This is a genomic window from Paenibacillus sp. cl130, assembly GCF_900116035.1.
GTDB classification, from domain to species: Bacteria; Bacillota; Bacilli; order Paenibacillales; family Paenibacillaceae; genus Paenibacillus; species Paenibacillus polymyxa_B.
Genome location: NZ_FOYG01000010.1, coordinates 1 through 57671 on the forward strand (window position 1 = coordinate 1; position 57671 = coordinate 57671).

The window sequence follows — 57671 nt, forward strand, 5'->3', positions numbered from 1 at the left end:
GAGGTAGATAGGTTGGGGGTGGAAGTGCAGTAATGCATGGAGCTGACCAATACTAATCGGTCGAGGGCTTATCCTAAGAATAAAACGCAATGAGTTTCGGATCCAGTTTTCAGGGTGTAAGTTTTGTATTGTATAAGCTCAAGTAGCTTATATGAAACAAGCGAACACACAGCATTTGGCGATGCTGATTCCTGTTAAAGAATTTACAATGTAAATTCATGTTTGGTGGCGATAGCGGAGGGGTTCCACACGTACCCATCCCGAACACGACCGTTAAGCCCTCCAGCGCCGATGGTACTTGGACCGCAGGGTCCTGGGAGAGTAGGACGTCGCCAAGCAACAAATAAAAGAGACCATGATCTTCAGAAGATCATGGTCTCTTTTTTGCGTTAAAAGGCAGAGGGATTTTATTTAAAGTGAGTTTGTTATAAGTTCAACTGGATAAGTGGATATTAACTAGTAAATAAGAAGACGTTTTTAAAATAATTTAGTACCAGGTATTAGTATCTGGTGTTATAATGTGAATAAGGATTACAAAGGAGAGTGATCAAATTGTTGAATTCAAAAGCAAAGCTTACGGCCTTTGGCACTTATGTGCCTGAACGCATTTTGACAAACGCCGATTTGGAGAAGCTTGTGGACACTAGTGACGAGTGGATTGTACAAAGAACGGGTATGCGTGAAAGACGAATTTCGGCTGAAGATCAATATGTATCTGATTTATGTATACAAGCTATTACACGTATGATTAACCTATACGACGTAAATATAAACGATGTTGAGATGATCATTGTAGCGACTAGTACACCTGATTACTACTTTCCAAGCACGGCTTCACGTATTCAGGCTCATTTTGATATTCCGAATACGGGGTCAATGGATATTAGTGCAGCATGTGCAGGTTTTTCCTATGGACTTCATTTGGCAAATGGCTTTATTACGGGTGGTCTGCATCGTAAGGTGCTAGTAGTGGGAGCCGAAACGTTGTCCAAAATTACAGATTATACGGATCGGACGACGTGTATACTTTTTGGAGACGGTGCAGGAGTTGCACTTGTTGAATATGACGAGGATGAAGGATCATTTTTAACTTCTGATATAGGTACTTATGGGCATGGGGGAGCACATCTTTACCGTGTGGGATTATCTGATCATTTGGATGGAGAGAAGCTGCAAGACCATGGATTTATTGCTCAAAATGGACGCGAGGTTTATAAATGGGCTGTTCGCTCTGTTCCAACGGGAATCGAACGATTATTGGATAAGGCAAATATGAAGAGGGAGGATCTTGACTGGTTTGTCCCTCATAGCGCTAATTTGAGAATGATCGAGTCCATATGTGAAAGAAGTACAGTACCTTTGGAAAAAACGCTGACCAGCGTAGAGTTGTATGGTAATACATCGGCGGCATCCATCCCGTTGGCTTTGCAGTGTGGTTTGGATGATGGACGTTTACGGTATGGACAACATGTATTGTTATATGGTTTTGGGGGAGGCCTCACCTATGCGGGTCTGCTATTAAAATGGAGTGTGCCTGATTTGTAAGTTATCCTAACTGATCTAGAAGCAATAGCAATAGTATGTAGGATCATGTTAATAAGAGCCGTTGGCATTAGAATTTATCGTAAGATGGCAGGATGGTATAATTAACACTATGAGAGAAAGGAGCGTAACATGAAGGTATTGGTATTGGCAGAAAAACCGTCCGTGGCCAGAGAGATTGCACGTGTGATGGGTAGCCGCGAGAAGCATAAAAGTTATATAGAAGGACCCCAGTACGTGGTGACGTGGGCACTGGGACATTTGGTCGGCTTAGCAGAGCCGGAGGATTACGATTCTAAGTATGCGACCTGGAATTTGGAGGACCTGCCTATTCTTCCGAAGAGTTCAAAGTTAAAGGTGCTGCGCGAAAGTAACCATCAGTTCAAAGCTGTGCAGCAGCTCATGAAGCGGCAGGACATTGGAGAGCTTATCGTGGCAACAGATGCTGCTCGTGAAGGAGAATTGTTGGCACGCTGGATCATCCAAATGGCAAACTGGAAAAAGCCCTTCCGGCGCTTATGGATCTCCTCGCAGACGGACAAGGCGATTAAGGCAGGTTTTGCAAAGCTATTGCCTGGTCAGCAGTTTGATCGTTTATATGAATCGGCTCGCTGTAGAGCTGAAGCAGACTGGATGATTGGTCTCAATGTAACTCGCGCGTTGACTTGTCGTTATAACGCCCAACTTTCGGCTGGAAGAGTGCAGACGCCAACGCTGGGGATGATTATGGAGCGTGAGAAAGAAATTACCGAATTCCGTTCTCAGGAATATGATACTTTGACGGCGGATTTCGGCGATTTTCAGGCAACTTGGCGGGCAGAGAGCGGGGATTCACGCATGTTTGACCGCACTCAAGCAGAGGCTTTGCGCCGCAGGCTTGAGGGGGCCAAAGGCACAGTTGCGAGTGTTAAAAAGAGCGAAAAGAACGAGCCTCACCCGCTAGCGTATGATTTAACGGAGCTGCAAAGAGATGCTAATCAGCGCTATGGCTTTTCGGCTAAACAAACGTCTAATCTGCTTCAGCGTCTGTATGAACAGCATAAGCTGGTGACCTATCCACGTACGGACAGCCGTTATCTGACATCCGATATGGTGGACACACTTAAGGAAAGGCTCAGTAGTGTAGCAGTAGGTCCATATGCTTTCTTGGCACGTCCGCTATTGCGTAACAACCTACCAATCACAAAGCGAATTGTGGATGACAGTAAAGTCACGGATCATCATGCGATTATTCCTACTGAGCAGACATTATTGCTTAATCAGTTGAGCCCAGAGGAACGTAAACTGTATGATCTGATTGCACGACGTTTTATCAGTCTATTCTATCCACCTGCACGTTATGATGCTGTAGCCGTATCAGTAACGGTGGAGCAGGAGACGTTTCAGGTAAAAGGCACAACGGTAAAAGATAGCGGATGGCGTGCTGTATATGACGCGAACCATTATGGTATGGATGATGAAGAAGCAGAGGATCGGGAAAACAATGGACAAGGCGTTATTTTACCTGAGCTGCAAAAAGGAGATTCAGTCCGGTTACAACGTTGTCTTGTACGAGCTGGGCGAACGATGCCGCCGAAGCGGTATACAGAAGCAGCCCTGCTCGCTCAGATGGAAAAGCATGGACTGGGTACTCCTGCAACCCGTGCCGATCTGATTGAGAAGCTTGTCAGCTCGGATACGATTGAGCGTCAGGGGAACGTGATGCATCCCACAGGGAAAGGTAAGCAACTGATTGAACTGGCGGCTCCACAGCTTAGAACGCCCGAACTGACGGCACGTTGGGAAGCGGAGCTGGAACGGATTGCTCGTGGTCAAGGACAACCGGAACCGTTTTTGAATTCTATTCGTGCTATGGCGAAAGAGTTGGTTTCCACTGTAAAAAATAGCAGTGCGGAGTACAAGCCCCACAACGTGACGAATAGTCATTGTCCTGATTGTGGTACAAAGCTGTTGGAGAAGAAGGGGAAGAAAGGAAAGTTCCTTGTATGTCCAAGTGCGGATTGCGGTTACCGTCGTTCAGGGGAAAAACGTTTGTCCAATCGACGTTGTCCGCAGTGTCATAAGAAAATGGAAATGAAAGAGGGCAAGGCAGGGCTATATGTAAGATGCCTGCCCTGCGGCATTACTGAGACGTTGGATAATGACAAGCAGCGGGTAAACAAACGGGAACAGCAAAAGCTAGTAAGACAATTTGAAAAGCAGGAATCTTTTGGCTCCAGTTTGGGTGATTTGCTAAAAGCAGCGATGGAACAAAAGCAGGGCAAATAACGGATGACCAAAAGTGCTGTAGTCAACATAATCAGCAGGTATACGTCGGTATAAAAACGATCACTCCTTGGCATGGTAATCCGAGGAGGTGAGTATTTATGCCCAAGCATAAGTCGCTTAAAATCAATAATCAGCAAAATAAATCAAGTATTCTGGAGGAAGAAATCGCTCCTCATCCAGAGAAGCAAGCGAAATATCCTCCAAGCTTGAATGGGATTCCCAAACAGCAGTCTTGATGCTACATGGGAGGAACAACGAATTACTGTTTAAGACCAAGACGATTGGATATCAGATGAAATAGTTACTAATGCTAGAATTGTCTCGCAAAAAAAAGAAGCAGCAGTTACGGTGGTCAACCGTAATCGCTGCTTCTTTTTCATAATAAAGATGATCTATTTATTTGATTTGGGATGACTGCTTTTAGTATTCATTAAAAAAGGATTGAATTTGGTTAACATCGTGTGTTTGGGTCAAAGCAAGCATGAGCAAAATCCGTGCTTTTTGCGGATTAAGCGAATCGGTCGACACAAAGTTCGATGCCGCGTCTTTTGTTGACGGGGACACAACTCCACTTCCCACGCGGCTGGAGCGGGCAATGATCACTCCTTTTTTACCTGCGGCCTCTGCGCCCTCTAAGGAGGTCTTGGACAAGGAACCATTACCGGAACCAGCTACGACAATACCCTTGGCACCAGCTGCTACGGCTGCATCATATAGATAGCGACCATTGTTTTGATACTCGTATAAAATATCTACTTGCGGCAGTTGAGTCAGGTTAGAGATGTCGAATACAGAAGAAGTCGTATGCTTGTGCGTGGATTTGTTGTAGTAGTACACTTGATCACCCACAACAGCTCCAAGGTATCCCTGCTCTACAGACTTGAACGTATCGACTGCTGTTGTGTTCGTTTTGGTGATGTATCTTGCTGCACCGATACGGTCGTTCAGCAGGACGAGTACACCCTGACCTTTAGAGGCCGAAGCCCCGGCGACTTTCACTGCATTATACAGGTTGAAGGGACCATCGGCACTGATGGCAGTAGCTGGACGCATAGAGCCAACGACAACTACTGGCTTATCGCTTTTGATAACAAGATTGAGGAAATAAGCGGTTTCTTCTAATGTATCTGTGCCATGTGTAATGACAATGCCGTCTACATCGTCTCTGGCAAGCAGTTCATTGGTACGTTTGGCAAGTTTTAAGAGGATTTCATTATTAACGTCGGGGCTACCTACATTAACAACTTGCTCACCACTGACATTTGCAATACTTTTCATCTCAGGAACGGCATTGATCAGAGTTTCCACACCTAACGCTCCTGCTTTGTAGCCGGTCGTATCAGTATTGACGGAAGATGATCCTGCAATGGTTCCTCCCGTGGCAAGTATTTTAATATTGGGTAAATGATTGGTTTGAGGATTTTCGGATTTGTCCGACGTTGTAGTGGCAGAAGTAGGTGCAGTTGTGCTGGTTGTAGCTGCTGCCGCAGCGTTGGCGGTAAATCCACTACTCCACAAGGTACTACCGAGAATAAAGCTAGCCAACAGGGGAATCATCGTCATTTTTTTCATGTTAGTCATATAAAGCTCCTCTCCAATCTTAAACCTCAAATATTAATGATAGATTAACTGACAAAAATTTTGTCGAATTACGTTAATATCACGAATTATAGGGTGTAAAATTGTTTTTAGTCAACACTTATGTTAGGAGATATGACTTTAGAACTTGTTTATTATAAATGTAATCGATTTCAAAAAAATATTTGCAAAAACAACAAGCAGATATCTCATAAGGAGTCTGCTTGCTGTTATTGTGGAAGCTAAACAACGGAGTTTACCTTGTACTCAATTCTCAGGAAAAGCTGCAAGGTTAAGTTGATACTATACGTTAATAACGTGGCTATACAGCTTAATACAGATTCCTTGATCAAGGATTGTTGGTATGCTGTTTTGTCGGCAAGCTGGCGCTGGGAGTTCCTTTTCCTCGTTTGCGGTTGCGTTCTGCCTTTTTTGCATTTTCTTGCAGCTTTTCAACGTATTCATGGGTGCTTTCCATCGTAGTCCCTCCTTTAAGACGAAATAGATGCACTCGGGGATCGCCCTTATGCCACCTTACTATTTCCGCAAAAGCACTATCCAAGTCAGGGGAGGCGTTGTTTCTGTAAAAGGGGTGGGGTTATAATGAGGGGGGAGCGCTATATAAGGCCTAATCCTGAACTTGGTAGGTGTGCAAAAGGAGGAGAGACATTGCAGACAGGCTTGTTGGTATGGCTGCTGTTTATCAATGCAGTAGGCTATCTGGTAATGTCGGAAGATAAAAAGAGAGCACGTAAACATCGCGATCGTGTACCCGAACGGACGTTGTTTTTCCTGGCCCTGATCGGGGGAGCATTAGGCGTTCTAATTGCCATGTACCGTAAACGCCATAAAACACGGCATATGAGCTTCAGATTAGGTATTCCTGCGTTGCTATTCATAAACGCATTGCTGTATGGGTATTTTTTGCGGTAAAGGGGAGGAGTTTAGGTTCTCATAGGGAAGTTTAATGATGAGTGAGAAGACTACTCCAGCCATCCAGTGATGACATGGCATGAACAACAACAGGAATACATATTTATGCTTTGAATCAACAAACTGAATGAGGAAGAGGTGCGTATTATGCTATTTTCAAAAATATTGCTTGCTTATGACGGTTCGGATGCATCCAACAAGGCTTTGTTGAAGGCGACTGAATTGGTCAAGGCATCACCGTCCTCGCAGCTTGAGGTGGTAACAGCATTTGATTTTCCACGGATTTTTATGGGCGAGGGTTTGGCTCCTATTCCAGCTTCGGTGAATAAAGAATATTATGATTTGGCCGAACAAACTACGGATGAAGTTAAAAAGCGGCTTGCTGAGCAAGGCGTAGATGCCAAGGTGGAGCTCATTCAAGGTTCGCCAGCCGAAGTCATTTTGGATTATGCCAATGAGAATGACTTCGATGTGATTGTGATTGGTAGCCGCGGTTTAGGTGGTATCCGTGAATTCGTATTGGGTAGCGTAAGCCACAATGTGGTGCAGCATGCGCGTATTCCTGTGCTGGTCGTAAAATAACTGAATAAAAAAGTAAAAGTCGGTTTACTGCCTGTATAGGGAGTGCCGACTTTTATTTTTGTCAGTGAAATGCGGTGCACTCGCTGTTATCAGGATAGGTGAGAGATAGCTAAATGTAATACAATAGTCCTGACCTATGGGTATATAAGGGTGTTGATTTTGTTAAACACGAACATTCTATTGTATGGTTATTATAATGTTCGTTTTCAAGTTGACATAAGGTGTAGGGAATTGTTAAACTAGGAAGTGTATTGTCGATAAAAAATGAACTTAAGGTGCAATTTAATAAGGTACACATGTTTGAGCCGAAACTGACCACGATCATACTTGTAAAGAATATCGTTGGGTATGGAATAGGCACAATGCTAACTCGTATAATGCCGGGGATATGGCCCGGAAGTTTCTACCTGGAAACCTTAAATTTCCGGACTACGGGAGACATACGGCTGAAGCCGCATTGGATGCGGTGGAAGAGGCTTGCTTTTGGCATGCCTTTAAGAGGCTCTGTCGTTTGTTTTTTCGTAGTCCGGTGTCTTGAAAATAACGTTATTTTCGAGTGCCGGATTTTTGGCGCTTATTGATAAACAGGGAGTGAAGGACATGTCAGTGCAGGTCGCTGTCATTATGGGCAGCACATCAGACTGGGACACCATGCAGCATGCATGTGCTGTGCTGGACGAGCTTGAAATCGGATATGAGAAAAAAGTAGTTTCAGCCCATCGTACACCGGATTTAATGTTTCGTTTTGCAGAAGAGGCCGCCGGGCGTGGACTAAAGGTCATTATTGCTGGAGCGGGTGGGGCTGCGCATCTGCCAGGGATGGTGGCTGCGAAGACATCCTTGCCGGTCATTGGTGTGCCTGTTCAGTCGAAGGCTCTGAACGGTCTGGACTCCCTGCTCTCCATTGTGCAGATGCCGGGTGGTATTCCGGTTGCCACTGTGGCAATCGGTAAGGCAGGTGCTACGAATGCAGGGCTGCTGGCAGCACAAATATTAGGCGCTTTTGACGAAAAGATAAGCCAACGGGTTTTGGCGAGACGCGACCGTATCCGTGATGAGGTGCTGGAAGGCAGTGACTCGCTATGAATGGGGCAGGTGAACCCACAGGCCGTATCCGACCTCCTGGTACAACGATTGGACTTTTGGGAGGCGGGCAATTAGGAAGAATGCTTGTACTGGCGGGAACCAATCTAGGATATCGCTTTGTGACACTGGACCCTACACCGGATAGCCCATGTGGACAGGTGTCAGAACAAATCCGCGCTGCCTATGATGATGAGCATGCAGCCAGAGAGCTGGCTGAGCGATGCGATGTGATCACGTATGAGTTTGAAAATGTGGACGCGGGTGTGGCTGCACTTTTGGAACAGGAATCCAGCGTTCCGCAAGGCAGCAGTCTTTTGTACACAACGCAGCATCGTCTGAGAGAGAAGCGTTCTATTGAAGCTGCTGGTGTCCCTGTCGCTCCGTATCGTGAAATCAGCAGTCTTGCGGATATGGTTCAAGCGGTAGCTGAACTGGGTGTACCGTGTGTGCTCAAGACAGCAGTCGGTGGTTATGATGGCAAGGGACAAGTGGTCATTCGCCAACCGGAGGAAGCCACGGCTGCCTACGAACAACTGGCAGGAGGCGGTGCGGAACTGGTATTGGAACAGTTCATCCGTTTTCGCTGCGAAATCTCGGTGATTGTAGCTCGCAGCACGAACGGTGAAGCCAAAGCCTTTCCACCTGCCGAAAACATTCACGTGAACAATATTTTGCACACGTCGATTGTGCCTGCGCGTGTGCCAGAACCTGTCCAGGAGGAAGCACGCAAGTTGGCGCTGGCTGTGGCAGAGTCGCTGGGTGCGGTGGGACTGCTCGCTGTGGAGATGTTTGTCACCGAAGATGGACAATTGTACGTTAATGAGTTGGCACCACGACCGCATAACTCCGGTCATTACACGATGGAGGGATGCGTGACGTCGCAATTCGAGCAGCACATACGTGCGATTTGCGGTTTACCCTTGGGCAGCACGAAGCTGCTGACTTCCGTCGTGATGGTCAATGTGTTAGGTGAGCATTTGGAGGACGTGGTTCGGCGGTTTGCGCAATCGGATGTTGAAGCTGAAAGATTGGATGTTGTACCCAAGCTGCATTTGTATGGAAAAAGTGAAGCCAAGCCAGGCCGAAAGATGGGACATATTAATCTATTGTGCCAGGATGCGGAACAAGCGCTGGAATGGATTGAACAAACCAATATTTGGGGGAATAAATAGTCATGATCGAACGCTATAGCAGACCGGAAATGAGAGCGATTTGGACGGAAGAAAATAAATTTAAAGCGTGGCTGGAAGTAGAGCTGTGTGCCTGTGAAGCTTGGGCGGAATTAGGGGTTATTCCAAAAGAGGATACTGTGGCTCTGCGTAAGAATGCAAGTTTTGATATTGAACGGATCTATGAAATTGAGCAGGAGACAAGACATGATGTCATTGCTTTTACCCGCACGGTGTCCGAAAGTCTTGGAGACGAGCGCAAATGGGTACATTATGGTTTGACTTCCACAGACGTAGTTGATACGGCACTGGGCTACCTGTTAAAGCAGGCGAATGAAATCCTGGAACGTGATATCTTGAATTTTATTGAAATTTTGAAGGAAAAGGCATTGGCTTACAAGCATACACCGATGATGGGACGTACACACGGAGTACATGCTGAGCCAACAACGTTTGGACTGAAGATGGGATTGTGGTACGAGGAAATGAAGCGCAATCTGGAACGCTTTCGTTTTGCGGCTGACCAAGTACAATACGGTAAAATGTCCGGTGCAGTGGGAACATATGCCAACATTGACCCGGCTGTAGAAGAATTTGTATGCCGCAAGCTGGGCACCAAGCCTGCACCGATTTCTACACAGACGCTACAGCGCGACCGTCATGCCGAATACATGGCAACATTGGCGTTGATCGCCACATCGTTGGACAAATTTGCTACAGAAGTCCGTGCTCTGCAAAAGAGTGAGTTCCGTGAGGTGGAAGAAGCCTTTGCCAAGGGTCAAAAAGGATCTTCCGCGATGCCGCATAAACGCAATCCGATCGGAAGTGAAAACATCTCCGGTCTGGCACGCGTGATTCGTGGGCATATGGTATCGGCGTATGAGAACGTAACCCTGTGGCATGAACGCGACATTTCGCATTCTTCCGTAGAACGCATCATTCTGCCGGATGCAACGATGCTGTTGAACTACATGCTGAACCGTTTTGGTAATATCGTAAAAAATCTGACGGTCTTCCCTGAAAATATGAAGCGCAATATGGCCCGTACGTACGGCGTACCGTTCTCCGGTCGTATTATGACCAAGCTGATCGACAAAGGCTTTAGTCGTGAAAAAGCTTACGATACTGTGCAGCCGCGTGCTATGCAGGCGTGGGAAGAGCAACGCCAATTCCGCGAAATCGTCGAGACGACCCCGGAAATTACTGCCGTGCTCAGCGCAGACGAAATCGAGGACGCGTTCAACCCAGCCTGGCATCTGAAGAACGTGGATACGATCTTCAAAAAGCTGGGATTAGGGGAGTAGGAGGGAAGGTTGGTTGGCGCTTGGGAGGGTATAAAGAGCGTGATGAGGGCGCTGCGCGAACGGATCATTCTTCCGATTGCTGTTGCCCCTGGATTCCTGGATTGGAATCAACCTGTAAAGGTTGGAATCCAGAGGCAAAGGCAAGCGCTACGCTTCTCCAGAACGATTCCGTCCGCTCCGCTGCTTCCAGCACCAACCTTCATGAGGGAGCAGAACTAGGGGTGGTGCGGCACATAAGATGCCGCACCACCCCGAAGAACGATAGAAAAGCGTGTTCCACTGCTTTTCTATCGCAAAGCAACGTGCTCGTGAGGGCTGCCGAATTTGCGTAGCAAACAGCCCGCGGCCCTCACGAGCACGCGCAGGCTCAAGAAGCGAAGCCTTGAGCCACCGTATCCGTGCGCATGCGTAGCATATGCGCACAACAGGCGAAGCCCAATGCTCGCTGCACGGCATGCCGAGCTACGGCCACGGGCAGAATGGTTTGGCGGTATGTAGACGCTGAACCACGGTCGAGCTGTAAGCGGCATAAAACTTGTCGCTTAGAGTCGGAAGCGTTAATACATTGTTAATACGTAAAAACGTCGATCTGTACTAACGTAAAAGCGTTGCTGGATGAGGGCTTGTGCCAACAAGCCTTCATCCAGCGGAACGCGCTCACTCCACCGTAGCTCCAGTAACCCGTCATCCCCTGCTCACTAGCCAACCCTTGCGGGAGTCCCGAGGGCAGCAGCCCTGGGGGTCCTCCCTGAGGGGAGGATTTAGGAGGGGCAAGGTTGATTTAGGAGGGGTAATACTCTTTTGAAAGAGGTGTAATGAAATGTCATTGTCTACTGCCGAAGGTCTGATCCATGCGCCGCTCTTGTACAAAGGCAAGGTGCGTGAACTGTATGATCTCGGAGAGCATTTTCTGATTGTCGTGACGGACCGAATTTCGGCTTTTGATTATGTGTTAGAGCCGCCCGTGCCCGAAAAGGGGAACGTGCTGAATAAGCTCAGCGCTTTCTGGTTTGAGCAGACGAAAGACTTGTTGGAAAACCATGTCGTGCACACCGATGTGAACAAGCTCGGGCATGTGATCGACGAACAGAATAAAGAGTTGCTGAAGGACCGTATCATGGTCACGCTGAAGGCTGAACGCATCGACATTGAGTGTGTGGTGCGCGGATATATTACCGGAGGCGGCTGGCGTCAGTATGAGCAGAACGGTGAGGTGAACGGCATTCCATTGCCAGAGGGACTGCGTAAAAATGAGCGCTTTCCCAAGCCTTTATTTACACCGGCTGCAAAAAATGATGTTGGACACGACGAGGACATTTCTCTCCATCAGATGAAAGAGCTGGTCGGGGTTGAATTGACAGGCGAGCTTGAAGAAAAAAGCCTGGCGTTGTACGAATTTGCACGTGCTTTCTGTGAGAAGCGGGGGATTATTTTAGCCGATTGCAAGTTTGAGTTTGGTCTTGTTAACGGTAAGGTGATTTTGATTGACGAAATTTTCACTCCAGATTCATCCCGTTTTTGGGCTCAGGAAAAGTATGAGCTGGATGTTGAGATTGACAGCATGGACAAGGAGCCGGTACGAAGCTATTTGGCATCATCCGGTTGGGACAAGAATAGCAAGCCCGATCCGTTGCCTGCTGAGGTCGTAGAAGAAACAACTGCAAGATATACGGATATTTGGCGGCGTCTGACGGCACAGTAAATAGTAATCATAATTCAACCAAAAGGATTCACTCATTCGGAGGAGGAACTGAAGGAACATGATGAAAGCAACAGTCTATGTCACGATTAAGCAAAGCGTTTTGGACCCGCAGGGGGTTGCGGTGCAAGGCGCACTGCATTCTATGGGTTTCGGAGAAGTGGACAGCGTCAGAATTGGTAAGTATATGGAATTGAATCTGGATACAACAGACCGCGAGAGTGCTGAAAAGCGCATCATTGAGATGTGCGAAAAGCTGTTGGCCAACACGGTCATTGAAGACTACCGCTACGAACTGGAGGGCTGATTCCATGAAATTTGCAGTTCTGGTTTTTCCGGGCTCCAACTGTGATATTGACTGCTATAAGGCGGTAGAGGACACGGTCGGTGAACCTGTCGATTATGTTTGGCATACTGCGACGGATCTGTCGCCTTATGATTGTATTCTTGTTCCAGGAGGCTTCTCTTACGGGGATTACCTGCGTTGCGGCGCGATTTCCCGGTTTGCTCCGGTGATGAAGGAAGTAGCCAAAGCGGCTGCTGAGGGGAAATACATTTTAGGTATCTGTAACGGTTTTCAAATTCTGACTGAAGCTGGGCTGTTGCCAGGCGCTTTGCGCCGTAATCTGTCGATGAAATTCCGTTGCCATGATACGGTGTTGAAGGTTGCGAATAACCAAACACCTTTTACAAAAGATTACGCTGCTGGTGAAGAGATCGTCATTCCGATCGCCCACGGCGAAGGCAACTATTACTGTGATGATGAGACGCTGGCTCGCTTGCAGGCGAATAACCAGATCGTATTTACGTATAGAGATAATCCAAACGGTTCCGTGACGGATATCGCAGGGATTTGTAATGAACAAGGAAACGTGCTGGGCATGATGCCTCATCCGGAACGCGCGGTGGACGCATTGCTCGGAACGGATGACGGCAAACGTATGTTTACATCTATTTTGAATGCTTGGAGGGATCGACATGGCGCAGCAAGTGTCCGCTAAGGAACCGACGGCAGAGCAGGTTGCCGAACATAAACTGTATCAGCAGATGGGTGTATCGGACAGTGAATATGCGTTGATCTGTGAATTCATGGGACGTCAGCCGAATTATACGGAGATTGGCGTATTCAGTGTCATGTGGTCAGAGCATTGTGCTTACAAAAACTCTAAGCCGTTGCTGCGTCGTTTTCCAACGAGCGGTCCGCGAGTTCTGATGGGACCCGGCGAGGGCGCAGGCATTGTAGATATCGGTGACAACCAAGCGGTTGTATTTAAAATCGAAAGTCATAACCATCCGTCGGCTGTGGAGCCTTTTCAAGGGGCAGCGACTGGGGTAGGCGGTATCATCCGTGATATTTTCTCCATGGGTGCAAGACCTGTCGCGGTGTTGAACTCCCTGCGTTTTGGCAAACTGGAGAGCGACCGTGTGAAATATTTGTTCGAGCATGTGGTATCTGGTATTGCGGGATATGGGAACTGTATCGGTATTCCGACTGTAGGTGGCGAGGTTGTATTTGATGAAAGCTACGAAGGCAATCCGCTCGTTAATGCAATGTGTGTCGGACTGATTGACCATGATAAGATCCAGCGTGGTGTTGCTAAAGGGGTCGGTAACCCGGTGTTCTATGTGGGCCCGCCGACAGGTCGTGATGGGATTCACGGAGCGACATTCGCATCGGTTGAGTTGACAGAAGAATCTGAGGCGAACCGGACTGCGGTTCAAGTAGGCGATCCTTTTATGGAGAAGCTGGTTATGGAATCCTGTCTGGAACTGATCGACAGCGGTATTGTGCTGGGTATTCAGGATATGGGTGCCGCAGGACTTACCTGCTCCAGCGCGGAGATGGCGAGCAAGGCTGGCAACGGCCTGGAGCTGTATCTGGATCAGGTACCGCAGCGTGAAGAGGGTATGACACCTTATGAAATGATGCTGTCCGAATCACAGGAACGGATGCTGTTCGTAGTAGAGCCTAAGGATGAAGCACAGGCACTGGAAATTTTCGAGCGTTGGGGTGTTATTTGTGCCAAGGTCGGTAAAGTGACGGATGACGGTCGTTTGCGTTTGTTCCATCACAATGAAGTGGTCGGAGATATGCCAGTGACGGCGCTGGTTGACGAGTGTCCGATTTATGACAAGCCTTCCGAAGTCCCTGCTTATTATGAGCAAAATGCTGCTATTGACACACTTCGTTACGCTGAAGTGACGGATTTGAACGGTGCGTTGAAAAAGGTGCTGTCTTCACCAAGTGTAGCCAGTAAGAAATGGGTATACGAGCAGTATGACTACATGGTTCGCACGAGTACAGCCGTTCGTCCGGGATCGGATGCAGCTGTAGTGACTGTGCGCGGAACTCGTAAGGGACTCGCCATGACGACAGATTGTAACGGACGTTATGTATACCTTGATCCAGAGGTAGGTGGACGGATTGCAGTCAGCGAAGCAGCGCGTAACATTGTATGCTCCGGCGGCGAGCCGTTGGCGATTACGGATAACCTGAACTTCGGTAACCCTGAAAAGCCGGATATTTTCTGGCAAATGGAAAAAGCCGTGGACGGTATGGCAGAGGCTTGCCGTGTACTGGATACACCTGTTATCGGGGGCAATGTCAGCTTGTACAATGAAAATGCTAAAGGCTCCATCTATCCGACGCCTGTTGTCGGTATGGTAGGTCTGGTACATGATACAGATCACATTACGACACAAGGCTTCAAAGCCGAAGGTGATGTAATTTTCCTAGTGGGGGAAACGAAGGCCGAGCTGGGAGGCAGTGAGTTCCAAGCTGTCGTACACGGTGTATCCGAGGGACGCCCACCTGAGCTGGATTTGAACGTAGAGAAAAAACTGCTGACTGCGGTACTGGGAGCGATTCAGACCGGATTGGTACAATCTGCGCATGATTTGGCAGAGGGCGGATTGGCTGTAGCGCTTGCAGAATCCGGGATTAGCGGCGGATTGGGAGCACAGGTCAACGTAGAAACGAGCTTGCGTCCTGACCATGCGTTGTTTAGCGAAACTCAATCCCGTATTTTGTTATCTGCATCGCCGGATAAAGCGTCTGCTCTGGAAGCACATCTGCGTGGTTTGGAAGTGCCAGTTACCGTATTAGGAAAAGTTGAAGGATCACAATTGACAGTTGAGGTGAACGGACAACCCGCTTTGAACGAGGCAGTCGCCAGTTTGAAGCAAATCTGGGAGGATGTCATTCCATGTCTGATGAAATAACAGCACGGACGTTGTGGACTGGAGATTATTATAATGAAGGCTCTGGTAAAGAGGGGCTGTTTGATAAATTAAAAGAGGAATGCGGCGTGTTTGGAGTATATAGACACTCCGATGCCGCTTCCCTAGCATATTACGGATTGCATGCACTCCAGCATCGCGGGGAGGAAAGTGCGGGCATCTGTGTGAGCAGTGGCGACGAGTTCCATTATCATCGTGGAATGGGGCTTGTAAAAGAAGTATTCAATAAAGATTTGATGGCTTCGCTGACAGGCGATATTGCCATAGGACATGTGCGCTACTCGACAAGTGGAGACAGTAAGCTAACGAATGCACAGCCTTTGGTGTTTAAGTATCGTGATGGGGATCTAGCGGTAGCTACGAACGGGAATATCGTGAATGCTTTGCAAATCCGGCATGAGCTGGAGCAGGGCGGGTCTATTTTTCAAACGACCAGCGATACAGAAGTAGTGGCGCATTTGATCGCACGATCGTCCAAGGATTTGGTGGAGGCTGCCAAAGATGCATTGAAGCGTATTGTCGGCGGATTTGCTTTTCTCATTATGACCAACGATAAACTGCTGGTCGCTTCTGATCCCAATGGCTTGCGTCCGTTGACGATGGGCAGATTAGGTGATGCATATTTGTTTGCCTCCGAAACCTGTGCTTTGGAAACGATTGGAGCAGAGCTGTTGCGCGATATCGAGCCGGGTGAACTGTTGGTGTTGGACAAAAATGGTCTGCACGAAGACCGTTACAGTGAAGGCAAGCATCGTAAAGCACTGTGCGCGATGGAATATATTTATTTTGCCCGTCCTGACAGTGATTTGAATGGTTCTAATCTTCATGCTGCACGCAAAAGAATGGGGAGCCAGATGGCGCTGGAAGCTTTTGTCGATGCGGATCTGGTGACAGGAGTGCCGGATTCCAGTATTTCGGCTGCGATTGGTTATGCAGAGCAGACAGGTATTCCTTATGAGCTGGGTATGATTAAAAATAAATACACTGGACGTACCTTCATTCAGCCGAGTCAGGAGCTACGCGAGCAGGGTGTGAAAATGAAGCTGAGCGCTGTACGCCGTGTTGTTGAAGGTAAACGAGTCATTATGATCGACGATTCTATCGTACGGGGCACTACATCCCGTCGAATCGTGAATATGCTGCGGGATGCAGGGGCACTGGAGGTACATGTACGTATTACCTCACCGCCTTTCAAAAACCCGTGCTTCTATGGCATCGACACGCCGGATCGCCGGGAACTGATCGCTTCGTCCAAAACCGTCGAGGAAATTCGTGAGGAAATTAACGCCGATTCGCTCTACTTTATGAGCGCCGAGGGTTTGATTGCCGCTGTAGGAGGATATAACGAACAGGATTACAAAGGCGGCTTGTGCCTAGCCTGTTTCGATAATGATTACCCGACTCAGGTAGATTTCAAAGGTGAAGAAAAGTTCGGATGTAGTTGTTGAGAAAAGGGAACAAAAGAAGCACAGTGGTGCATGGCAGGAATGGGGATGTCGGTTTTGAGGGGGCCACTCCGCGTGTGGAAGGTTCTTCCGATCGCTGTTGCCGCTGGATTCCTGGATTGGAATAACCCATTACAGGGTTAGAATCCAGCGGCAAAGGCGAACGCTTTCGCTTCTCCAGAATCCTTCCACCCGCTCCGTTCCTCAGGTGTGCAGCATTTTGCAGCAGTGACTGTACCTCTTCTGTTCCCACGGGGAAGAGGATAGGTAAGGCAGTTAAAAACTCATGGCATAACTATTTCATGCCATGAGTTTTTAAAGGGGCAGGTGGCTCAAGAAAGTCACCTGTTCACTTAGCAGTTTAGCAGCCAGTGCGCGCTAAGCGACAAGTCGTACAGCAGGCTGGGCGAAGCTGCCTGCCTCAAACCTGAGGGCTAGAAAGTAAGCGAGCCTCTGGCGCTGCTTACTTCCCAGCCCTGGCACGTCCCCGCCTTTGCGAAGCAAACAGGCCGGGACGTGCCCCGCCGCCACTGCATAGGCGGCCTCGCACTAAAGCGTGTCCTTTGTATTCGCGGGTATAGCCCACGAATACAAAGGACAACACGCGACTCACAGCACGAACCAACCACCAAGCAGCACCCAACCTTACACATCTGACCGACTCTTGAGGGGTCCAGGGGGAGCAGCCCCATGGAATCCTCCCTGCTAGGGAGGACTTAGGAGGGTCAATCATTTGAAGGAGTGTTCATGAATGTCCGAAGCATACAAAAACGCAGGGGTAGATATCGCTGCCGGTAATGAAGCAGTAGAACGGATGAAAAAGCACGTTAAACGTACCTTCCGTCCCGAAGTGCTGACGGACTTGGGCGGATTCGGTGCGTTGTTCGGCCTGAATAAGGATAAGTACGATGAGCCTGTACTCGTTTCCGGTACCGATGGTGTCGGCACGAAGCTGAAGCTTGCTTTCGCAATGGATCGTCATGACACCATTGGTATTGACGCGGTTGCGATGTGTGTAAACGACATTATCGTCGGGGGCGCGGAGCCACTCTTTTTTCTGGATTACCTCGCTTGTGACAAGGTTGTACCCGAGAAAATTGAAGCTATAGTCGCTGGAATCGCAGAGGGTTGCCATCAATCGGGCTGTGCGCTGGTCGGCGGTGAAACCGCAGAAATGCCAGGGATGTACAGCGAGGGTGAATATGATATTGCCGGATTCACGGTAGGGATTGTAGATAAAAGCAAAATCATCAACGGTAGCTCGATTGCTCCCGGAGATACCGTTATTGGACTGGCTTCAAGTGGAGTTCACAGTAACGGCTTCTCACTGGTTCGCAAGCTGTTATTGGAACAGCAGGGCTATGATTTGCATGATGAAATCGAAGGCTTGAACGGCAAACTGGGCGATGTACTGCTGGAGCCGACGAAAATTTACGTGAAATCCGTTTTGGCATTGCTGGACAAGGTAAAAGTAAAAGGCATGGCGCATATCACAGGTGGCGGTTTTATTGAAAATATCCCTAGAGTGTTACCGGATCACGTCAATGTGGATATAGAATACGGCACTTGGCCGATTTTGCCAATCTTCCAGCTCATGCAGGAAAAAGGCGCAATCTCCAACAAAGACATGTTCACAACCTTTAATATGGGAATTGGAATGGTAATCGTTGTAGGCGAAGAGCATGCACAGACTGCACTGGAAGTTCTGAAGGAACAGGGCGAAGCTGCATATGTGATCGGAAAAGTAACGGAAGGCAGTTCTATCGTGACCTTTACGGGAGCCGAGGTGTAATGAACGAGTACCGGATTGCTGTTTTTGCATCAGGCGAGGGGACGAATTTTCAGTCATTGGTGGATGCGGCTGCACGAGAAGAACTGGGCGGCGCCTCGGTAGAATTGCTCATCTGTGACAAGCCTGCGGCTCCTGCCGTAGCTAGAGCACAGAAAGCTGGAATTGCGTGCCATACTTTTCGACCCAAGGAATATCTTTCTCGAGAAGACTATGAGCGTGAACTGGTGACTTTACTGGAGCAGAAATCGATTGATCTCATCGTGTTAGCTGGCTACATGCGTTTGCTATCCAGCGTCATGGTCGATGCCTACGCAGGAAAAATCATTAATATTCATCCGTCACTACTTCCGGCATTTCCAGGGAAAGATGCTGTTGGACAGGCATTGGCCTATGGGGTCAAGGTAAGTGGCGTCACCGTTCATTTTGTGGACGGGGGCATGGATACGGGTGCCATTATTGCCCAGCGTGTCGTGGAAGTTGACGACCATGATACAGCGGAATCCTTATCCGCAGCCATTCAATCCGTGGAACGTCAGCTATATCCAGAGGTAGTTGGCAAATTGGCCCAAGGCAAAATCCAATTAAATGGTCGCAAAGTGATTTCACTTCTCTAAGAATGATTGTAATTTGTCATATCATTGTCATATCAAGGATGCTGTACAGGCATTTTCCGATATTTCTCGGGAAATAAAATGATAAAAGAGAATTTTGCAAAATTCTGAAAGAGCTAAAGGAGGAGACAGGGTGAGTATTAAAAGAGCGCTCGTCAGCGTATCGGATAAGCGGGGGATCGTGGAATTTTGCCGCGAGTTGTCCAAATTGGGTGTGGAGATCGTTTCGACAGGGGGAACGAGCAGCTTGTTGTCGAAGGAGGGCATTCCCGTCATCGGCATTTCAGAGGTAACGGGTTTTCCTGAAATTATGGATGGACGTGTTAAAACACTCCACCCTGCGGTACACAGCGGCTTGCTGGCTGTTCGGGATAATGAAGAGCATCAGCGTCAGATGAAAGAACTTGGATTGGGTTATATAGATCTGGTCGTTGTGAATCTGTATCCTTTTGCGGAAACGATTGCCAAACCCGGTGTAACTTATGAGGACGCGATTGAAAATATCGACATCGGCGGTCCAACGATGCTGCGTTCTGCGGCAAAAAATCATGCTTTTGTCAGTGTGGTGGTCGATGCTGATGACTATAGCACAGTGCTGGAGGAAATCCGTAAGGATGGCGATACGGAACTGAATACCCGTAAGCGTCTGGCCGCAAAAGTTTTCCGTCATACGGCGTCATACGACGCTTTGATATCCGATTATTTGTCGAATGTGACAGGCGAGCCGTTGCCTGAGCGATACACCGTAACCTATGAAAAAATTCAGGATTTGCGTTATGGCGAAAATCCGCATCAGCAGGCGGCATTTTACCGTGAGCCATTGGCGGCAAAGGGTACACTGACAACAGCGAAACAACTTCACGGCAAAGAGCTGTCTTACAATAACATCAATGATGCTAATGCTGCTTTGCAAATCGTTAAAGAATTCAGCGAACCTACAGTAGTAGCAGTTAAGCATATGAATCCTTGCGGTGTGGGAATCGGCGGCAGTATTTATGAAGCGTACAGCAAGGCGTATGCAGCTGATCCAACCTCGATTTTTGGTGGCATCGTAGCGGCTAACCGGATTATTGATGGTGATACAGCGAATAAGCTGAGTGAGATCTTTTTGGAAATTGTACTGGCACCGGGATTTACGAAAGAAGCATTGGAGATTTTAACGAAAAAGAAAAATATTCGTTTGCTTGATCTGGGTGAGCTTTCCCGGTCTGAACAGGCAGAGAGCCGTTTCGTCGTGACTTCCATTGAAGGCGGCATGGTAGTTCAGCAAAATGACATTCACGCTGTAGACTCGGATGCACTTACAGTTGTAACGGAGCGGGCACCATCCGAGGAAGAACTGAAACAGCTTTTGTTTAGCTGGAAAGTGGTTAAGCATGTGAAATCCAACGCCATCGTACTGGCGGCAGATAATATGACCATTGGCGTAGGCGCAGGACAAATGAACCGTGTCGGTGCGGCCAAGATTGCTATCGAGCAGGCCGGTGACAAAGCAAAAGGTGCCGTACTGGCATCCGATGCATTTTTCCCGATGGGCGATACGTTGGAGCTGGCAGCTAAAGCAGGCATCACAGCAGTTATTCAGCCGGGCGGCTCCATCAAAGACGAAGAGTCCATCAAGGTTGCTAACGAATACGGCATTGCCATGGTCTTTACAGGCGTACGTCATTTCAAGCACTAACTTGTATGAGTTGAGGATGCAGCAGCATTTTCACCTGAACAATCTAATGGGAGCGGGAGGAAACACCTGAATGGATATTTTGGTTATCGGAGGGGGCGGCCGCGAACATGCAATTGTGTGGGCGCTGAAGAAGAGCCCCAAGGCCGGGCAAATCTATTGCGCACCAGGCAATGCTGGTATCGGACAGTTAGCGGAGTGCGTGCCGATTCCGGTGAGTGACTTTGACGCGCTGACAGAGCTGGCGGAATCCAAAAAGGTAGGACTTGTCGTGGTTGGTCCCGATGATCCGCTGGCAGATGGCATTGTGGATGCTTTTGAAGCGAAAGGCATTCCAGTATTCGGACCGCGTAAAAATGCAGCGGAAATTGAAGGCAGCAAAATCTTCATGAAGGATTTGCTCCATAAATATCATATTCCGACAGCAACCTATCGCAAGTTTTATACTTACGAGGAAGCACATGCATACTTGAAGGAGCAACCGATCCCAGTCGTCATCAAGGCAGACGGACTGGCGGCAGGCAAAGGGGTAACGGTCGCGTACTCGATGGAGGAAGCGGAAAAGGCTCTCTCTGACATTATGGTGGCCAAGGTGTTTGGTGAAGCCGGGGCACAAGTCGTGATCGAGGAGTTTCTGGCTGGTCAGGAAATGTCGATTCTCTCCTTTGTCGACGGTGAAACGGTTCGTCCGATGGCTGCGGCGCAAGACCACAAGCCAATTTTTGATGGTGACAAAGGGCCGAATACAGGTGGCATGGGTACGTATTCTCCGTTGCCTCACATAGCCAATTCCATTATTGAGGAAGCTATTGAGACGATTATTAAGCCGACGGCCAAGGCCATGGTTGCTGAAGGGCGTCCGTTCCGAGGTGTATTATTTGCTGGATTGATGATTTCGCCGGACGGCAAGCCGAAGACTATTGAGTTTAATGCACGTTTCGGTGATCCGGAAACTCAAGTGGTTCTGCCTCGTTTAAAATCCGATCTGCTCGATATATTTCTCGCTGCTGTAAATGGCACGCTGGATCAGGTGGAGATTGAGTGGAAGGATGAAGCGGCGGTGTGCGTGGTGCTGGCATCCGGAGGTTATCCTGCAGCTTACGCCAAAGGCGTACCTATCCACGGATTGGAACAGGTAGACGAAGCCATTGTGTTCCATGCTGGAACAGGCATCAACGAACAGGGTGAGTGGGTAACGAACGGCGGACGTGTATTAGGTGTGGTCGGCTTGGGACGTGATATTGCCGGGGCACGGAACAAAGCTTACGAACAGGCGGATCGTATTACCTTTGAAGGTAAACAAAACCGTACGGATATTGCGGCAAAAGCATTGCTGTAGCAGTAATATATAGGATAAAGAGGACCTCTGAGGAGGTTCTCTTTTTTCGTTTGACAAAAGTATACTTATCCTATAGGATTAAAAATACAAAACTGACTGACTGATCAATCGGGAGGAGGAAACCCATGCAGCCACGGAAGGCGAAGCAGTCCGAGACCGTCTCGAATGACCAACCTGCTGAGCACGCGGGAGAAGAAACAGACCGCAGAACACAGCTTCTTCACATTGCATTGAAGCGGTTCGCCGAGCAGGGTTACCATCAAACGAAGATTTCAGATATCGTGGTAGAGGCGGGAGTAGCCCAAGGCACGTTTTATTGGCATTTTAAAAGTAAAGAGGCACTGGCGCTTGAGATTATCGCTACCGGTCGTGAACAACTACTGTCAGCGATCGGACAGGGATATCGCAGTGACGCGGGAACGCTGGCTGATATGGTTAAGGCATCGGAGGCGCTGTTTGTTCGGTTATTTGATTTTGCATTGGAGAACCGCTATCTGATGGGTTTGCTGTTGATCGGCAGCGGTGTCGATGAACCGGTGCGCCAGAGTATCCGAGAGACAAGGGCCGCAATGGAACTGGCATTCCGGCGCAATATGGAAAGAGCGATCGAGCTGAACATGTTGCCTGCTGAATTGGATGTCGAATTAAGGGCGGCACTACTCATGAGTATGATCGAAGGTGTCATTACACGCTGGCTATTCGGTTCAGAGGGAACACATGACCACATCACGCAGATAACTGCTAAAAGATTGGCAGCAGAGGCGGCTAATTTTGAGTTTTATGGACTATTAGGTCAAAGCTAGATGTGCAACATCGCATGAATGGGGCGTTGGCAACAAATAATATAGCCAAATCACATAGAAGAACTCAATCATTTACATCCAGACAGGAGAGAACGATACATGAAAACACGTAAAAAAGGGTTCTTGGTAACTACACTCATGGCTCTGGCATTGTTCAGCCTTGTGCTGAGCGCTTGCGGTACTAAGCCAGAAGCTTCTAATACTAGCAATGGAGCGGGTAGCAGTAATGTGGCAGCGAGTAACCAGCTCGAAGCAATCAAGAAGGCTGGTGTAATTAAGGTAGGCATGATGGGCACCTATCCGCCGTACAATTTTTTGAACGACAACAAGGAATTGGACGGATTTGATGTGGATATCGCCAAAGAATTGGCGAAGCGGATTGGAGTGAAACCGGAGTTCACGGCACAAGAATTCTCGGGACTGGTTCCAAGTTTGCAAAAGAAAAAATTCGATGCAGTGATTAGCCAGGTTACGATCACAGAGGATCGTAAGAAGGCCATTGACTTCACAGAGCCTTATATCACAAACAATGTAAACATTATCGTAAACAGCAAAACAAATGATATTACCAAGCTGGAGGACTTTAAAGGCAAAACCATTGGTGTCGGCTTGGGAACGAATGATGAATCTTATCTGCGGAATGAAGTACTACCGAAGGTAGGCGATTTTGAGATTAAAACGTATGATGATGTCATTACTTCCTTAAAGGATTTAAACTCTGGCCGTATTGACGCAACCATTAACAATCTGTATGCTCTCAAGCCCATTATTGATAAAAACGGGTTCCAAATTAAAGCCGTAGGCGAGCCGATTAAATCGGACCAAGCGGGTGTAGCTATTAACCAGAAAACTCCTGAGCTCAAAGAAGCCTTGAACAAGGCTTTGAAGGAAATGAAGGAAGACGGCACTTACAAAACAATTTTCAAAAAATGGTTTGGCGAGGAGCCAAAAGAATAACGTAAGCCTGTTAGAGGCGTCTGGCTCCAGTCTTGGCTTTTATGCTGACATGGGGCCACTCGTCTGAAAGAAGGGAATATAACCGATGCTTGAATTAATGTGGGAGAACGTCCCTTTTTTATTAAAGGGTGCTTATTATACGCTTTATATTACGATTGTCTCTATGTTTTTTGGCCTAATCATTGGTTTGGTTGTTGCTGTGGCCCGGTTGAAGGGGAATCGACCCGTTCGATGGCTGGCGCGCATGTATGTATCGATCATTCGGGGGACGCCGGTTTTGGTGCAGATTGCGGTCATTTATTATGGACTGGATGATTATGGCATATCATTCGGATCGCTGACGGCTGCTTGTCTGGCACTCAGTATTAACACAGGAGCGTACTTATCGGAGACGTTCCGTGGAGCTATTTTAGCCGTACCCCAGGGACAGACCGAGGCAGCTTATGCGACGGGAATGTCGCCCGGTCAAACGATGTGGCGCATTATTCTTCCTCAGGCGGTACGCATTGCAATTGCACCGATGGGGAATACATTTGTAGGTATGCTTAAAGAAACGTCGCTGGTGTCGGTTATCGGGGTCAGTGAATTGATGCGACAGGCACAGCTTTTACAGGCACAGTATTTGCTCTACATGCCGTTTCTGCTCGAAATTGGCCTGATGTACTGGATTATGAGCATTGGATTCTCCGCTATACTGGAGCGGGTGGAAAAGCGTCTGGCTCGAGCTTATTAAGGTGGAGATGATAGATGATGATAACAACAAACGGATTAGGTAAACGATTCGGACAGGTAGAGGTTCTGAAAAGCATTGATTTTCAGGTTGCCGCTCGTGAAATCGTCGTATTACTCGGCCCGAGCGGCTCAGGTAAAAGTACCTTGCTGCGCTGCCTGAACGGTCTTGAAGAGCTGTCTTCCGGCAAGTTTGAGGTGAATGGGATTGAGGTAGATGCTACGGCTCCCGTTCGTGTCCGCCAAGCAGCCATTCGTGATATTCGCAAACAGACGGGGATGGTGTTTCAGCAATTCAATCTGTATCCGCACAAAACCGCAATCGGCAATGTCATTGAAGGACTGCTGACAGTAAAAAAAATGCCGCGCGACAAGGCTATGTCCATCGGACAACGGTTGTTGGAGCGGGTGGGGTTATCGGATAAGCAGGATGTACATCCTTCACGTCTGTCCGGTGGACAGCAGCAGCGGGTAGCCATTGCACGTGCGCTGGCGATGGACCCGGCGATTATGCTATTCGACGAGCCGACATCGGCGCTTGATCCCGAGCTGGTAGGGGAAGTGCTGGGTGTTATGCGAGAGTTGGCTCAAGACGGAATGACGATGGTCGTCGTTACTCATGAGATGAAATTTGCTCGCGAGGTGGCAGACAAGGTTATATTTATGGCAGATGGTATCATTTTGGAGGAGGCAGCGCCACAGGCGTTTTTTGACACTCCCCAGCATGAGAGAACACAGAAATTTTTACGCCAAATCAGTGAGTTTTAAAGTAAGATCGAGGATAAATCATAGATTATTAAGATGGAAAGAAGGCCTTTGAACATGAAAGTATCTACAACTTGGCACGGCAAACGCGCGTTTACTTCGGAGGGACCATCCGGTTATTCTGTAGGGATGGATGCTACGGCGGCTTATGGCGGTGATGGTAAAGGGATGACACCCATGGAACTGCTGTTGGCAGGTCTGGCAGGATGTATGGGGATCGATATCACAATGATTTTGGATCGTTTCTTGTCGGACATTACTCGTATTGATATTGACGCAGAAGGTACGCGCAAGGAAGAAATGCCGACAGGCTTTACAGCGATTGATCTGACATTCCATGTAGATGGAGATATTCCAGATTACCGCGTATGGAAAGCGATTCAGATGGGTAAGGAAAAATATTGTGCAGTATCCGACTCCTTAAAAGCGGAAATTCGGATGCACCTCATATTGAATGGAACCGAAGTACCCTATCCAGCATAAGTGTCGAAGGGTAATGAAAGAGAGTCAGCCTGTGTTATGTACAGGAGGCTCTCTTTTTTTATGTTATTTGAAAATATGACACGTAATGAAACTTTTTGTACTGTGTTTTCGTTTAAAATAGAAATTGAAATATAAAAATGGGAAAATAAACCTGTGTATGAAGTGTATACAGGGGGAGGTTATAGTGAAACGAAAGCGCCTTATCATAGTAGCAACTATTTTGGCTACAGTGCTCATCGTTATGGGAGTGGCAACAGGATTACTATCTTTCATGCAGAATCAAGTGGCTAATCCCCCGAATACCGTCCGGCCCACAACTGCGATTGCAGCCGAGGTTGAGGGTGAAACAAAGGAACAGGATGCTGCCACGCGTTTACTTCATTTTGTGGAGGAGAATGCAGAAAAAGTTTCGATTACGATTCTGAGAGATGAAAAAAAGCTGGCAGGCCAAGAGGAAAACCGGATGATGCCTTTGGCGAGCACCGTCAAAACAATCATTGCGATCGAATATGCCAAGCAAGCGGCGGTGGATCAGATCAACCCGGATGACAGAGTGAAGCTGATTTCGCTGGAAAGGTTTTATTTGCCGGGTTTGGATGGTGGTGCTCATACGGCGTGGCTACAGAATATGGAGGCTAAAGGGCGGATACAGAATGAAACTGTATCTGTACGAGACGTCGCCAAGGGGATGATTCAATTTAGTTCCAACGCCAATGCGGAGTATTTAATGGACAAACTGGGGGTGGATGCGATCAATCGGACGAGAGCCAAAATGGGGCTGCAAAATCATGATCCCATTTATCCGTTTGTATCCTCCATTTTGATTCCTTACGAATGGATGAAGGAGAGACAAGGTGAGAATTGGAATAATACAAAGAATAAAATTTCTGCCAAAGAAGCCATTCAGGCGATGTCGGACACGGAGTTTCGCCGATATGCCCGCGTGATTCATAACAAGCTGCGCCGTGATGTGAGTGGTTCTTACAAGAAAAACGCAGATATTGAGACCTGGTATGATCAGGATTATGACCGTATTAATACGGATCGTTTTATAGCTTCAACGACGGCCGATTATGCCTCTTTAATGAGTAAGCTGAACCGCCGTCAAGGGTTCACAAAAGCTGAGCAAAAGTTATTGTCCGAGGTCATGGAGGAACCATTTATGGTTCTTCCTGAAAACCAGCAATTCCTGAAACATACTGGGCAAAAAGGAGGCTCCACGGCTTACGTTTTGACACTGGCAATGTATGCGACAGATAAAGAAGGGCATTCGACAGAGCTAGCTGTCTTTTTTAACGATTTGGACCCTAGCACAAATGCCAGCTTTCCTGAAATGATAAATGTTTTTAAAAAGAGGTTACTGCATGATGAATCGTTTAGAGAAGAAGTTAATCGGCGTATCGGTGTACAGGTAGCGCTGCTAAACGCTAGAGTATAGTACTGCGTTTAGCAGCGCTGCGCAACTTCTTATCCTAATCCTATTCGCTGCCTTTTTGTTTGCGTTCCCGCAGCAATAGATACAGAAAATATGGCGCGCCAATGACGGCTGTCACGATGCCAGCGGGAATTTCGAGCGGCGGCTTCAGACCTCGTCCCAGCGCGTCAGCAAGGACGAGAATCAGGGCGCCGATCATCGCCGAGCCGGGCAATAGATAGCGGTGGCGATTGCCAAATAACCGCCGTGCCAGATGCGGTGCCAGCAGTCCGATAAAGCCGATGGAGCCGATGGCAGCAACACAGGAGGCAGCCAAGGCGACTGACACGGCTAGCAGTCCTGTACGCACGCGTTTCACGCTAAGTCCCAGCCCAGCAGAGCTTTCTTCATCTAGGCTCATAATGTCGAGCTTACGCTGTAGGGTATAGGCGAGAGGCAGCAACACGATTAACCACGGCAGTAGCCCATACACTTCGTCCCAGCCTTTTCCCCACAGACTTCCAGCTAGCCAAGTGAGCGTGTCGCTGGCTTCGAGTGGATACTTGACCAGTATATAATCGGTCGCAGCCTGAAAAATAGCGCCCACCGCCAGTCCGGTCAAGGCTAGCATATTGGGACGCATGCCTCCCTTCATCGAAAGCTGTACGAGCAACAGTGCAGCTAGTCCGGCACCGACAAAGGCCGCTACAGGCAACAGCGCCACTGGGGATGAGGGTAGCAGTACGATGACGAGAACCGCCGCAAAGCCGGCCCCCTTGGATACACCTACCACATCTGGCGAGGCTAGCGGGTTGCGGATCATGCCTTGTAGCAGAACACCGGCTACTGCCAGCCCAGCTCCGGCCATGATGGCCAGCAGACCACGTGGCAGCCGATAGTGGTGAACGATGAACCAGGAAGAGGCACTCCGATCCGTCAGAGCTGTGATCAGCTCAGAGGGCGTAATGTAGGTGCTGCCCACGCCTATAGCTATAAAAGCAACACCCAGCATGAGCGCGAGTAAAATCCACAGTTTTTTCATCGTGAAGCCCTCCCGTTCTTATGCGCCAGATATAAAAAGAAGGGCGCACCCACCAGCGCCGTTACAATACCAACGGGCGACTCATAAGGAAATGCAATGAATCGTCCAAGCACGTCTGCATATGTCAGCAGCAGAGCTCCGCAGATTGCAGACAGGGGAATGACCCGCTTGTAATTGTCACCTGTAAACATCTTGATGATATTCGGCACCATCAGGCCCACAAAGCCGATGGACCCGGCTACCGCTATGGCAGAGCCTGCCAGCATAATCACTGAGGCCGAGGCCAGTAGACGGACAAGACGTACGTTTTGTCCCAATCCTTGTGCGACTTCCGTCCCGAGGCTCAGCACAGATAGCGAGGGGGCCAGCGCCAGCGCAAGGATCATACCCACGGCGAACCATGGCAGCACCAGACGCGTGTCGGCCCAAGTGGAACCATCGATGGCTCCGGCGAGCCAATACAGCACATCGGATATTTGCTCGTTGAACACGAGCAGTCCCTGGGTGATGGAGGCCAGCAACAGATGCACGGCCATCCCGGCAAGGGCCAGCTTAACCGGCGTCATGCCCGCCGTTCCGGCCAGCGCATATACGAAGGAGCCGCCTGCGATGGCCCCGGCAAAAGCAAAATAAATGCTGCCGGACGATCCGATATTCGGCAGCAGCACGACGGACAGCACGACAGCCAGCGAAGCGCCTGAGCTGACCCCGAATACCTGCGGCGAGGCCAGCGGGTTGCGTGTGATGGCCTGCATCAGGGCTCCAGCCACGGCGAGCCCCGCCCCGACGATTAGGCCAATAACGGCACGCGGTAGGCGTACCGTCAAGACAATGAGCTGATCCTTGGACGGATGCTCGGTGAACAGCGCAGTCAGCATGGTGGGGATGTCCATCCTGACTGGGCCAATCGCCACGCTGAGCAGCAATCCAGCCAGCAACGCAGCGATAAGTGCAAAGAAGACCGGCTTATTCAGCCGGTCGCGTGAGACTTGTCCGATCAACGGGAGCCGTCTCCTTTACTTTGCGCGGGATACAGAAGCGAAATGGCTTGCTCCAGTATTTTCTCGGCTGAGCCGAGTCCACGGTACCGGGTCCATAGTGCCCGGTTCACTTCGTAAACTTCCCCTTTTTTGACGGCCGTAATGTTTTGCCAAAGCGGGTTTTGCTTCCATTCCGCAATCAGCTTCTCATCGGCTTCCACCAAAAAGATCACATCAGGATCCGCTTGTGCAATCTGTTCCAGCGTCAGCTTGACGGTAGGCTCGCTTGTATTTTGAAGGGCATTGTGAATACCCGCTTGCTCCAGCAGTTGTCCATCAAAGGATGAAGCACCGTGAGCCGATAGTGAATCAGAGCGGAATACCCCTAGCAATACGCTACGTGACTCGCCAGCTTTGATGCCTTCTTTTAACTTTTCCATGGTAGCTTTATGCGCAGTGAGAATTTGCTCGCCTTTTTCCTTCTCGCCCAACGCATCGGCGATGACACCGAAGGATGCCAGGTTTTGTTCATAGGAGGAATTGCGGCTCTTTAGAACAATGGTCGGAGCAATCTCGCTTAGTTCTTTGTATATGCTTTTATGACGATTCAGATCGGCAATAATCAAATCCGGCTTTAGGGAGCTAATCGTTTCCAGGTTTGGCTGTTTGCGCGTCCCTACTGGTGTGAAGTTGATTTTCTTACCGAGCAGCCCATCAATATCATCGTCATTTTCCTGAGCTATGCCGACAGGAGTAACGCCCAGTTGGGTTGTGGCATCGACAAAAGAGAATTCCAGGGTTACGATTCTTTTGGGTGTACCTGTAACCTTGGTTTCTCCCATCTCATGTTTAATCATTCGAGTGTCGCCTGTTGCTTGAGGTGCTGCTGTGCTGTTATCTTGTGACTGGCGTCCACATCCCGCCATAATGACCGTCAGTAGTGCCAGGATCGCTGCAAGCAGCATGCCTGTGCGCAGTGGTTGTTTCGGTGTTGCCATACGTTATCCCCCGTTCCAGTATGATTATCAGAGAAACTGATAATCATTATCAATCAACTAACTGTTGATCATTCTAGCAATCGGGAAGGAGGACGTAAATAATGTGGTCATTTAAACCGTTTTGATCGATTAAGTGAATTAAATTCAATAAAATTATGAATAGGAGGAGGGGGAAGTAACAGGACATCAGAGTTGGGTGGTTTATGCATCCCTCCGCTGTCGCCGATAGATACGCTCCGGTCTGCCGACGGTTCCGTACACCTGATCGTGGTGCGCGTCGCCACTTTCCACTAAATACTCCAGATACCTTCTGGCTGTAGAACGGCTCATACCCAGCTCAATTCCCACTGTACCTGTAGTCACCTCACCCCGTCGATTCAGGAGATCTAGCACTTTGTCGCAGGTTACTTTATCGATGCCTTTGGCCCATAATTCTCCGACTCCGTTCCCCGCCATCCGACCGGTGCCCGCGCTTTGAAGCAAACTGTCAATTTCAGATTGTTCGACTGTGGATTGTTCCTCTTGCCATGTTGTGATTTGTCGCCGAAATCGGGCATATTCCTCCAAGGTCGCACGCAATCTCTCGAATATAAGCGGCTTTACGATAAAATCAAACACGCCTGCTCGAACGGCTTGTACCACTGTTTCAGCTTCTTTGGCGGCAGTCAGCATAATAACATCTGTACCCGGATAGTGTTGCTTGATGAACGATAGCAGGGTTAGACCATCCGTATCAGGAAAATAAACATCCAGCACGACTAGAGGAGGACGGAGCACGTCCAGTTGAAGTTTTGCCTCAAATTCGTTCGTCGCGATTGCACATACGGTGAACCCGTCTACCTTTTCAATAAATCGGCGGTTAATCTCCGCAATTCGCGGATCGTCTTCAATAATAAGAACCTCAATGTCCGATAAAACTCGCTCATTCATGGGCATAACCTCCTTTTGCATCATTACTCATATCTGTCCTATGTAAAGGAATGTATACCTCAAAAATACTTCCACCACCAGGCCGTTCATGCACTTCAATAGAGCCGCCCATTCGTTCAGTGTACTCCAGCACGAGAGCAAGGCCATATCCATGTCCTGCATCTGCTTTGGTCGAAGCTCCCCTGACAAACAGCTTTTCTTGGATATCGTCCGAAATTCCCGATCCGTTATCCGCAACTTCGACGATGATGACTTCAGTCGTTTCTTCAAGCCGGAACCAGACCTGTCCGTCAGAGATGGAGGACATCGCAACAGCTTCCATGGCATTGTCCAGCAGGTTTCCGGCTATGGAAGCGAGAAAGGACCACTCCAACGTAGGAGACTGGGTTGAGAATGCTCCTTTAATATCAAAATGGAGTAAAACCCCTTTTTCCAGCGCCTGTTTCTTCTTACCGATCAGTAGGCTGGCGATGATTGAATCGGTTAGGAGAGCTGTGCCAATCGGCCTGTGTACACGATATTCCTCTGATTCCTGGGTGATAAAGTCCACCGCTTCGTCATAACACTCCAACTGAATCAGGCCGGATATGAGATACAGCCGATTGGCGTATTCGTGTGTTTGTGATCGAAGTACTTCCGCGTAATCTTTGACCTCTGTCAACTGTTGTGTCATGTGGAGCAGTTCGGTCTTGTCACGCAGACTGGCAACTGTGCCCATGATGCGACCGGAACGATCCTGGATCGGCACACGGCTGACGACTACAATTCGCTGCTGGACCTCAATTTCCTTATTCCATATGTCCTGTCCCTGATCTGGCCCCATCGTTGAATGCTCTACTGTGTAATCGGCAACAAGCATATCAACCAGTACATCTGGAACACCTGTCAAGTGACGAAGGTCGCATCCGTAGATAGAGGTTTCCGCGGGGAGTCCGATCAAGCGAGCTGCCTGTGGATTGGCAAGTGTGATTTGTCCGTTACTATTAACCGCGATAATTCCTTCGCCGATGGACTCAATAATGGCTTGCTTTTCCTGGTACAACCGTCCGATCTCCACTGGCTCCAGTCCATGCAGTGCGCGTCGAACCCGTTGCGCTATAACCAGGCTTCCCAATATGCCGATCATCAGCGCGCCCACCATAAACCAGAGCCATGCATATGTGTATGTACGAATATTTTGCTGCACATCTGTCATTAAAAAACCTACAGAGACGAGCCCGATGGCCTTACCTTGCGTATCATAAACGGCTGTTTTGGCGCGTATTGACGGTCCGAGAGAACCCGTCGATTCAGTGATAAAGGACTGCCCTTGCAGTACCTTATCATTCATGGGGTCTATCATAGGCGTGCCGATACGCTCCGGGTTTACATGCCACTGTCGAATGAGATGACGATCAGCAATAGTAATAAAATCAGCGCCGCTGCTGGCTTGGACAGGCTTTATGACCTCGTTGATACGCGAACGCAATTGCGTCGTCTCAGTCTGCTCCAGAGCGTCTCTGACCTGCGCATCTACGGCGAGGGTATTGGCGACGGTGAGCGCCCTTTCTCCGATTTCATCATATAGAGCGGAGGTGATCATATATCGAAAGGATAATCCCAACAGCCCGGTAACTACCAGTACTAAAAGAGATATAAATACCATTAGTTTTGTCTGAAAACGCACATGCCTTCACCGCCGTTAAACAAAATATAGGAGGAACGGATCAGCTGATCTTCTCCCCCATACGATCTATTTTACTGTATTACAGAAACGCCCGCACTTTTATTCTGTCGAAAGAATGGTCTATAATAGAAATAGTTACATAATACGAGGAGGAACATAATATGATTATTATTCATGCCGATATGAAAGTTTTACCTGAAAAAAGAGAGACTTTTCTGCAACAAACCCAAGGGCTGATCAGCGCATCCCAAGCTGAAGAAGGCAATGTACGTTACACGTTAATGCAGGATCTGAATGATCCCAACGCATTTACGATGGTTGAAGAGTGGAAAGATGCTGCTGCTGTAGATTTCCATAATAATTCTGCCCATTTCCAGGCATTTGTTGCCGCGGCTAAAGAATTGTTGGCTGCTCCACTTCAAGTGAATGCTTTTCAGGATGCAACTAAACTGTAATCATCCCGTTGAATAATTCATAATCAGGAACAGGAGGAATAGACATGGGGAACATTGCGGATACAACTGTACTGAATAACGGAGTTCAGATGCCTTGGCTCGGTTTCGGTACTTACAAGGCGGAAGGCAATGAGGTCTACGAAGCGGTCAAAACAGCTATTGAGGTCGGTTACCGTCACATTGATACAGCGGCGATCTACGGCAACGAGGAACTGGTTGGACAAGCCATTCGTGATAGTGGAGCGGCTAGAGAAAATCTGTTTGTAACTACCAAGCTATGGAATCAGGATCAAGGCTACGATTCAACACTGCGTGCCTTTGAGGATAGCCGTAAGCGGCTAGGTCTGGATATCATTGATCTGTATCTCATTCATTGGCCTGGCAAGGATAAGTACAAGGAAACCTGGAAGGCATTCGAACGACTGTATGAAGAAGGAAGCGTACGCGCTATCGGAGTTAGTAACTTCCAAGTTCACCATCTCGAAGACCTCCTCAAAGACAGCAACATGGTTCCTGTCATCAACCAAGTGGAGCTTCACCCTCGTCTGACTCAACAAGAGCTGCATCAATACTGCCGGGAGCACCAGATTCAGCTTGAATCGTGGAGTCCGCTGATGAAGGGGAAATTAACCGAGCAAGCGGACATCGTTGAGATTGCTGCCAAATACGGTAAAACCTCTTCGCAGGTTATTTTGCGTTGGCATCTGGATCGGGGGATTGTGACGATTCCCAAATCTGTAACCGCGCATCGTATTCGCGAAAATGCTGATTTATTCGATTTTGAATTGACGACTGAGGATATTGAACGAATCAATGGTCTTCATCTTGATGAGCGTGTAGGCACGCATCCCGATAAGCTGCTGTTCTAATATTAATATTTAAATGTACAAAGAACCTCCTATTCTACGTTTATCGTGGATTGGGAGGTTCCTTTTTTAGGTTCAGGATTGGCTTTGTCTGCTTACTGGTTTAGCTTACGATACAACAAGAGAGAATAGAGTATGGGAGAGATGACGGATATGATCAGCACGGATAGAAAAATGACCGTTCCCGCCACTCCATCGACCCATGCCGCCACCAAACCCGAAGCACCACCGAGCATCATCATAGGTCCTCCGAAACGGTGCGTTTTACGCCATACCTCGGGGTTAGACAGAGTCCACGGAGTGCGGATACCGAAGGTATAGTTCGGCTGCACCTGAGTCATATAATTACCCATCACCAGCAGCAGCAGGCCTATTACTCCCAAAATTATAGTATTCATTTGCAGTCGTATGTTCAGGTTATACAGCAGCATCCCCCATCCAGCTACAGCGAGAACCAAAGAAATACCTGCACGCGTAACTTCATAGGCTTTTGAAAATTTCTCATAATTAGCTCTGTTGGGGTCCATGTAGCGTGCCAATCGAATGACCAGCGGTACTAGACCCAACAGCACGAGCATGATAATAGAACCACTTTTGCTCATATACCCGTCTGCTGTATTGTCAAAGCCAAAATGCGAGGCTAGAACATTGGGAAGTCGGTCGTACAGCAGTATAGCGCCTATAGCGGGTGATAAGGCAATCAAAGTCGTCAAAACATCCGTAAAGCCCCAAGGTGTTCGCAATTTCATTCAGATCCCTCCGTATCCTTGATATGATTCACATTTTTCTGGGCAGGGGTATCGGAGTGGGCGATGCTGAACATCCAACCGATGACATCCGCCACAACCGTTGTATGCAGGGTGTAGATAATGTTTTGCCCCTGTCGTTCATCCAGCACCAGCCCAGCCTGCTTCAGGATATTGAGATGGTGGGAGATGCTGGGCTTACTAATTTGAAAATGTTCAGCCACTTCACCTGCGCTCATACTTTTCTCCTTTAAAAGCTGTAAGATTGTACGCCGGGTTGGATCAGCCAAAGCTTTGAAGGCATCGTTCAAAATACATTTCCTCCTTTAGATATTTAGATAATATTCTAAATATCTAACACGATAGTAAAATAGAGCTATACTACATGTCAATGGAACAAGGCATCATTTTAGAAAAAAGATGTAGATCAGACTAATTAGGTTTGTAAAAGGCAGCGAAGTTGGCTATAATTAATTTATACTAAAAATAAGAATCTTAATTTAAAGAAAAAATGAGGAGGAAATATAAATGAAACACGTATTTCGTAAAGGAAATCATCCGCAAGCCCCGGTTATTTTGCTGTTGCATGGTACAGGCGGGAACGAACAAGACCTGATACCTTTGGCTGAGATGGTAGCACCGGGAGCTTCTGTATTAGGCGTGAGAGGAAATGTGCTGGAAAATGGGATGCCACGTTTCTTTCGCCGTTTGGCAGAAGGAGTGTTCGACATTGAGGATCTCGTATTTCGCACCAAAGAACTGAGCGAATTTGTGGACACAGCTGCAGAGCAATACGATTTTGATCGTAATAACGTGGTGGCTCTTGGCTACTCCAATGGTGCAAACATAGCCGCCAGCATGCTCTTTCACGATGCAAAAGCGTTACGTGGAGCTATTTTACACCATGCAATGGTGCCGTTGCGTGGGCTGGATTTGCCCGCTTTGAATGGTATCCCTGTATTCTTGTCTTCCGGTGAGAATGACCCCATTGTTCCAATTTCGGAATCTCAGGAGCTGCAAGCATTATTGGAAGGGGCCGGAGCGCAGGTGGAAGCATATTGGGAACGAAATGGTCATCAATTGACTCGGACTGAAGCCGTAGCCGCAGGAAAGTGGTTTGGGGAGCATTTTAATGCATAAAATGCTCCGATAGCGATCAAGCTACGGATTAGCGCTCTACTGAGCGACCCCATTATTAGGAGGCGACAAACGAATGGCAAAACCAGATAATCGAGCCGATAATGTTGAACATTTGCAACAAAGTATTCAGAACACACAGCAGAACCTGCATGAAGCTGAAGGATATCTAAACGAATTTTCCTCTGAAATCAGCAACGAGGAGCGTAAGCAGATCGAAGAAAAAAATAATCGTCGTAAAGAAAGTATTAGATCATTTCGGGAAGAAGTGAAGGACGAAGCAGCCCATTCCCAAGAGTAGTTAAAAAAGCGAGGCCCAACTTCGAGTTTCAATTCGAGTGGGGCCTCTTTTTTATGCAAAAATCATCATAGCCTCATTCAATTCATTTTCCCCCTATAATGCAAAGGAGACGCTAATCTGCGTTGAAAATAAATATTTTATAAATAATGTTGTTGTAAACTAATTTGTGTTGATGTTAAATAATAAAAGAAAGCGCAATCATTTACGAATTAGGATTTCATCATGCGAAGGGGGAAGGATATGCTGCTGCGAAGAAAACGCATGGCTTTGATGCTTATGGCGGTGGTTTTGATGGCTGGACTGCTGCAAGGCTGTTCTTTCAAGACCGATGAAAAGGATGGGCCGGGAACAGAACTTGTATTATGGACGTTCAATGAACTGCATGAGAAGTTTTTTCTGCAAATGGCTGACCAATGGAACCAACAGCACCCTGATGAATTGATTAATTTGAAAGCGAATACATTTCCTTATGATAACCATCACAGTAAGCTGTCGATTGCGCTGCAATCGGGGGTGGGAGCGCCGGATATCGCGGATATCGAGGTGAACAAGATTGGTAATTTCCTCAAAGGCATACCGCAGCTGGTCCCGCTCAATCCGGTGATTGACCCCGAGATCAATAACATTGTGCCTTCCAGAGTACAGATTTACGGCAAAGACGGTAAATATTACGGCATTGACTTCCACGTTGGGGCCGAAGTGATGTACTACAATAAAGAGATTATGGACCAGGCGGGGGTAAACCCGGATTCCATCGTCACCTGGGCAGACTATGCTGCTGCAGGCAAGCAAGTACTGGCGAAAACAGGCAAGCCCATGGCGACCTTAGAAACGAATGACCTATGGAGCTATTGGCCGATGATCTCCCAGCAAAATTCAGATTTTCTGGATGACAAGGGCGAGTTGACGTTGGATAACGAAACCAATATTAAAACACTCGAGTTTCTTCAACAGATGATAAAAGACAAAATCGCTATTCCCGCACCGGGCGGCGGGCATCACATGGAGGAATACTACGGATTTATGAACAAAGGTGGGGCCGCTTCGGTATGGATGCCGATGTGGTATATGGGACGTTTTACGGATTACATGCCTGACCTAAAAGGTAAAATTATCATCAGACCCATGCCAGCGTGGGAAAAAGGTGGTTTTCGCTCAGCGGGTATGGGTGGAACCGGAACAGTAGTCACGAACCAATCAGAGCACCAGGATCTGGCGATGCGCTTTCTGGCCTTTGCCAAGCTATCCAAGCAAGGGAATGTGGAGATCTGGAAGCAGCTTGGTTTTGATCCCATCCGTAGTGAAGTGTGGACCATGCCGGAAGCCAAAGCCAAGAATAAATTTACGGAGTATTTCGGAACGAATATTTTTGACACGCTCATCGAAGTCAAAGATGAAATCAATGCGGTGCATATCGGTCCGAAAACGCCTGATATCGCCAGTGCTGTGCGCAATAAAATACTTTATCGGACACTACAGAATGGCGAAGATCCAGCCACGGTGCTACATGAGCTGGCAGATGAACTGAGATAGACCCCAACAGGAAAGGGAGTGAGATTCATGGCAACGCCCGTTCATACGAACGCTAATGTACCGACAGGTCAGCCGCCACAGCCTCAGCGTCCGACCAGAAGCCGATGGAGTCGCTTTATTCATTCCAGCCGTACGGCACCGTATGTGTTTGTCCTTCCATTTTTACTGTCCTTTGCGTTATTTTTTGCCTATCCGGTCATATCGACGGTCATTATGAGCTTTCAGGAAGTCCTGCCAGGGATAACAACTTATGTTGGACTGGAAAATTATAAGGACTTAATCAATCCTACGTTTGGAAAGGCGATATTGAATAGCGTCCTGTACACGCTCCTTACCCTGGTCGTGCTGATTCCTCTGCCGCTGGTATTGGCGGTATTGCTGAATTCGCCTAAAATGCCGGGCAGAGGGTTGTTTCGCTCCGTGATGTTTATCCCTGCACTAACCTCAGTGGTGGTAGCAGGAACGATCTTCCGCCTCATGTTCGGGGAATTGGATGGTTCGCTGATGAACTCCCTGTTGGGGGTATTCGGTCTGGAGCCTTACAAATGGCTAATGAACGCGAACACCGGCTTTTTAGCGTTGATCGTGCTGGCCTTGTGGAGATGGTTAGGCGTGAACATGCTGTATTACATGTCGGGACTCCAGAACATTCCTCCCGAGTTGTATGAAGCTGCGCAGATTGATGGAGCCAGTCGTTTCGATTCATTTTGGCGGATTACGATTCCTATGCTGAAACCAGTGACGATCTACGTATTTACGATTAGCATTTATGCGGGGTTATCCATGTTCACGGAGAGCTACATGCTGTGGAACGGAAATAACTCCCCGAACGATATTGGTTTAACGATTGTTGGCTATCTCTATCGCCAAGGTCTGGAGCAGAACAGTATGGGCTTTGGAGCTGCGGTGGGCATTGTATTGCTCGTATTTACACTCGTGCTGAACCTGATCCAGCTCAAATTTTTCGGCATGTTCCGGAAGGAGGATTAAGCGATGGCTCAGAAACAAAAAGGCTCGTTATCCGCATTGCTCGTTGTCCTGTTCATTCTGTTTGCCGGGTTTGCCTTGTTTCCGCTATTTGCTGTGACGCTTGCCTCGTTCAAGCCATCGACGGAGCTGCTGCGCTACGGCTTGAATCTTAAGCTGGAGTGGGGCATCATGTCCTTGAAAAACTATGCGTTCATCTTTCAGGGGACGACGGATTATTTTCAATGGTACTGGAACAGTATTGTCATTACCGTCTTGTTTACGGTGTTATGTTTGATATTGTCCGCGATGGTAGGCTACGGTCTGGAGATGTACCGTTTTAGATTGAAAAATGTGATTTTCACACTGGTGCTGGTCGTGATGATGATCCCGGTAGAAATTATCATGCTGCCGCTCTACAAGCTAATGATTGGCATGAAGCTGATTAATACAGTATGGGGCGTAATTCTACCCTTCGTCGTCGCGCCGATCCCGATCTTTTTCTTCCGTCAATATTTGAGTGGTGTTCCCAAGGACTTCATGGATGCTGCGCGGGTTGACGGCTGTTCAGAATATGGCATTTTCGTACGGATTATGATGCCTCTGATGGCGCCAGCATTTGCGGCAATGGCTATTTTGCAGGCGATGAACAGTTGGAATAACTTCCTGTGGCCGATGATTGTATTGCGTACCAATGACATGCTGACACTACCGATTGGTTTGTCCAGTCTGCTGACGCCGTATGGCAACAATTATGATGTGCTGATCGCGGGATCCGTTTTGGCTATTTTACCGATTCTCGTCGTGTTCCTGTTCTTCCAGCGTTATTTTATTGAAGGAATGACGGCAGGTGGAGTAAAAGGGTAATCGGAAAGGTATTAAATAGAGCAATGGAATACAAGAAATGTGCAACGTCAGAAAAGGCTGATCGGGCATTGTCCCGGTCTGCCTTTTTTTAGATTCGATTGATTTTCATTCTCATTTTCATGACTATCATCTGCACAAGCTATGGGTAAACGTGGTATGATATTTGAAAGATTTCAAATACAGTACTTTGCATAATTCGATTCCTAACGCTCAATAGTACAATATATAGACGAACTAAACCGTTTCGATCTGTATATTGCTGATTTGAAATCGCTCTTGGGATTTATGCAAAATGCTCAAATACAGAAATATTCAGGCGGAGCGTGGAGAACCTATGGAACCAACAGAAACCCAGAAAACTGACCCGACCATGGCGTCAACCGTTGGCATGGAGGATATTGTACGGGCGCATCATATGCTGCGTGAGGTGATTGTACGTACACCTTTACAGAGGGATGCCGTCCTATCGGCCAAATATAACTGTAATGTGTATCTGAAAAGAGAGGATCTCCAAGTCGTGCGGTCCTTTAAAATCCGTGGAGCTTACAACATGATCCGTAGCTTGACCCCTGAGCAAATGGAAAAAGGAATCGTGTGTGCGAGTGCGGGGAATCATGCGCAAGGTGTGGCTTTTTCATGTAATGCACTTGGTATCCGCGGTAAAATATTTATGCCGAGTACAACGCCTAATCAGAAGGTGAAGCAGGTTCGTCGCTTTGGCGGTAACAGTGTAGAGGTCATTCTGACCGGAGACACGTTTGATGATGCCTATGACGAGGCAATGAAGGTGTGCAGCGAGCAGGCAATGACCTTCATCCACCCGTTCGATCAGCCGAAAATTATTGCGGGCAATGGTACGATTGCAATGGAAGTGATGGAGAGCCTAGATGCACCTATGGACTATGTGTTCGTAACGATTGGCGGCGGCGGTTTGGCAGCAGGTGTAGGTACGTATGTTAAAACCGTGAGTCCGTCCACCAAGGTAATTGGCGTGGAACCCCTCGGCGCGGCGTCGATGACGGAAGCGATGCGTTTGCACAAGGTGGTTACACTGGATCAAATAGACAAGTTTGTTGACGGAGCTGCAGTGAAGCGTGTGGGTCAGCTGACATACGATATTTGTAAACATACTTTGGACGATATTGTGAAGGTACCGGAAGGCAAAGCATGTACCGCGATTCTGGAGCTGTATAATGAAAATGCGATTGTTGTGGAGCCTGCGGGTTCACTGCCTGTTGCAGCACTTGATTTGTATCGCGAGCAGATTCAAGGCAAAACGGTGGTCTGTATCGTCAGCGGTGGTAACAACGATATAGATCGTATGCAGGAGATTAAGGAACGGTCCCTCATTTACGAAGGACTGAAGCATTATTTTATGGTGAATTTCCCGCAAAGAGCTGGGGCACTGCGTGAGTTTCTACAGGATGTGCTTGGACCGGACGACGATATTACTAGGTTTGAATATACGAAAAAGAATGATAAGGAAAATGGACCCGCTCTGGTCGGCATTGAGCTGTTCCACAAGGAAGACTATCTTCCTTTAATTGAACGAATGAACCGCAAGGGGCTTAAATATACGGAACTAAACAAAAACGAAAATCTATTTAATATGTTAATTTGAAAAGGAGCCTACGGGCTCTTTTTTTTGTATCAGGATTTTGCAAAATCCTCGTATGTATATTGTTATGCGTAGTTTATGAATTTCTTTTTATTTGAAATAAAGCGTTTACAAAACTGAATGTGATAGGTTAATATATGGGTAACTTCATAAGTATAAACACTAATGTAATAGGTGTGTCACCTGAATTTCATTATAAGATACTCATTCGGAGGTGCGAAAGAATGTTGAAGGCATGGAAAAAATCAGTACAGAGTAAATTGACCCGAACGGCGTTTGCTGCCGTAACCTCGGCTGCTTTAATGCTGTCAGTGATGCCATCTGCATCCGCAGAGCATTGGGCGTTAACTGGCGATGTGGCAGTGCATGATCCGTCCATTACGAAGGAAGGCAACGCATGGTATATTTTCTCTACAGGGCAGGGGATACAGGTTCAAAGATCGGACGACGGACGCAATTTTTACAGATTGCCGCAAATATTTCTGTCGCCGCCATCATGGTGGAAAACGTATGTACCTAAGCAAAAGACTAACGATGTATGGGCACCGGATGCTCAAAAGTACAATGGACGGGTATGGCTGTACTATTCCATTTCTACTTTTGGTGCCCGGACCTCGGCTATCGGACTAGCTTCCGCAACGAGCATTGGCGCGGGGAGCTGGAGAGATGATGGACTAGTGCTGCGTACGACGGATGCTAACGATTATAATGCTATTGACCCGAATCTCGTCATTGACGCTTCCGGTAACCCGTGGCTTTCCTTTGGTTCATGGAATTCAGGCTTGAAAGTGACTCGACTGGATAAAAATACGATGAAGCCTACGGGCCAGATCTATTCTATCGCCAAGCGTACGGCTGGTGGTTTGGAAGCGCCGCATGTTACATACCGCGACGGCTATTATTATCTGTTTGCTTCCATTGATAACTGCTGCAAAGGCGTAGACAGTAATTATAAGATTATTTACGGTCGCTCTACTAGTATTACCGGACCGTATGTGGACAAGAGCGGCAAAAGCCTGATGGATGGCGGTGGAACGATACTGGATGCAGGGAATGACCGTTGGAAGGGACCGGGTGGACAATCTGTCTATAACAACAGTGTGATTGCACGTCATGCCTATGATGCCACTGATGGTGGAAATCCAAAGCTTCTGATTAGTGATTTGAAGTGGGATTCGGCAGGCTGGCCTACGTACTAAAGAGAGGACCGTTTGGAGTCATTTGTGCAGTAAAATCATATAGATATATTCAAAAACTGTTCCTCCTAAGGGGAACAGTTTTTGGCTTGCAATGTCATAGAAACATGCTATTATGTATCAAGTTGATAATAATTATCATTATCGTTATAAGAGACGTGATGATTTTCAGGTATGGAGGGAGTGACCTCACCAAATGCAGTCCAAAGACAGCATGGACAAACATACAGCTCTGACAGAGAGGGCAGTTCCTGAAGTAGACATAACAGCACGTCCAGTGCTTCGAGCGGGTAGGGTTCGGCAGGCGTTGTTGTTCACAGCTTCGGCTGTATTGTTGGCTTTGGCCATATTCGCCGCCATTTCTCTCGGAGCCAAGGATTTGACCGTAAGCACCGTGTGGTCGGCAGTATTTCACTATGATCGTTCGCTAATGACCCATCAGATCATTCACGAGCTGAGATTACCGCGTGTACTCGGTGCAGCTGTTATTGGAGCTGCGCTGGCGGTGGCAGGCTCTCTGATTCAGGGTATTACACGAAACCCGCTGGGAGATACAGGTGTGCTGGGCATTAACGCAGGAGCGATGTTTGTAGTTGCAGTGAGTTTTGCCTTTTTCCCCAATCTACCTTATGGGACGTTAATAGTATTGTCGTTCCTGGGGGCGCTGATGAGTACCTTACTAGTATTTGGTCTGGGAGCATCTGCACCGGGAGGATTGACACCTATGAGATTGACGGTGTCTGGAGCTGTGACGACTGCCTTGTTAGGTTCCATGACTTCGGGGATTGCGATTTATTTTGATCTAAGTCAGGATTTAGCCTTTTGGTATGCGGGTGGCGTAGCCGGGATTAAATGGTCGCAGCTTGAGATTCTTGCACCGATTTTGCTTATTGTGATCGCCTGGTCTATGGGGCTGGCACGTTCCATTTCGCTGATTTCGATGGGCGATGAGGTGGCGTTAAACCTTGGGTTGAATCTCAGGCGTATCCGGCTTTTGGGTCTGCTGACTGTAGTGGTACTGGCCGGCCTATCTGTATCGGCTGCCGGAGCCATCGGCTTTGTAGGTTTGGTTATCCCACATATCGCTCGCAAGCTAATCGGTGTGGATTATCGCCAGATCGTGCCGCTGTCTGCGTTATTGGGAGCCGTATTACTGGTGCTGGCAGATTTGGGAGCGAGAATGGCAAATCCGCCAGAGGAGCTAGCTATTGGGATTATGGTGTCTTTTATCGGAGTACCCTTTTTCCTCTTTCTCGCCCGTAAGGAAAGGAGGGATTTATAGTGAGTCGCTCTTTAGGGATTGGGGACACAAGAACGAAAAAGGCTTGGCTCGTTTGTTTGGTATTGGCGGGGATCAGCTTTGCTGTCCTTGTTTTGGGTTTGAATACCGGAACGATTCGTATTCCACCGCTACGTGTGCTGGATACGTTGTTTGGCGGTGGCAACGGACGTGATCATATCGTTCTGTTCGAATATCGTCTGCCTCGTATTGTTGTAACGGTGCTAGCTGGAGCGGGACTAGGCGCAGCCGGGGCGGTCATGCAAGGCTTGTCACGGAACGCACTTGCTGATCCGGGAGTGCTCGGTCTTCATGCGGGGGCTGCGTTGGGACTGGTGATGTTCGTTAGCTTTTTTCGCGACCTGGACGGATCGGCCGCCGTTCTGATCCCCTTGTTTACCTTTGCAGGAGGTGTCATTGCGGCGGTGCTAATTGTTTTGTTGTCCTATAACCGCAGCAGAGGAATCGTGCCGGTGCGTCTGATTTTGTCCGGCATCGGTGTAGCCTCGGGTCTTAGCGCCATAACGCTGTATTGGTCGTTGCGGCTGGATGAGGATACGTACGCATTTACTGCACGTTGGTTGGCTGGCAGCGTTTGGGGCCGGGATTGGATACACGCAGCGGCTTTGTTGCCTTGGATAGTCATTGTATTACCCTACGTTCTGTCGCAGACGCGCAGTCTGAACAATCTGTCGTTGGGCGACGAGACCGCAGCTGGAATCGGCACAAATGTGAAGCGCCAGCGTCTATTACTGCTGGGCGCAGCCGTGGCTCTATCCAGTGCCAGCGTATCCATGGCTGGAGGCATTGGTTTTATTGGGCTGATTGCGCCTCATCTGGCTCGCCGTCTGGTTGGGCCGATGTACCAGCATTTGCTGCCAGTAGCCTGTTTGGTCGGGGTCGTTATTCTGGTCACCGCAGACACGATTGGGCGTTCGGTGTTTCAGCCGAATGCGATTCCCGCAGGTGTGGTGGTTGCTGTGGTAGGAGCTCCATACTTTTTATTCCTGTTGTCCCGAACAAAATGACAGAAGGAATAGGTACATATGAAATCATATGATGCAAATGATGCAACCCGTTGAAATTAATAACTAAGCAGAAGCCTTCTATATTGATCATTATAATGTAGAGTTTCTGTAGCATAGGAGAGAGTAACATGAGAAAGCACAAATTTAAGGGTTCTGATTTTAAACGTTCATGGGTAGTCACAACTCTTGTTGTATGCATGATCATGCTGTCCGCTTGCGGACAAGCAGCCGACAAACAGGCTACCGATACGAAAGCGGCTGGCAGTGCGCAGACAACCATTAGTGCGGATTCGCGCATTGCTTCGATGTCTATTCATTTGACAAACAACCTGCTGGCATTGGGCATTACTCCGGCTGGTTCGGTCATTGGTGGAGATGTGAAGGATTTTCTGCCCCATGTAAAAGATCGTCTTCAAACTACACGTAAGCTAGGTGTTGTCACAGACCCGGATATGGAAGCGGTATTGGAACTTCAACCTGATCATATTTTTTTGGACAAAAAATATTCGGGAACCGATGTGGCCAAGTTTGAAAAAATTGCGCCGACCGAAGTTTTTGATCTGGATGAAGGCACATGGAAGGATCAATTGAAAAAAATAGCTGCTATGGTCAAACATGAAGCACAGGCAGACGCATTTCTAAAAGATTATGATACACAGAAGGAACGAGTCAAAAAGCTGATTCATTCAAAAATTGGGGACGGAACGGTTATGGCTGTACGTGTGACGGCGAAAGAGGTTCGTGTTATGGGGATGAAGCGTCCCGTAGGACCGCTGTTGTATCAGGACTTGGGCTTGAAGCCAGCCAAGGGTGTAGAAAAGATCAACAAGGCTTATCAAGTTGTTTCCCAAGAGGTTTTACCGGATTATGATGCCGATGCGATCCTTGTTATCATCAGTAAAGGCGCGGATGCCCAAAAGGTATACAAACAGCTGGAAGAAAATACAGTATGGCAAGGTCTCAAAGCGGTGAAGCAAGGGCATGTCTACATGTTGGACGGACAGCCTTGGCTGGACTATTCCGCGATGGGACATAAAATTGCTCTGGATAATGCAGAACAACTATTTTCCAAATAAGTTTTAAAGTATATCAAGCCGTATTCCCCCATGCAGCTTCTTGCAGGCCAGGAATACGGCTTTTTGGCGCACGCTCAAGCTGTAAGTCGGTTGCCTGATCGAAATGGAAAGGAGCTGCTATGATCCAAAATGAGGCAGCTCCATATAATGAGAATTGCGGGCTATGAACGCTTTTTACGCAGAAAAATCGGTTTGAGTCCAATAAAGCCGATGGCGGCGAGAATTAAATTTACCCAAGGTGAGATCCTGAATACCGGCAGTACACTGCGCAGCGCTAGTCCGGCGACAAGAATCACGACAACTAACACAACATACATCAAGATGGATTTAAGATTCATCTGGGGCTTTACAGGGGCATGGTCTGGCTGTTGTGTCTCCTCGCCTTCTTCGGGACGGTCCATAAAATTCATCAGGGCTTCAACGAGTAGAATGGCTCCTGCGGCGATGATGATAAGGGTGGATAGGCTGATTTTTTCAAAGGGTTTGATATCCCCACCTGTAAAGGTGACAAACCATCCGATAATTGCCTGTGTCAAAAAAAACATAGACAAGGCAATCCATGCAATAAGCGTATAATTTTTTGCTTTATTCATTTCTTCCTCCTGCTTTATGAGCGTATCCCGAGCTGATGGAACCGCCATTTCGTAACAAAGACAGTATACGTGAGGAAGCGTCGGATGGCAAAAGACTTTATCTATAAAATGTATATTACCGCTGCATTCTCCTCAAACTGGATACAGGGTGAGCACATAGAGCAACCTGAATATAAACGTTAAGAGGGTGTGGCATCATGAAACTGGAGAACCAGGCAGATTATTCAGTCCAAAAACGATTAGCAAACGCTTCGAACAGGAATAGCGGGGTGGCCTCGTCTACAAATGTGAGTCACCGGAGTGTTCAAGGAACTTCTCCAACCTACCGTATACTGGACGATATTGAAGTGGCTGAGGATACAGAATTTGCAGGTGAACTAGGTGCACAGAACTACCGCAGCCTGTGGCATGAGGATGAACATAACGGCGCCTCTTGTAAGCTGGAGTGGGAGGGACGAACGGAGACCCACCAAATGTTTAGGAACAGCTACGAATAACGAATGTCTACTTTAATGTAGTGGATTCACTCTAATAAGTGTAGTATAGCGTTCTCCGGAATCGCACCGGGGAGCGCTATTTGTTTACTTTTTTAACGATGTGAACTGACAGGTTGACAAGGAAGCAGGGCGATGATAGACTGACTTTACTATAAAACTTATTAAACTTATCGGAATTAAAGTGAATGAATATCCTGGATGGATATTCCACGTTACTATATGAGCTTGAATTCATAAATGTGTAGTGAAGCTTGAAACAGGGGGAATCAGGATGGAACGGCAAATTGGAATTCGCTTTGAACATGAAGAGCTGGCCGCAACAATTCATTATCCAAACCGTACAAATGAGGGAGAGCGTCAGAGACGAGTTCCCCTCGTTGTTATATGTCACGGTTTTGTGGGCAATCGTATCGGAGTAGATCGATTATTCGTCAAGACTGCGCGTGAACTGGCCGAAGGGGGATACTTTGTCCTGCGCTTTGATTTTGCCGGTTGTGGGGAAAGCACAGGTGAATACGGCAAGCAGGGGCTCGAATCCATGATTAATCAGACACGTACCGTGTTGGATTACGCCGTCAATTGTGCGGACATTGACCCAACCAAGGTGACGCTGATCGGTCACAGTCTGGGGGGCGCGGTTGCCCTTCTCACAGCCGTACGGGATAAGAGAGTACAAAATCTGGTTCTTTGGTCAGCAGTGGGCTATCCATTCAACGACATCGTCAAAATTACGGAGCGAAGCGTGTACGATGAGTCTGTTAAAACCGGTCATGCCGACTATTTGGGCTATAAGTTTACGCCTGCTTATTTTGAGTCGTTAGCTCAATTTCAGCCGTTCCAGGAGGCCGTTAAATTTAACGGAGATGTGCTCGTTGTTCATGGCACCTCGGATGATATTATTCCTGTGGATTATGCATTTCTGTTTCAAAAGATATTCTGGATGCGTCCAGAGGGACGCTGTGATAAAGAGATTATTTTCCAGGGGGATCACACTTTCTCGTCAGGTAAAGAGCGGCAACGGCTCATTGATCGGACACTTGAATGGCTGGATGAACAGGAAAATATTCAACGGGATTGGCAGCACTGGATGATCTGATTTCAGTGTGTAACGGATTGTATTGGAAATTGCGCCTCCGCCGGAGTAAAATGGAAGAGTAACACTATACTGGCGTGTGGAGGTTGGCAGCGATGACATTACCCTCAATTTTTGTTGCGCATGGTTCACCGACACTGGCTGTAGAAAATAACGCATATACCAGCTTTCTTGCAAAGCTGGGCGCGAGCCTGCCCCGACCCAAAGGAATTGTCATTTTTTCAGCGCATTGGGATAGCCCCGATCAATGTATTGGCGCGGATGATCAGCATGCAGCGTTGCACGATTTCTATGGCTTTCCCGAAGAAATGTACTCAATCGATTACCCTGCACCAGGCGATCCGAAGCTGTATGAGGAGATAGAGCATCTGTTCAGTCAGCATAACCTGTTCCACCAGCCGGTTCGGAACCGAGGACTGGATCATGGAGCATGGGTGGTTTTGCGGCATATATATCCTGATGCGGACATACCGGTCGTACCCTTATCCATTGATTCTCGGCGCGCTCCCCAGGAGCAATACGAGATTGGACGGATGCTGGCGCCTTTGCGAGAACAAGGGATTTTGATTATCGGTAGCGGCGGATTGGTCCACAACTTGCGGACACTCAAGCAGACGAGTGAGCCAGCCGATTGGGCCGTTCAATATGATGACTGGATTGCACAGCAGCTCCAAGACTGGAATTTGCGTCACCTATTCCAATATGACAAAAAGGCTCCATATGCCAAACAGGCGGTACCTTCTTATGGAATAGAGCATTTTTCACCTTTGTTTTATGCGATGGGGGCTGCGGATCATGAGCGCTCTGCGCATAAGCTTTTTCAGTCGTATGTCCTTGGCTCGTTGAGTCTCAATTGTTGGGCTTTTGGTCAAGAAAGTGATACGTAAATGTAAAAAAGAACTTCCGAATCCACATGGTGTGTGGGAATGGAAGTTCTTTTGTGTATTTTGCGTTTTTGATTAATTAGAAGGCACGTTCTTTTTAAGCCAAGTGGATACCTGCGTAGTACGCTGATCTCCATTTTGATCCAACAGTGTCATAAATGCTTTCAGCTTTTGAATGTAGGTACTCTTCGAATCCATATTACGTTGAACGACGAATTGATACCCTTTTTTCGCATTCGGATGAATCTTCCCGGTATCATAATCAAATAATGGCGTATTGTTCGTGCCATAGAAAGTATAGAAGAAGTACAGATCGTGCAATTTTTTTATAGCTTGTGTACGGTTGGAATGAGGATATTGGTTTAAAAATGCCTCCTGTGCCAGCACTCGTCCGGCTAACTGTTGATAGCCGATACGGAGCGCGGCATCCTTGGTAGCCGCCTGTCCGGATTCCATCGCCATGATGTCAATATAGCTGCGGATATCTGTCGTGGTGTGCTTCCCGAAGACTTTATATTTTTCATAGTTGATGACTGGGTAGTACATGCCTTCTGCAGTTTCAAGTTTGTAGCCGGCATCTCTTGTTTGAGTTAGCAACTTTTTCAGGTTCACATCGCTTGAACGGATGATTACATTTGTGAACGAATCACCGGGTTTATAGATTTGATTTATTTTGGTTTGAACAGAGGCCGGGTATAAGGTCTTTGCATAGGAATCCAATTGCTGTTTCTGCGCATTTTCCAGATGAAGCACCATGATGGTAGCTTGAGAGGCTGGAATGGATTGAATATGCTTTTGCAAATAAGTGAATGCCTGAGGTAGCTTGTCGGGTTGGCGTAGTAGCTGCTCGAAGGTCTTGGAGATAAGTTGTACACTTTCTGCCTGAGATGTCGTAGTAGACGTCGCCGCTTTGACTGATGTCGTATATCCCAATCCCATAGTCTGCACTGTGAAAGTTACGGCTGCGAGCATGAGATAGGCTTTGGTAATTTTTTTCATGATATAACCCTCCATTACGTTCTTTGATGTAACTGTAGTGTATAGGGTAAATGTATCGTGAGCATTCCATGTTGTATCCAACTTGTAAACGTTTGGGGGGATGATGAATCCGATAAAAGAGTTCGAGTTAGAAGGAGCTGAAAGACCTCTTGTGAGCATAACAGCACAAAAAAAATAACCATTACCCGGAGGATAACGGTTATTTTGGGATGTTTAAGCTATTTTTCGACTAGGGTCCGCTGGAAAGGTATCTTTATTTTTACGAAACAGTCCACGCAGGAAGGGCAGTACCCAACGGTCAAAGCCAATTCTTCCGGCATTTGCACCAGCAACTACAAGGAAGATTTCAAACAGCAGGTAGATTGCATTGGTGCTTACTGTACCCGAGAACAGGAACGAGAAGTTCATAACCATAGCCATCAAAGCAGCCAGTGTAGTCAATGTACCGAGAAGCAGGCCAACCCCTACCAAGAACTCACCCAATGGGATCAGGACGTTGAACAAACCTACATTCGGCAGGGCAAAGGCTTCGAGGAACGATCCCCACCAGCCTTGTACAGCGGGATGGTCTCCACCTGTTTTAGCAATGGCCCCCGAGATAAATCCGCCTGCATCGAATCCACCTGTCAGCTTTTCAAGTCCGTGGGTCATCCATTCATACCCTAGATAAACCCGTACTACAGTCAGCAACCACATTGCGACTTTGTTCTCACGTAACCAGCTGTTAAACATTCAAACCACTCCTCTTTCTTAATCTATAATGTTGGTTGTATTTCATTTTGTTGGGGATGATCATCTTTGCTACACCTTTATTGTAGTAGGTTCAGTTACAGTTATTTGTGATAAAAATCACAAAGTCTAAATATTTTTTAAATTTTAATGTCTTCAGATAAGTATTCTATAGATTGGTCATGCTTCAATCAAGACAAAAACAGGAAATAAAGCTTATAATGAGAAAAATAACTAAGTGGAGGGATGAACTTGTCCGGGCCCATTTCCCAACGAAATCATTGGTTGCGTGTGATGGCCTCAGCTCTGTTATGCATGACGCTGATGTCTTGTTCTGCTATGTCCAATACGGGTGAATCTGAATCCGTTCCCCAACTGACCAAGCAAGAAACAGAGAAGGAGGCACTTGAACCGCCGAAGGAGCAGTCTATTCCGGCATTTACAGCTCCGCTCACCGGTCTTCCGGTGGAGCAGCCAGTTTTGGAGCGACCGCTCGCTGTCATGATCAACAATGCTCCGGCTGCACGTCCACAGGCAGGACTTAGCCAGGCAGACATGGTATATGAAGTTCTTGCAGAAGGTGGGATTACCCGTCTGGTCGCTTTTTTCCAAAGTCATGGCGGAGATGTAAAGATCGGACCGGTCCGTAGCATTCGACCGTATTTGATTGAGCTGGGCGAAACCTATGGTGCGTTGCCGATACACGCAGGGGGAAGCACAGATGCCTATGCGATTTTACAGCAGCAGCGGAAGGAACATCTGGATGAGATTTCAAATGGAGGGGCTTACTTCTGGCGAAGCAAAGATCGTCGTCCTCCACATAATTTATACACAGACGTGAACAGACTGCGCAAAGGAAGCGATAGTAAAGGGTATGCCAAGCAGACGGACGTTCCAGTATATTCTTACCTCAAATCCGGTGAAACCCCAGTTATGGTGGACGAGACTGCATCATCTTTACAAATCCGATTTTTGCTTAAAAGCTATCGGGTATCTTATACCTATGATCCAGCGGATCAACAATATAAGCGTTTTGTGAACGAAAAGTCACATGTGGATCAAAATAATAACCAACAGCTCTCAGCAGCCAATGTCATTGTGATGAGCGCTAGACATCGAACGTTGGATGATGTAGGCAGATTAAGTGTTGAGTTGGACGGTAGCGGAGAGGCCATGGTGTTTCAACAAGGACGGTTAATACAGGCTGAGTGGCAACATACACCAGGCGATGCGATTCGTTTTATGAAAAATGGGGTTGAAATCCCGTTAACACCAGGTACATCCTATATACATGTGGTACCTGCAGATACTTCACTAAAGGAACATGTAACCATAGAAGCAAATTAGAAAACGAAATACACCTTTTTAGGGAAAAAATGTCGGATAATGACCTTCCATGTCGGGCAATGTATACGTATATCATGAAATTTGCTTTTACAAACATTACAAAAACATTGATGAGTGTGATAAGATAGCAAAGGTTGTCTATTGCAGTCGAAACAGGTTGCGGATATTTTCGTAAAGGGGTAATCGTTATGAGATTGAAGAAAAAGGATATATTCTTCGAGACGTTGGAAAATATGGCAGATACGATCGTGCAAGCAGCCGATTATTTTGCCCAACATACTTCAAATCTTCAGGATGTAACTTTGTTTACAAATGAAATGAAGAAGTATGAAAATAAGTGTGATGATTACACACACACGATTATTACTGAGCTGAACAAGACCTTCATTACGCCGTTGGAACGCGACGACATCATGGAACTGACAACAACCATGGATGATGTGTTGGACGGTCTTGAAGCGACGGCTTCTCGTTTTTATATGTACAATATTACGGAGCCGGACGAGTATATTGTGCAGTTCGCTGATATTTTGCGTCAATCAGCTTACGAAATTCAGAAAGCTGTGCATTTGCTTTCACAGAAAAAATTGCTGGCCATTCGTGAATACACTATTCGCCTGAATGATTTGGAAAATCAGGGGGATGAATTGTTGCGTATTTGCATTAAAAACCTGTTTGCAACTGTAACTGACCCTATTGAACTGATTAAACGCAAAGAATTGTACGAACGCCTTGAAACGACAACGGATTCATGCGAGGATGTTGCAAATATGCTGGAATCCATCATTATGCGTAACTCGTAAGGGAGTCCTTTTACATGGATACAAGTTTATTGGTATTGGGTATTGTTATTTTTCTTGCTCTGGCATTTGATTTTATTAATGGTTTTCATGATACGGCGAACGCGATTGCAACTTCGGTATCGACCCGTGCATTGACCCCGCGACGTGCGATTATTATGGCTGCGGTCATGAACTTTCTCGGGGCAATATTGTTTACAGGGGTTGCGAAGACCATTGGTGGAAGTGTCGCTGATCCAACCAAGCTTACGAATGGAATTGATATCGTCATTGCGACGCTGATCGCTGCGATTATCTGGAACCTCTTAACCTGGTGGTTCGGTATTCCTTCATCCTCTTCTCATGCATTGATTGGTGCATTGGCTGGAGCGGTGTATGTAGGTGCGGGATCGGATAAATTAAACTGGAGCGGCTTCATCGGGATTGTCGAAGGACTTATTTTCTCCCCGTTGATTGCTTTTGTTGTCGGTTACATCGTGATGATGATTTTAAAATATATCTTCGCTCATCGTAGTCCGCATACGGTGAACAAAGGGTTTCGTACAATGCAGGTCATTACAGCAGCGCTTCAGTCGTTCACGCATGGTACGAATGATGCTCAAAAGGCGATGGGGATTATTACATTCGCACTCGTTTCGGCGGGGTATCAGGACCATTTGGAAGTACCCATGTGGGTAAAAATTTCAGCCGCAACAGCCATGGCGCTGGGTACGTCTATCGGGGGCTGGAAAATCATCAAGACGATGGGAACCAAGATTTTTAAAATCGAGCCAATTAACGGATTCGCAGCTGACATTTCGGGAGCCTCTGTTATTTTCACAGCTACATTGCTTCATTTGCCCGTAAGTACTACTCATGCCATTACTTCGGCTATTTTGGGTGTGGGTTCTGCGAAGCGCTTTTCCGCTGTGCGTTGGTCGCTGGCCGGTCGAATTATTATTACTTGGGTGATAACCATACCGATTGCTGCACTGTTATCTGGATTGATTTTCAAAATTCTTTTTTAGTTCATTATTATTTCTTGAAAAAAAGGTACACACTATAGAATACACAATAAGCTTCCGTCCGCTTTTTGCGGCAGGGGCTTATTGGCATTCTAGGATAAAACTGCTTCTTCAAAGTTCACACATCCAGATAGTTCCATGAAACGTTTTTCAAAAAATACCTGACATCAAAGTAGTCAATTTTTAATAACTCCTGTAGAATAAACAGAAAACTTTGAACCGTTCAACTGACTGGAGGAAATTATGCAAAAATCTAGAAAACTAATAGCGCTCATGATTTGTTTGTTTTTTGTGGTTGCCCTGGCCGGTAATTTCGGTGTAGTGGCACATGCAGAAAATAAAACAAAGTATGATATCGGCACGGATACAACGTTCGCGCCTTTTGAGTTTGAAGATGTAGATGGTAAATTTGTCGGTATCGACATGGATTTGCTGGCAGCTATTGCCAAGGATCAGAATTTTGAATATACCATTAAGCCCCTTGGCTTTAACGCGGCAGTGCAGGCCCTTGAAACGAATCAAGTGGATGGTGTCATTGCCGGGATGAGTATTACCGATGAACGCAAGCGGAAATTTGATTTTTCCGAGCCTTATTTTGATTCAGGCGTCGTCATGGCGGTCCGCAAGGATAATGATACGGTTAAACGCTATGAGGACTTGAAAGGACAGCGTGTCGCTGTCAAAACAGGAACGGAAGGTTACACATTCGCAGAATCCATTAAGGCCAAATACGGCTTTACTACAGTACCGTTCGACGATTCTTCTCAAATGTATGATGAAGTTAAAACAGGTAATTCGGTTGCCTGCTTTGATGACTATCCGGTACTGGCATACGGTGTAAACCAGAATAACGGCCTTAAGCTGGTAACAGATAAGGAAAAAGGTGCTTCTTACGGGTTTGCTGTTAACCAAGGCAAGAACCAAGAGTTGCTGGAGAAATTTAATGCAGGGCTTGTTAATCTGCGCAATAGCGGGGAATACGATAAAATTTTGGCTAAATACCTTGGCGAATCGGGCAAAGGTGTGGCGCCTGTAGAGACCAGCCGCTGGGGACTGATTTCCGCTTCGCTGCCTTCACTGATTAAGGGCATGGGAAATACGTTGCTGTACACACTTGTATCTTTACTCGTAGCCTTTATCCTAGGATTGGTGTTTGGCTTTATGAAGGTAAGCCATAACAAGGTGTTCCGTGGTATTGCAACTGTATTCGTCGATATATTCCGCGGTATTCCGCTGATCGTGCTTGCTTTCTTTATTTACTTTGGTATTCCACAGGCACTGGATTTCAAAATGCCGCTTTTTGTTGCGGCTGTATTGACGTTATCCCTGAATGCGGGTGCGTATGTAACTGAGATCATCCGTGGTGGTATTCAATCCATTGATCCGGGACAAATGGAAGCAGCTCGTTCGCTTGGTCTACCCTATCGGACGGCTATGCTTAAAATCATTTTGCCACAAGCTGTGAAAATCATGATCCCGTCGTTTATCAATCAGTTGGTTATTACGTTGAAGGATACGTCCATTTTGTCTGTTATCGGTTTGGTCGAATTGACCCAATCGGGTAAGATCATTATTGCGCGGACATTCCAATCCTTTGATATTTGGCTGGTAGTAGCGGTGATGTATCTTATCGTCATTACAGTCCTGACCAAAATTTCCAACCGTCTTGAAGGGAGAGTTCGCCGTGGGTAAAATTATCGTTAAAAACCTGAAAAAAAGCTATGGTAGTAATCAAGTGCTAAAGGGCATCGACATGCAAGTACGTGAAGGCGAAGTTGTGTGTGTCATTGGCCCGTCTGGTTCGGGGAAAAGTACGTTTTTGCGTTGTATGAACATGCTTGAAGAAATTACCGCAGGTGAGGTCATTGTCGATGACTACAACTTGAGTGACAAAAACGTGGACATTAACAAAGTCCGTGAAAATATAGGTATGGTATTTCAACATTTCAATCTGTTTCCGCATATGACCGTGCTCAAGAACATTATGTTCGCGCCGACTGAACTGGGCAAACAGTCCAAGGCAGAGGCCCGGGAAACGGCTATGAAGCTGCTGGATCGTGTAGGTTTGGTCGATAAGGCAGATGCATTGCCAGGACAGCTTTCCGGCGGTCAGAAGCAGCGTGTGGCGATTGCACGTGCGCTAGCAATGAATCCAGACATTATGCTGTTCGACGAGCCTACCTCGGCGCTCGATCCTGAAATGGTGGGCGAAGTGCTCGGCGTAATGAAAGATCTGGCGCGTGAAGGCATGACGATGATGATCGTAACGCATGAGATGGGTTTTGCACGCGAAGTAAGCGACCGTGTCGTGTTTATGGACGGTGGTTACATCGTAGAAGAAGGAACGCCACAAGAGGTATTTGGTAATCCGAAAAATGAGCGGACCATTAGTTTCTTGGAGAAGGTATTGTAAGTGGGCAAGGTTTGCCGTGAGTGCAGGTAAGGACGTAGTGTGCGATCGCTCCGCAGTCCATTTGATCTTTCGATCGCTGTTGCTTCTACAAATTCAAATGGACCACTGCGCTACGACTCGCTGATTGCTCCTTTTCGTGCAAAGAGCCTGCCTCACTCTTGAATGAGTGGGTATAGGGGAAGAGAGCGAGATGAAGATTACGCGCGTATCGTCGTTTTTGTGATGGATTCAAAACATCGTAATAAAGGCATCGGAAAGGCGTTAAATCAGGAAGCGGAAGCTTGGGCTAAAGGAACGGTTTGGATATGAAGCGACAAGCACGGGGTTTGTGAAAAAGATTTGATTTATAATGAATTGATTATTTTATAAGGATATCTTGGGAGGCATGTTGGCCCGGAGATATCCTTTTCTTTATTAAAAGGAATTTAGAACTTGAGATTTGTATAATGTTAATTGGCTTATATAAAATATAAATAACATATCAGACGGAAGTGTAAGCGAGGGGGACGTACGGTGATACGTACATTGGCTATAGGTCATGATCATCAGGTAACAGTGGGAAAACCATTGGATCAGATCGTCATGGAGGATTATATATGGATGTGGGTAGATTTTAGCGAGCCTACAGATCGCGAGACGGAGCTGCTGACGAGTTATTTTCATTTTCACCCATTGGCTGTGGAGGATTGTATGCATGTTCTGCAACGTCCCAAATTGGATTATTACGAGGATGTGCAGTTTCTGGTTGTGCATGCGCTTGATGTAGATACGTTAGCTGCGGAAGAAGTGGATATGTTTATTAGCAGTCGTTTTTTGGTTACATATCACCATCATGAGTTAGAGGAGCTGGATCAAGCCTGGGAGCGGATTGTCCAGCATGCGAATGAACGCAAAATATGGTCGCGAGGACCGCTGGCTGCAGCCTACACGGTGATGGACAAGTTGGTAGATAACTATTTTCCGAGCCTTTTTATGATTGAGGATGAATTGGCCGAGCTGGAGGGCTTGGGCGGTCGCGAATCCGTAGAGGAATTAATGAAGCAGGTATTTGACCTGCGTGGCAGGCTGCTCAAGCTGCGCCGTACCATCGTACCCATGCGTGATCTGATGTACCGAGTTTTGAATTCGCAGCATGTGCAGGGCCAAGGAGATCATATGGCTTATTTTACCGATATATATGATCATTTATTGAAGCTGACAGACATGCTGGA

The 57671-nt window shown here is 47.4% G+C and carries 59 protein-coding genes, 2 rRNA genes and 1 riboswitch (1 of these 62 running past the window's edge); of the genes, 48 read left to right on the forward strand and 13 right to left on the reverse strand.

Annotated features, from left to right (window positions below; translation table 11 throughout):
* From BM358_RS22355 to BM358_RS26595, 5 genes are all read left to right on the forward strand, one after another.
* Positions 1-76 (forward strand): 23S ribosomal RNA (locus BM358_RS22355); the annotation flags it as partial.
* A 145-nt stretch (positions 77-221) separates the two neighbouring features.
* Positions 222-338: ribosomal RNA gene (rrf, locus tag BM358_RS22360) — 5S ribosomal RNA — on the forward strand.
* Positions 339-552: 214 nt separating this feature from the next.
* The gene (locus BM358_RS22365) at positions 553-1545 is read left to right on the forward strand and encodes a ketoacyl-ACP synthase III (RefSeq protein ID WP_023987040.1); all 993 of its coding nucleotides are present in this window, start codon (positions 553-555) and stop codon (positions 1543-1545) included.
* A gap of 129 nt (positions 1546-1674) precedes the next feature.
* A complete protein-coding gene (locus BM358_RS22370) occupies positions 1675-3810 on the forward strand; it encodes a DNA topoisomerase III (RefSeq protein WP_023987041.1) in 2136 nt (711 codons plus the stop codon).
* Positions 3811-3908: 98 nt separating this feature from the next.
* Entirely contained in the window at positions 3909-4046 is a 138-nt protein-coding gene (locus BM358_RS26595; protein WP_023987042.1) for a hypothetical protein, read from the forward strand.
* Between the two features lie 184 nt (positions 4047-4230).
* On the opposite strand, the gene BM358_RS22375 is transcribed toward BM358_RS26595, so the two are convergent.
* Positions 4231-5391: a type II asparaginase gene (locus tag BM358_RS22375; RefSeq protein WP_028541981.1), complete on the reverse strand. Its 1161-nt coding sequence runs from the start codon at positions 5389-5391 to the stop codon at positions 4231-4233.
* A 346-nt stretch (positions 5392-5737) separates the two neighbouring features.
* Positions 5738-5866, reverse strand: coding sequence for a DUF4023 family protein (locus BM358_RS22380; protein ID WP_081819225.1), 129 nt, complete (start codon positions 5864-5866; stop codon positions 5738-5740).
* Between the two features lie 191 nt (positions 5867-6057).
* Here BM358_RS22380 and BM358_RS22385 point away from each other — a divergent pair, with 191 nt between their 5' ends.
* The 11 genes from BM358_RS22385 to purF all read left to right on the forward strand — a co-directional run bounded on the left by BM358_RS22385 (position 6058) and on the right by purF (position 16849).
* A complete protein-coding gene (locus BM358_RS22385) occupies positions 6058-6321 on the forward strand; it encodes a DUF1294 domain-containing protein (protein ID WP_023987045.1) in 264 nt (87 codons plus the stop codon).
* A 147-nt stretch (positions 6322-6468) separates the two neighbouring features.
* The gene (locus tag BM358_RS22390; RefSeq protein ID WP_023987046.1) at positions 6469-6903 is read left to right on the forward strand and encodes a universal stress protein; all 435 of its coding nucleotides are present in this window, start codon (positions 6469-6471) and stop codon (positions 6901-6903) included.
* A gap of 350 nt (positions 6904-7253) precedes the next feature.
* Positions 7254-7355: riboswitch (purine riboswitch) on the forward strand.
* 148 nt (positions 7356-7503) lie between these two features.
* Positions 7504-7989, forward strand: coding sequence for a 5-(carboxyamino)imidazole ribonucleotide mutase (gene purE / locus BM358_RS22395; protein ID WP_023987047.1), 486 nt, complete (start codon positions 7504-7506; stop codon positions 7987-7989).
* Positions 7986-9161 (forward strand): 5-(carboxyamino)imidazole ribonucleotide synthase, encoded by a 1176-nt coding sequence (purK, locus tag BM358_RS22400; protein ID WP_028541983.1) that lies wholly within the window; start codon positions 7986-7988, stop codon positions 9159-9161. Before purE ends, purK begins: the two co-directional genes overlap by 4 nt.
* A gap of 2 nt (positions 9162-9163) precedes the next feature.
* The gene (gene purB / locus BM358_RS22405) at positions 9164-10462 is read left to right on the forward strand and encodes an adenylosuccinate lyase (RefSeq protein WP_028541984.1); all 1299 of its coding nucleotides are present in this window, start codon (positions 9164-9166) and stop codon (positions 10460-10462) included.
* Positions 10463-10501: 39 nt separating this feature from the next.
* Positions 10502-10681 carry a hypothetical protein gene (locus tag BM358_RS26600; RefSeq protein ID WP_177235834.1) on the forward strand — a complete coding sequence of 60 codons (180 nt, stop codon included), beginning with the start codon at positions 10502-10504 and terminating at the stop codon, positions 10679-10681.
* A gap of 601 nt (positions 10682-11282) precedes the next feature.
* Positions 11283-12164 carry a phosphoribosylaminoimidazolesuccinocarboxamide synthase gene (locus tag BM358_RS22415; RefSeq protein ID WP_025719826.1) on the forward strand — a complete coding sequence of 294 codons (882 nt, stop codon included), beginning with the start codon at positions 11283-11285 and terminating at the stop codon, positions 12162-12164.
* A 58-nt stretch (positions 12165-12222) separates the two neighbouring features.
* Positions 12223-12468, forward strand: coding sequence for a phosphoribosylformylglycinamidine synthase subunit PurS (purS, locus tag BM358_RS22420; RefSeq protein ID WP_013308797.1), 246 nt, complete (start codon positions 12223-12225; stop codon positions 12466-12468).
* Between the two features lie 4 nt (positions 12469-12472).
* Positions 12473-13162, forward strand: coding sequence for a phosphoribosylformylglycinamidine synthase subunit PurQ (purQ, locus tag BM358_RS22425; protein ID WP_023987050.1), 690 nt, complete (start codon positions 12473-12475; stop codon positions 13160-13162).
* Positions 13140-15383 (forward strand): phosphoribosylformylglycinamidine synthase subunit PurL, encoded by a 2244-nt coding sequence (purL, locus tag BM358_RS22430; RefSeq protein ID WP_023987051.1) that lies wholly within the window; start codon positions 13140-13142, stop codon positions 15381-15383. The genes purQ and purL overlap by 23 nt, the downstream gene beginning before the upstream one ends.
* A complete protein-coding gene (purF, locus tag BM358_RS22435) occupies positions 15368-16849 on the forward strand; it encodes an amidophosphoribosyltransferase (protein ID WP_023987052.1) in 1482 nt (493 codons plus the stop codon). The genes purL and purF overlap by 16 nt, the downstream gene beginning before the upstream one ends.
* Positions 16850-17309: 460 nt before the next feature.
* Here purF and BM358_RS26605 read toward each other — a convergent pair whose 3' ends face one another.
* Positions 17310-17459: a hypothetical protein gene (locus BM358_RS26605; RefSeq protein WP_155990466.1), complete on the reverse strand. Its 150-nt coding sequence runs from the start codon at positions 17457-17459 to the stop codon at positions 17310-17312.
* A 138-nt stretch (positions 17460-17597) separates the two neighbouring features.
* Here BM358_RS26605 and purM point away from each other — a divergent pair, with 138 nt between their 5' ends.
* The 10 genes from purM (at position 17598) to BM358_RS22485 (ending at position 27441) form a co-directional block, all read left to right on the forward strand.
* On the forward strand, positions 17598-18638 hold the full coding sequence (gene purM / locus BM358_RS22440) for a phosphoribosylformylglycinamidine cyclo-ligase (protein WP_023987053.1): 1041 nt from the start codon (positions 17598-17600) through the stop codon (positions 18636-18638).
* A complete protein-coding gene (gene purN / locus BM358_RS22445; RefSeq protein ID WP_023987054.1) occupies positions 18638-19252 on the forward strand; it encodes a phosphoribosylglycinamide formyltransferase in 615 nt (204 codons plus the stop codon). Before purM ends, purN begins: the two co-directional genes overlap by 1 nt.
* Before the next feature lie 130 nt (positions 19253-19382).
* Complete coding sequence (purH, locus tag BM358_RS22450; protein WP_013308804.1) at positions 19383-20930, forward strand: bifunctional phosphoribosylaminoimidazolecarboxamide formyltransferase/IMP cyclohydrolase; 1548 nt, start codon at positions 19383-19385, stop codon at positions 20928-20930.
* Between the two features lie 70 nt (positions 20931-21000).
* Positions 21001-22266 (forward strand): phosphoribosylamine--glycine ligase, encoded by a 1266-nt coding sequence (gene purD, locus BM358_RS22455; protein WP_023987055.1) that lies wholly within the window; start codon positions 21001-21003, stop codon positions 22264-22266.
* A 125-nt stretch (positions 22267-22391) separates the two neighbouring features.
* Positions 22392-23069: a TetR/AcrR family transcriptional regulator gene (locus BM358_RS22460; RefSeq protein ID WP_028541986.1), complete on the forward strand. Its 678-nt coding sequence runs from the start codon at positions 22392-22394 to the stop codon at positions 23067-23069.
* Positions 23070-23168: 99 nt separating this feature from the next.
* Positions 23169-24026 (forward strand): substrate-binding periplasmic protein, encoded by an 858-nt coding sequence (locus BM358_RS22465; protein WP_025723274.1) that lies wholly within the window; start codon positions 23169-23171, stop codon positions 24024-24026.
* Positions 24027-24111: 85 nt separating this feature from the next.
* On the forward strand, positions 24112-24759 hold the full coding sequence (locus BM358_RS22470; RefSeq protein ID WP_013308808.1) for an amino acid ABC transporter permease: 648 nt from the start codon (positions 24112-24114) through the stop codon (positions 24757-24759).
* Between the two features lie 14 nt (positions 24760-24773).
* A complete protein-coding gene (locus BM358_RS22475; RefSeq protein WP_081366795.1) occupies positions 24774-25523 on the forward strand; it encodes an amino acid ABC transporter ATP-binding protein in 750 nt (249 codons plus the stop codon).
* 54 nt (positions 25524-25577) lie between these two features.
* Positions 25578-26003, forward strand: a complete 426-nt coding sequence (locus BM358_RS22480; protein WP_023987060.1) for an OsmC family protein — start codon at positions 25578-25580, stop codon at positions 26001-26003.
* A gap of 184 nt (positions 26004-26187) precedes the next feature.
* Positions 26188-27441, forward strand: a complete 1254-nt coding sequence (locus BM358_RS22485; protein ID WP_028541988.1) for a serine hydrolase — start codon at positions 26188-26190, stop codon at positions 27439-27441.
* 40 nt (positions 27442-27481) lie between these two features.
* On the opposite strand, the gene BM358_RS22490 is transcribed toward BM358_RS22485, so the two are convergent.
* The 5 genes from BM358_RS22490 to BM358_RS22510 all read right to left on the reverse strand — a co-directional run bounded on the left by BM358_RS22490 (position 27482) and on the right by BM358_RS22510 (position 33033).
* Positions 27482-28459, reverse strand: a complete 978-nt coding sequence (locus BM358_RS22490; protein ID WP_028541989.1) for a FecCD family ABC transporter permease — start codon at positions 28457-28459, stop codon at positions 27482-27484.
* Entirely contained in the window at positions 28456-29460 is a 1005-nt protein-coding gene (locus tag BM358_RS22495; protein ID WP_028541990.1) for a FecCD family ABC transporter permease, read from the reverse strand. Before BM358_RS22495 ends, BM358_RS22490 begins: the two co-directional genes overlap by 4 nt.
* On the reverse strand, positions 29457-30437 hold the full coding sequence (locus BM358_RS22500; protein ID WP_028541991.1) for an ABC transporter substrate-binding protein: 981 nt from the start codon (positions 30435-30437) through the stop codon (positions 29457-29459). Before BM358_RS22500 ends, BM358_RS22495 begins: the two co-directional genes overlap by 4 nt.
* Positions 30438-30638: 201 nt before the next feature.
* The gene (locus BM358_RS22505; protein ID WP_023987065.1) at positions 30639-31367 is read right to left on the reverse strand and encodes a response regulator; all 729 of its coding nucleotides are present in this window, start codon (positions 31365-31367) and stop codon (positions 30639-30641) included.
* Positions 31360-33033, reverse strand: a complete 1674-nt coding sequence (locus BM358_RS22510; protein WP_028541992.1) for an ATP-binding protein — start codon at positions 33031-33033, stop codon at positions 31360-31362. The genes BM358_RS22505 and BM358_RS22510 overlap by 8 nt, the downstream gene beginning before the upstream one ends.
* 161 nt (positions 33034-33194) lie before the next feature.
* On the opposite strand from BM358_RS22510, the gene BM358_RS22515 reads away from it, so the two are divergent.
* Positions 33195-33488, forward strand: coding sequence for a putative quinol monooxygenase (locus BM358_RS22515; protein ID WP_013308817.1), 294 nt, complete (start codon positions 33195-33197; stop codon positions 33486-33488).
* A gap of 44 nt (positions 33489-33532) precedes the next feature.
* Positions 33533-34357, forward strand: coding sequence for an aldo/keto reductase (locus BM358_RS22520; protein ID WP_028541993.1), 825 nt, complete (start codon positions 33533-33535; stop codon positions 34355-34357).
* A 92-nt stretch (positions 34358-34449) separates the two neighbouring features.
* Here BM358_RS22520 and BM358_RS22525 read toward each other — a convergent pair whose 3' ends face one another.
* On the reverse strand, positions 34450-35103 hold the full coding sequence (locus tag BM358_RS22525) for an SdpI family protein (protein ID WP_028541994.1): 654 nt from the start codon (positions 35101-35103) through the stop codon (positions 34450-34452).
* A complete protein-coding gene (locus BM358_RS22530) occupies positions 35100-35411 on the reverse strand; it encodes an autorepressor SdpR family transcription factor (protein ID WP_013308820.1) in 312 nt (103 codons plus the stop codon). Before BM358_RS22530 ends, BM358_RS22525 begins: the two co-directional genes overlap by 4 nt.
* A 217-nt stretch (positions 35412-35628) precedes the next feature.
* Here BM358_RS22530 and BM358_RS22535 point away from each other — a divergent pair, with 217 nt between their 5' ends.
* From BM358_RS22535 to BM358_RS22580, 10 genes are all read left to right on the forward strand, one after another.
* A complete protein-coding gene (locus BM358_RS22535) occupies positions 35629-36240 on the forward strand; it encodes an alpha/beta hydrolase (protein WP_028541995.1) in 612 nt (203 codons plus the stop codon).
* A gap of 73 nt (positions 36241-36313) precedes the next feature.
* A complete protein-coding gene (gene tlp, locus BM358_RS22540) occupies positions 36314-36538 on the forward strand; it encodes a small acid-soluble spore protein Tlp (protein ID WP_013308822.1) in 225 nt (74 codons plus the stop codon).
* A gap of 240 nt (positions 36539-36778) precedes the next feature.
* Positions 36779-38071 (forward strand): ABC transporter substrate-binding protein, encoded by a 1293-nt coding sequence (locus tag BM358_RS22545; protein WP_023987070.1) that lies wholly within the window; start codon positions 36779-36781, stop codon positions 38069-38071.
* 27 nt (positions 38072-38098) lie between these two features.
* Positions 38099-39061, forward strand: a complete 963-nt coding sequence (locus tag BM358_RS22550; RefSeq protein ID WP_023987071.1) for a carbohydrate ABC transporter permease — start codon at positions 38099-38101, stop codon at positions 39059-39061.
* A gap of 3 nt (positions 39062-39064) precedes the next feature.
* Positions 39065-39904: a carbohydrate ABC transporter permease gene (locus BM358_RS22555; protein ID WP_023987072.1), complete on the forward strand. Its 840-nt coding sequence runs from the start codon at positions 39065-39067 to the stop codon at positions 39902-39904.
* A 334-nt stretch (positions 39905-40238) separates the two neighbouring features.
* The gene (gene ilvA, locus BM358_RS22560) at positions 40239-41525 is read left to right on the forward strand and encodes a threonine ammonia-lyase IlvA (RefSeq protein WP_028541996.1); all 1287 of its coding nucleotides are present in this window, start codon (positions 40239-40241) and stop codon (positions 41523-41525) included.
* A 221-nt stretch (positions 41526-41746) separates the two neighbouring features.
* Complete coding sequence (locus tag BM358_RS22565) at positions 41747-42721, forward strand: arabinan endo-1,5-alpha-L-arabinosidase AbnA (protein ID WP_013308827.1); 975 nt, start codon at positions 41747-41749, stop codon at positions 42719-42721.
* Between the two features lie 259 nt (positions 42722-42980).
* On the forward strand, positions 42981-44000 hold the full coding sequence (locus BM358_RS22570; protein WP_371263110.1) for a FecCD family ABC transporter permease: 1020 nt from the start codon (positions 42981-42983) through the stop codon (positions 43998-44000).
* On the forward strand, positions 44000-45025 hold the full coding sequence (locus BM358_RS22575) for a FecCD family ABC transporter permease (RefSeq protein ID WP_049828453.1): 1026 nt from the start codon (positions 44000-44002) through the stop codon (positions 45023-45025). The genes BM358_RS22570 and BM358_RS22575 overlap by 1 nt, the downstream gene beginning before the upstream one ends.
* A 128-nt stretch (positions 45026-45153) precedes the next feature.
* Positions 45154-46101, forward strand: coding sequence for an ABC transporter substrate-binding protein (locus BM358_RS22580; RefSeq protein ID WP_028541999.1), 948 nt, complete (start codon positions 45154-45156; stop codon positions 46099-46101).
* A 161-nt stretch (positions 46102-46262) separates the two neighbouring features.
* On the opposite strand, the gene BM358_RS22585 is transcribed toward BM358_RS22580, so the two are convergent.
* Positions 46263-46694, reverse strand: a complete 432-nt coding sequence (locus tag BM358_RS22585) for a hypothetical protein (protein WP_013308831.1) — start codon at positions 46692-46694, stop codon at positions 46263-46265.
* Between the two features lie 197 nt (positions 46695-46891).
* Between BM358_RS22585 and BM358_RS22590 the strand changes: the two genes are divergently transcribed.
* From BM358_RS22590 to BM358_RS22600, 3 genes are all read left to right on the forward strand, one after another.
* Positions 46892-47191, forward strand: a complete 300-nt coding sequence (locus tag BM358_RS22590; protein ID WP_023987079.1) for a hypothetical protein — start codon at positions 46892-46894, stop codon at positions 47189-47191.
* 271 nt (positions 47192-47462) lie between these two features.
* Complete coding sequence (locus tag BM358_RS22595; RefSeq protein ID WP_023987080.1) at positions 47463-48287, forward strand: alpha/beta hydrolase; 825 nt, start codon at positions 47463-47465, stop codon at positions 48285-48287.
* A 92-nt stretch (positions 48288-48379) separates the two neighbouring features.
* A complete protein-coding gene (locus tag BM358_RS22600) occupies positions 48380-49171 on the forward strand; it encodes a dioxygenase family protein (protein WP_023987081.1) in 792 nt (263 codons plus the stop codon).
* A 72-nt stretch (positions 49172-49243) separates the two neighbouring features.
* Here the strand turns inward: BM358_RS22600 and BM358_RS22605 are convergent, their stop codons facing one another.
* Together BM358_RS22605 and BM358_RS22610 are read right to left on the reverse strand one after the other, a co-directional pair.
* Positions 49244-50167 (reverse strand): hypothetical protein, encoded by a 924-nt coding sequence (locus tag BM358_RS22605; protein ID WP_028542000.1) that lies wholly within the window; start codon positions 50165-50167, stop codon positions 49244-49246.
* Positions 50168-50380: 213 nt separating this feature from the next.
* The gene (locus BM358_RS22610; protein WP_023987083.1) at positions 50381-50899 is read right to left on the reverse strand and encodes a DoxX family membrane protein; all 519 of its coding nucleotides are present in this window, start codon (positions 50897-50899) and stop codon (positions 50381-50383) included.
* Between the two features lie 249 nt (positions 50900-51148).
* On the opposite strand from BM358_RS22610, the gene BM358_RS22615 reads away from it, so the two are divergent.
* The 7 genes from BM358_RS22615 to corA all read left to right on the forward strand — a co-directional run.
* Complete coding sequence (locus BM358_RS22615) at positions 51149-52243, forward strand: DUF3048 domain-containing protein (RefSeq protein WP_023987084.1); 1095 nt, start codon at positions 51149-51151, stop codon at positions 52241-52243.
* A gap of 188 nt (positions 52244-52431) precedes the next feature.
* Entirely contained in the window at positions 52432-53046 is a 615-nt protein-coding gene (locus BM358_RS22620; RefSeq protein WP_007428879.1) for a DUF47 domain-containing protein, read from the forward strand.
* Between the two features lie 14 nt (positions 53047-53060).
* Complete coding sequence (locus tag BM358_RS22625; protein WP_023987085.1) at positions 53061-54050, forward strand: inorganic phosphate transporter; 990 nt, start codon at positions 53061-53063, stop codon at positions 54048-54050.
* Between the two features lie 240 nt (positions 54051-54290).
* Positions 54291-55739 (forward strand): amino acid ABC transporter substrate-binding protein/permease, encoded by a 1449-nt coding sequence (locus BM358_RS22630; protein WP_023987086.1) that lies wholly within the window; start codon positions 54291-54293, stop codon positions 55737-55739.
* Positions 55732-56460, forward strand: a complete 729-nt coding sequence (locus tag BM358_RS22635) for an amino acid ABC transporter ATP-binding protein (protein ID WP_023987087.1) — start codon at positions 55732-55734, stop codon at positions 56458-56460. Before BM358_RS22630 ends, BM358_RS22635 begins: the two co-directional genes overlap by 8 nt.
* Positions 56461-56622: 162 nt before the next feature.
* Positions 56623-56769 carry a GNAT family N-acetyltransferase gene (locus BM358_RS27215; RefSeq protein WP_081047445.1) on the forward strand — a complete coding sequence of 49 codons (147 nt, stop codon included), beginning with the start codon at positions 56623-56625 and terminating at the stop codon, positions 56767-56769.
* Between the two features lie 204 nt (positions 56770-56973).
* Positions 56974-57671 carry the 5' portion of a magnesium/cobalt transporter CorA gene (gene corA, locus BM358_RS22645; protein ID WP_025721203.1) on the forward strand. Its footprint extends 262 nt past the window's final position, so the window shows 698 of its 960 coding nt (coding positions 1-698); the start codon lies at positions 56974-56976; its stop codon lies beyond the right edge, outside the window.

Coding starts and splice junctions, on each gene's coding strand:
- BM358_RS22620 (WP_007428879.1), top strand. CDS start 52,432: ATGAGATTGAAGAAAAAGGATATATTCTTCGAGACGTTGGAAAATATG.
- BM358_RS22390 (WP_023987046.1), top strand. CDS start 6,469: ATGCTATTTTCAAAAATATTGCTTGCTTATGACGGTTCGGATGCATCC.
- BM358_RS22605 (WP_028542000.1), bottom strand. CDS start 50,167: ATGAAAAAAATTACCAAAGCCTATCTCATGCTCGCAGCCGTAACTTTC.
- BM358_RS22520 (WP_028541993.1), top strand. CDS start 33,533: ATGGGGAACATTGCGGATACAACTGTACTGAATAACGGAGTTCAGATG.
- BM358_RS22585 (WP_013308831.1), bottom strand. CDS start 46,694: ATGAATAAAGCAAAAAATTATACGCTTATTGCATGGATTGCCTTGTCT.
- BM358_RS22515 (WP_013308817.1), top strand. CDS start 33,195: ATGATTATTATTCATGCCGATATGAAAGTTTTACCTGAAAAAAGAGAG.
- BM358_RS22490 (WP_028541989.1), bottom strand. CDS start 28,459: ATGAAAAAACTGTGGATTTTACTCGCGCTCATGCTGGGTGTTGCTTTT.
- BM358_RS22555 (WP_023987072.1), top strand. CDS start 39,065: ATGGCTCAGAAACAAAAAGGCTCGTTATCCGCATTGCTCGTTGTCCTG.
- purB (WP_028541984.1), top strand. CDS start 9,164: ATGATCGAACGCTATAGCAGACCGGAAATGAGAGCGATTTGGACGGAA.
- purF (WP_023987052.1), top strand. CDS start 15,368: ATGTCTGATGAAATAACAGCACGGACGTTGTGGACTGGAGATTATTAT.
- BM358_RS22465 (WP_025723274.1), top strand. CDS start 23,169: ATGAAAACACGTAAAAAAGGGTTCTTGGTAACTACACTCATGGCTCTG.
- purK (WP_028541983.1), top strand. CDS start 7,986: ATGAATGGGGCAGGTGAACCCACAGGCCGTATCCGACCTCCTGGTACA.
- BM358_RS22470 (WP_013308808.1), top strand. CDS start 24,112: ATGCTTGAATTAATGTGGGAGAACGTCCCTTTTTTATTAAAGGGTGCT.
- purN (WP_023987054.1), top strand. CDS start 18,638: ATGAACGAGTACCGGATTGCTGTTTTTGCATCAGGCGAGGGGACGAAT.
- BM358_RS26595 (WP_023987042.1), top strand. CDS start 3,909: ATGCCCAAGCATAAGTCGCTTAAAATCAATAATCAGCAAAATAAATCA.
- BM358_RS22370 (WP_023987041.1), top strand. CDS start 1,675: ATGAAGGTATTGGTATTGGCAGAAAAACCGTCCGTGGCCAGAGAGATT.
- BM358_RS22630 (WP_023987086.1), top strand. CDS start 54,291: ATGCAAAAATCTAGAAAACTAATAGCGCTCATGATTTGTTTGTTTTTT.
- BM358_RS22460 (WP_028541986.1), top strand. CDS start 22,392: ATGCAGCCACGGAAGGCGAAGCAGTCCGAGACCGTCTCGAATGACCAA.
- BM358_RS22535 (WP_028541995.1), top strand. CDS start 35,629: ATGAAACACGTATTTCGTAAAGGAAATCATCCGCAAGCCCCGGTTATT.
- BM358_RS22505 (WP_023987065.1), bottom strand. CDS start 31,367: ATGAATGAGCGAGTTTTATCGGACATTGAGGTTCTTATTATTGAAGAC.
- ilvA (WP_028541996.1), top strand. CDS start 40,239: ATGGAACCAACAGAAACCCAGAAAACTGACCCGACCATGGCGTCAACC.
- BM358_RS27215 (WP_081047445.1), top strand. CDS start 56,623: ATGAGTGGGTATAGGGGAAGAGAGCGAGATGAAGATTACGCGCGTATC.
- BM358_RS22480 (WP_023987060.1), top strand. CDS start 25,578: ATGAAAGTATCTACAACTTGGCACGGCAAACGCGCGTTTACTTCGGAG.
- BM358_RS22500 (WP_028541991.1), bottom strand. CDS start 30,437: ATGGCAACACCGAAACAACCACTGCGCACAGGCATGCTGCTTGCAGCG.
- BM358_RS22475 (WP_081366795.1), top strand. CDS start 24,774: ATGATGATAACAACAAACGGATTAGGTAAACGATTCGGACAGGTAGAG.
- BM358_RS22610 (WP_023987083.1), bottom strand. CDS start 50,899: ATGTTTAACAGCTGGTTACGTGAGAACAAAGTCGCAATGTGGTTGCTG.
- BM358_RS22590 (WP_023987079.1), top strand. CDS start 46,892: ATGAAACTGGAGAACCAGGCAGATTATTCAGTCCAAAAACGATTAGCA.
- BM358_RS22625 (WP_023987085.1), top strand. CDS start 53,061: ATGGATACAAGTTTATTGGTATTGGGTATTGTTATTTTTCTTGCTCTG.
- purE (WP_023987047.1), top strand. CDS start 7,504: ATGTCAGTGCAGGTCGCTGTCATTATGGGCAGCACATCAGACTGGGAC.
- purL (WP_023987051.1), top strand. CDS start 13,140: ATGGCGCAGCAAGTGTCCGCTAAGGAACCGACGGCAGAGCAGGTTGCC.
- BM358_RS22595 (WP_023987080.1), top strand. CDS start 47,463: ATGGAACGGCAAATTGGAATTCGCTTTGAACATGAAGAGCTGGCCGCA.
- purS (WP_013308797.1), top strand. CDS start 12,223: ATGATGAAAGCAACAGTCTATGTCACGATTAAGCAAAGCGTTTTGGAC.
- BM358_RS22380 (WP_081819225.1), bottom strand. CDS start 5,866: ATGGAAAGCACCCATGAATACGTTGAAAAGCTGCAAGAAAATGCAAAA.
- BM358_RS22600 (WP_023987081.1), top strand. CDS start 48,380: ATGACATTACCCTCAATTTTTGTTGCGCATGGTTCACCGACACTGGCT.
- purD (WP_023987055.1), top strand. CDS start 21,001: ATGGATATTTTGGTTATCGGAGGGGGCGGCCGCGAACATGCAATTGTG.
- tlp (WP_013308822.1), top strand. CDS start 36,314: ATGGCAAAACCAGATAATCGAGCCGATAATGTTGAACATTTGCAACAA.
- BM358_RS22545 (WP_023987070.1), top strand. CDS start 36,779: ATGCTGCTGCGAAGAAAACGCATGGCTTTGATGCTTATGGCGGTGGTT.
- BM358_RS22415 (WP_025719826.1), top strand. CDS start 11,283: ATGTCATTGTCTACTGCCGAAGGTCTGATCCATGCGCCGCTCTTGTAC.
- BM358_RS22375 (WP_028541981.1), bottom strand. CDS start 5,391: ATGACTAACATGAAAAAAATGACGATGATTCCCCTGTTGGCTAGCTTT.
- purM (WP_023987053.1), top strand. CDS start 17,598: ATGTCCGAAGCATACAAAAACGCAGGGGTAGATATCGCTGCCGGTAAT.
- purQ (WP_023987050.1), top strand. CDS start 12,473: ATGAAATTTGCAGTTCTGGTTTTTCCGGGCTCCAACTGTGATATTGAC.
- BM358_RS22580 (WP_028541999.1), top strand. CDS start 45,154: ATGAGAAAGCACAAATTTAAGGGTTCTGATTTTAAACGTTCATGGGTA.
- BM358_RS22525 (WP_028541994.1), bottom strand. CDS start 35,103: ATGAAATTGCGAACACCTTGGGGCTTTACGGATGTTTTGACGACTTTG.
- BM358_RS22565 (WP_013308827.1), top strand. CDS start 41,747: ATGTTGAAGGCATGGAAAAAATCAGTACAGAGTAAATTGACCCGAACG.
- BM358_RS22550 (WP_023987071.1), top strand. CDS start 38,099: ATGGCAACGCCCGTTCATACGAACGCTAATGTACCGACAGGTCAGCCG.